The organism is Xanthomonas citri pv. citri, from assembly GCF_000961215.1.
In the GTDB taxonomy this organism is placed as follows: domain Bacteria; phylum Pseudomonadota; class Gammaproteobacteria; order Xanthomonadales; family Xanthomonadaceae; genus Xanthomonas; species Xanthomonas cissicola.
In genome coordinates, this window is record NZ_CP008998.1 from 519045 (window position 1) to 576715 (window position 57671).

Below are 57671 nucleotides of genomic sequence, written 5' to 3' on the forward strand. Positions count from 1 at the left end.
GCGGCCGAAGTCGAACAGCCGCCAGCGCAGGCCGAGCACGCCGGACGATTGCGCGGCGTCGCCGGTAAACAGGTTCGCACCGGAGATGGCCGTGGCGCTGCCAAGCAGGCCGCTGAGCGAAAATTTGGGGTAGTACTCGGCCATCGCCACGCCGATGCGCGCGTTGGAGGCGGCCAGCCGGCGCTCGGCCACGATCAGGTCGGGCCGGCGCCGTAGCAGGTCGCCGGGGGCGCCGCTGTCGGCGATCTGCGGGGCCGGCGGAATGGGTTTGATCGCCGCCGACAGCTCGGCGCGGTGGGTGCCCGGCGGCACGCCAAGCATGGCGTCCAGCGCGTTCATTGCCGCAACCAGGCCGGCTTCCAGACCTGGCACGCCGGCTTGCGCCTGCGCGAGCGCGCCCTGGGCCTGCTGCAGTTGCAGCTCGGCGGCCAGGCCCTTGCCGTGCAGGAGCGTCACCATCGAGAGCAGGCCCTGCTGGGTGGCCACCTGGCGCTGCGCCACATCCAGCCGCGCCTGCAAGCCGCGGACGCCGATGTAGATATCGGCGGTCTGCGCGGCGACTGCCAGGCGGGTGGCGGCGACGCCTGCTTCGGTGGCCTGGTAGTCGGCCAAGGCCGCCTGGCGGCCGCGGCGCAGGCCCCCGAACAGATCGAGCTCCCAGCTGGCGCCCAGGTTGGCTTCGTAGACACTGGCATGGCGGTCGAAGTTGGGCGTGCTGTTGAGCACCTGGCCCAACGGTGTTTCCAGCGATTGGTAGGCACGCGTGGCGCTGCCGCTCACATTGCCCGCCGGTAGCAGCGCGGCGGTGGCGGCACTCAGCCCGGCGCGCGCCGGGTCCACGCGCGCGCCGGCTTGGGCCAGGTCCAGGTTTTGTGCCAGCGCCGCGTTGACGTAGCGGCTTAGGTCGGGATCGTTGAAGCCGTCCCTCCAGGTCGACAGCTCGGTTGGCACTGCGGCCTGTCGCTGTGCCACATCCGCCTGGCCGATGTAGCGGTCCGGCAGTGGCGCCTCCGGCCGGGCGTAGTCGGGACCAACCGCGCAACCTGTGACGAGGCTGGCGACAACGAGCGCTGCGAGGGTGCGGAGTGACGACATGGCGGGGCCGGACCGAGAAAGTTCAGTGACTATAATACGAAGTAGTCACTTTTGAAAGTCGGTAGCGACGGCGCTAAGCTGTCGCGATGAGCAAAGCATCCAACTATCCCGTGTCGGGCCGCGGCCCGGCCGACCACGATGTCCGCGACCAGATCGTGGTGGCCGCCACCGAGCATTTCAGCCGCTATGGCTACGAAAAGACAGCCGTGTCCGACCTGGCGAAGGAGATCGGTTTTTCAAAGGCCTACATCTACAAGTTCTTCGAATCCAAGCAGGCCATCGGCGAAATGATCTGCTCGCACTGTCTGGGGGAGATCGAGGCCGACGTGCTGGCCGCGGTGTCTGCTGCGTCATCGCCGCCAGAGAAATTGCGTAGCCTTTTCAGGGCGATTATCGAGGCGAGCCTGCGGCTGTACTCGCGCGAGCGCAAGTTGTACGAGATCGCCACCTCGGCCGCGACCGAGCGCTGGCCGCCGGTCATTGCGTACGAGGGCCACATCCAGGCACTGCTGCAGGACATCCTGGTGCAAGGGCGCCAGAACGGTGACTTCGAGCGCAAGACGCCGCTGGACGAACTGACCCAGGCCATCTATCTGGTGATGCGCCCATACATCAATCCGGTGCTGCTGCAGCACAGCCTGGAGCATGCCGGCGACGTGCCGCTGCTGTTGTCCGGCCTGGTATTGCGGAGCCTATCGCCGTAAAAACTTTTGTGACTATTGACTGATTTAGTCACAAGTCCCAGGATGCGAGCCTTCATCAGATCGCTCCGGGATTGCCATGCGTCGCCGCCGCCTTGTCGCCTCTACCCTCTTGTGTGTCCTGCCGCTGGGGCTGAGTGCCTGCGGTGGCAAGGCGCAGACCGATCCACGGACCGCTGCACCGCTGGTGCGGGTTGCCACGGTTGGCGATGCCAATGCTGTGGTGCGCACCTTCTCCGGCACGGTGGCGGCGCGTGTGCAGAGCGACCTGGGGTTCCGGGTGGCCGGCAAGGTGTCCGAGCGGGTGGTCGACGCCGGCCAGCGCGTCAGGCGCGGCCAGCGGCTGCTGCGCATCGACCCGATCGACCTGCAACTGGCCGCGCGCGCGCAGCAGGATGCGGTGGCCGCCGCGCGTGCCCGCGCCCAGCAGACCGCCGACGATGAGGCCCGTTACCGCGACCTGCGCGGCACCGGCGCCATTTCGGCGTCTGCCTACGATCAGATCAAGGCCGCCGCCGACGCTGCCAAGGCGCAGCTGAGCGCCGCCCAGGCCCAGGCCGATGTCGCACGCAACGCCAATCGCTACACCGACCTGCTGGCCGATGCCGATGGCGTGGTGATGGAAACGTTGGTCGAGCCGGGCCAGGTGGTGGCGGCCGGGCAGCCGGTGGTGCGGCTGGCGCACGCCGGCCGCCGCGAGGCGATCATCCAGCTGCCGGAAACGCTGCGCCCGCGGGTCGGCTCGGTGGCGCAGGCCAGCTTGTTCGGCAATGCCGCGGTCAGCGTGTCGGCCACCTTGCGTCAGTTGTCCGAGAGTGCCGACCGGCTCACCCGCACCTTCGAGGCCCGCTACGTGCTTGATGGCGCGCTTGCGCAAGCACCGCTCGGCACCACAGTGAGCCTGCGCATTGCCGATGACACCGCCATCAACGCCCAGCCCGGCCTGCAGGTGCCGTTGGCTGCCTTGTTCGATGCGGGCAAGGGGCCGGGCGTGTGGGTGATTGCCGGCAACCCGGCCAAGGTGAGCTGGCGGCCGGTGGCGGTGCTGGGCCTGGACGATGACCACGCCAACGTGGCCGGCAAGCTGGCCCGCGGCGAGCGCATCGTGGCGTTGGGGGGCGCATCTGTTGCGCGAAGGCGAGCAGGTGCGCATTGCCGGCGAAAACGCGGCCGTTAGCAGCGCCGCCAGTGCTGGCGGCACCGCCAAGGCGGCAGGAGCGCAGCCGTGAGCGAGGGCCGCTTCAATCTCTCTGCGCTCGCCGTACGCGAGCGCGCCGTGACGCTGTTTCTGATCGTGCTGATCTCGCTGGCCGGCCTGGTTGCGTTTCTCAAACTTGGCCGCGCCGAAGACCCGGCCTTCACCGTCAAGGTGATGACGATCGTCACTGCCTGGCCGGGCGCCACGCCGCAGGAAATGCAGGACCAGGTCGCCGAGAAACTCGAAAAGCGCCTGCAGGAATTGCGCTGGTACGACCGCAGCGAAACCTACACGCGCCCCGGTCTTGCGTTCACCACCTTGACCTTGCTGGACAGCACGCCCCCCAGCCAGGTGCAGGAGCAGTTCTATCAGGCGCGCAAGAAGGTGGGCGATGAAGTGGCCAACCTGCCGGCAGGCGTGATCGGGCCGATGGTCAACGACGAATATGCCGACGTGACCTTTGCGTTGTTCGCACTGAAAGCCAAGGGCGAGCCGCAACGCTTGCTTGCGCGCGATGCAGAAATGCTGCGGCAGCGCATGTTGCATGTGCCAGGCGTCAAGAAGGTCAACATCATCGGCGAACAGCCCGAGCGCATCTTCGTGGAGTTTTCACATGCGCGTCTGGCCACGTTGGGCGTCAGTGCGCAGGACGTGTTCGCCGCGCTCAACGCGCAAAATGCGGTGAATGCGGCCGGCTCGGTGGAAACGCGCGGCCCGCAGATCTTCATACGCCTGGATGGCGCGCTCGACAGCCTGCAGAAGATCCGCGACACCCCGCTGGTGGTACAGGGCCGCACGCTGAAATTGTCCGATACCGCCACGGTCAAACGCGGCTACGAAGATCCGTCCACCTTCCTGATCCGCAGCGGCGGCGAACCGGCGTTGTTGCTGGGCATCATCATGCGCGATGGCTGGAATGGCCTGGACCTGGGCAAATCGCTCGACGCCGAAGTGGGGGCGATCAATGCCGAACTGCCGCTGGGCATGCGTCTGAGCAAGGTCACCGACCAGGCGGTCAACATCGATGCGTCGGTCGGCGAGTTCATGACCAAGTTCTTCGTCGCATTGCTGGTGGTGATGCTGGTGTGCTTCGTCAGCATGGGCTGGCGCGTGGGCATCGTGGTGGCGGCCGCGGTGCCGCTGACGCTGGCCGCGGTGTTCGTGGTGATGCTGGCGACGGGAAAGAATTTCGACCGCATCACGCTGGGCTCGCTGATCCTGGCGCTGGGCCTGTTGGTGGACGACGCCATCATCGCCATCGAGATGATGGTGGTGAAGATGGAAGAAGGCTATAGCCGCGTTGCCGCCTCGGCGTATGCGTGGAGCCACACCGCCGCACCGATGTTGTCCGGCACCCTGGTCACTGCGGTGGGCTTCATGCCGAACGGGTTCGCCGCTTCCACTGCCGGCGAATACACCAGCAACATGTTCTGGATCGTGGGCATTGCGTTGATCATGTCCTGGGTGGTGGCGGTCGTGTTCACGCCGTACTTGGGCGTGAAGATGCTGCCGGAGATGAAGAAGATCGCAGGCGGCCACGCCGCGATGTACGACACCCCGCACTACAACCGCTTCCGCAACGTGCTGGGGCACGTCATCGCACGCAAGTGGCTGGTGGCAGGCGCGGTCGTCGGCTTGTTCACGCTCGCAATGGGTGGCATGGGCATCGTCAAGAAGCAGTTCTTCCCGATCTCCGACCGCCCCGAAGTGCTGGTCGAAGTGCAACTGCCGTACGGCACCTCGATCAACCAGACCAGCGCGGCCACGGCCAAGGTGGAAGCGTGGCTGGCCAAGCGGGACGAAGCCAGGATCGTCACCGCCTACATCGGGCAGGGTGCGCCGCGCTTCTTCCTGGCGATGGGGCCGGAATTGCCGGACCCGTCGTTCGCCAAGATCGTGGTGCGTACCGACGACCAGCACCAACGCGACATCTTGAAGTTGCGGCTGCGTCAGGCCGTCGCCGAAGGCCTGGCTTCCGAAGCGCGTGTACGCGTGACCCAACTCACCTTCGGTCCGTACTCGCGCTTTCCGGTGGCCTACCGCGTCAGCGGCCCCGATCCGCAGGTCGTGCGTGGCATCGCCGGCAAGGTGGAACAGGTCATGCGCGGCAGTCCGATGCTGCGCACCGTCGACACCGATTGGGGCGTGCGCACGCCAACGCTGTATTTCAGCCTGGACCAGGACCGCCTGCAGGCGGTGGGGCTGAGTTCCACCGCGGTCGCCCAGCAGCTGCAATTCCTGCTAAGTGGCGTGCCGATCACGCAGGTGCGCGAGGACATCCGCAGCGTGCAGGTGGTGGCGCGATCGGCCGGCACTACCCGGCTGGATCCGGCACGCATCGCCGATTTCACGCTGGCTGGCGGTAATGGCCAACGCGTGCCATTGGCGCAGGTGGGCAAGGTGGATATCCGCATGGAAGAGCCGATCATGCGGCGCCGCGACCGCGTGCCGACCATCACGGTGGGCGGCGATGTCGACGACCAACTGCAGCCGCCGGACGTATCGGCTGCGATCAGCAAACAGCTGCAGCCGCTTATCGCCACACTGCCCAGCGGTTATCAAATTACGCAAGCAGGTGCCATCGAGGAATCCGGCAAGGCCACCACTGCGATGCTGCCGCTGTTCCCGATCATGCTGGCGGCCACGTTGCTCATCATCATCCTGCAGCTGCGTTCGATCTCGGCGATGGTGATGGTGTTTCTCACCAGCCCGCTCGGCCTGATCGGCGTGGTGCCGACCTTGCTCCTGTTCCAGCAGCCGTTCGGCATCAACGCGCTGGTGGGCTTGATTGCGCTGTCGGGCATCCTGATGCGCAACACGCTGATCCTGATCGGGCAGATCCATCACAACCAAGCCGAGGGGCTGGATCCGTTCCATGCGTTGGTGGAAGCCACCGTGCAGCGTGCGCGTCCGGTGATCTTGACGGCACTGGCGGCGATCCTGGCATTCATTCCACTCACCCATTCGGTGTTCTGGGGCACCTTGGCCTACACGCTGATCGGCGGCACGTTGGCCGGCACTGTGTTGACCCTGGTGTTCCTGCCGGCGATGTATTCGATCTGGTTCAAGATCCGGCCCGATCCCGACAAGGGCCGCAGCGCGCCGGCAGTTGCACAGCACGCCTAAGGCAACTCGGCGACGGCGGCCAGGCTGTCGTCGCCGGGGACTGTGACTTGTTCCGTCTTTACCGCTTTCGGTACGCGCGTGTCACCGACATCTCTCTCTTCGATTGAAGGAATCGCAATGCAACAGCAGACCGTTGTGCTGATCACTGGCGTGTCGTCCGGCATTGGCCGTGCCGCCGCAGAACATTTCGCCCGAACCGGCTGCATCGTTTACGGCAGCGTGCGTCACCTGGCCGGTGCGACACCGTTGACGGCTGTGGAGCTGGTGGAAATGGATATCCGCGATGCCGCATCGGTGCAGCGTGCGGTCGATGGCATCATCGCCCGCGCCGGCCGCATCGATGTGCTGGTCAACAACGCAGGCGCCAATCTTGTCGGTGCCATCGAAGAAACCAGCGTCGACGAAGCGGCCGCATTATTCGACATCAACGTACTTGGCATCCTGCGCACCGTGCAGGCCGTGCTGCCGCACATGCGTGCACGCGGCCAGGGCCGCATCGTCAATGTCAGCTCGGTGCTGGGGTTCCTGCCGGCGCCGTACATGGGCGTGTATGCGGCCTCCAAACATGCGGTGGAAGGGTTGTCGGAAACGCTGGATCATGAGCTGCGTCAATTCGGCATTCGCGTGACGCTGGTGGAGCCTGCGTATACGAAAACCAGCCTGGGCAGCAATTCGCCGGCGGCGCAGGCCACCATTGCCGATTACGACCGCGAGCGCGGCGTGGTGGCGCGGACAGTCACCCACAGCATCGACACCGCGCCGGAACCGCATGGCGTGGCTGCCACGGTGGTGGAGGCAGCGCTGGGCAGGTGGCGCATGCGCCGCACACCCGCCGGGCAGGCATCGCTGCTGAGCAAGCTGCGCCGGTTCCTGCCCGCCAGCGCGGTGGACGGCAGCCTGCGCAAGCAGCTCGGGCTGCGGTGAGATGCGGCGGGATGGGGCAGGGCACCGATGTGGCCGGGATCGCAGGGATTGGGCTGTACAGCGTGATTGCGTCAGTGCAGGCGCGCATGCCGCCATTTGGCTGTTCTGCAGCGCCACGTGATGCTGGATTCACCGAGGATGCCGCCTTGGCCTCACAATAGGCGGCCAGTCCCCATCACCGATGTCGCCATGCGCAAGACCTACCAGCTCAACCTCGAAGGCAAGAACCGCGATCGTCTGCTGGAATCCAGCACAAGCACGATATCCGCAAGTACATCCGCCGCGAGCGCCGCAAGGAGCTGCCGGAAGGCGCGGATTACTGGGACTTCGACATGCGCTTCGGTGTGGATGAGGCCAGTGCGGTGGCGCTGCCGCCGGCCGAGCTGATCCGCTCGATCAATGCGCTCACCAGCGAAGGTGGCGACCAGTTCTTCGTCGAAATCCTGCGCAAGCCGGGCAAGCGCGTGCCGCGCGCAGAGAGCGATCACGTCTACGGTGATGGCGAACTGGATTTCGAGCAGGACTGAGGCTCTCGCCGTCGTCCCGTTGGCGGCGCACCGCTGCGGGACGAGAAGTGCCTGGCGCAGTGTTGACCGCATCGCATTGGACGAGCGAGGCGTCGTGCCTTGCCGATGGCAACTGGCACGGGTCGCACGAGGGCTGCGGTGCCTTGACGATGGCGAGCGTCGCTGAGCGGTGGACGGACGATGACTCTGCCGCCGGCCAAACCCGCTGGTGTTTGATAGCGGGCACTTACCGCTCGGACGCAGCGGTTCGGGCGGGCCGTGGTGAACCGACTACTGTTGCGCCAGAGCGTTTGCTGCGGGGTTGCGGCTTGCGCATGCTGTGCGCGTTCGGCTGCCAAGGCCTGCCGTTGTTGGTCAAGCTCGCGCTGCAGCCGCGGTGCGTGCACAGTCATCACGCGCCGGTGCTACGACTGCTCGCTACGGTGCGTTCGCCACTCTCAGCCCGGCTTGCCAGTCTGCGCCTGCGCCGCGGCGCGCAGTTTGTCTTTCTTGCTCGGCCGCTTGCCCTTGATGCCGCCGTTGTCATTCGGTGCACGCATCGCTGTGCCGGGCGCATTATCGGAGGCGGGCGCCTCGACCGGGGTCGGCTCGAAGCCTTCGATCACGCTGGTCGGCACGCGCAGACCCTGGCGTTTTTCGATCAGCCGCCACTGCTGGGCGCTGTCTGCCGTGACGAAGCTGATCGCCACGCCGCTGGCACCGGCGCGTGCGGTGCGGCCGATACGATGGGTGTAGTCGACAGTGGAGCGGGGCAGATCGTAGTTGAGCACCGCCGGCAAGGCGTCGATATCGATGCCGCGCCCGGCCAGGTCGGTGGCGACCAGCACCTGCACGTCCGCTTGTTTGAAGGCGCGCAGCGTGCGTTCGCGGCGGCCCTGGCTCAATTCGCCGTGCAGCGGCAAGGCGGCGATGCCGGTCTTGCTCAGTTTTTCGGCCACCTTGTCTGCGCTGTGGCGGCTGGCGACGAACACCAGCAGCTGCGGCCAGGCGTGTTCCTGCAGCAGATGACGCAGCAGCTGCGTGCGCTGGCCGGCATCTACCGCAATCGCGCATTGCGCGATCGCCGGTGCCTGTTCGGGCGTGGCGTCGATGGTGACGCGCAACGGGTCGCGCAGGCGACGCTTGGCCAGCGACGCGATGGCGGGCGGAAAGGTGGCTGAAAACAGCACGGTCTGCCGCTGCGCTGGCAGCAAGGCCAGGATGCGATCGAGTTCGGCACCGAAGCCCAGCTCGAGCAGGCGGTCGGCTTCGTCCAGCACCAGCGTGGTCACCCCGTTCAGGCGCAGCGCGTTGTGCTCGACTAGATCCAGCAACCGGCCGGGCGTGGCCACCACGAGGTCGGCGCCACCGCGTAGCGCCAATAGCTGCGGATTGATCGAACTACCGCCGGTGGCGACCACGCTCTTCAGGCGACGCGGCAGATGCGCGGCCAGCTGGCGCAGCGCGTCCTCCACCTGCGCGGCGAGTTCGCGCGTGGGCACCAGCACCAGCGCGCCGAGCACGCGCGGGGCGGTGTCGGGCGCCAGGCAGCGCTGCTGCAGCAGCGGCAGGGCATAGGCCAGGGTCTTGCCCGAGCCGGTTTGCGCCATCGCAATCAGATCGCGCCCATCCAGCATCGGCGGGATCGCCTGCTGCTGGATGGGCGTGGGTGTGCGCAGACCGGCCTTGGCCAGCGCGGTATCGAAGAACGGCTGCAGCTGCGGCGACAGCGAGAGATCGGAAAATGACATGCACCGATTATCCAGGCATTCGTGCTGCAATGGTCTGTGGTACGTCACGCGAGCTTGCTGCCCAGCATTGCGTTGATCATCCGCGGCGGCACGGTGGCACCCGCCGCCATGTCGGGAAGCGCGGCGACAATGATCGATGGGCCGGTAAATCGAAAAGAGCGAATCAGTGCGTCATTGGACGCCAGGGCGTCGTGTACTGCCCGTAACCAAGTACCGACCATCTCGACAGGCCCTTGCGCACCTACGCTGGGCTGGTCGAAGGGGCGCTGCGCTCACCGCTCGCGGGACATGCCGTGAATCCGTCCATCGGGGCTCGTTGACGGCATCCATGCCGCCCCACGGCCATATCATCGGCGAGGGCACCGCACCCGCCAACGTGTTCGTGTGGCGATGGAAATACAAGGCCGGCTGCGCCCACCTGGCGGTGAGCGCAGTCGTTCGTGAGGCGCGCCTAGTTGGCCAACGCCAGATCGTCCAGCAAGGCGCGCAGGAAGCGCGCTGCTTCACCGCCGGTGGCGGCGCGGTGATCGAAGGTCAGCGACAGCGGCATCACCTTGTGGGTTTCCACCCCGCCCATCACCGGGGTGAGCTGGTAGCGCGCGCGGCCGGCGGCCACGATCGCCACGCAGGGCGGCACCACCACCGGGGTGGCGTAGCGGCCGGCGAACATGCCGAAGTTGGACAATGAGATGGTGTAGCCGCTCAGTTCGGAGGCGGCGATGCTGCGGCTTTCCACCTGCTGGCGCAGCCGGTTGACGCCTTCGCGGATGCCATGCGCGTCCAGCATGTCGGCATTGCGCAAGGCCGGCACGAACAAGCCTTCCTCGGTATCCACGGCAATGCCGATGTCGACCTGGTGGTGCAGGGTGCGGCTGAGGGCGTCGCCGTCGAACCAGGCATTGAGTGCGGGCACCGCCTGGCAGGCGCGCACGATGCCACGCACCAGACGCACGGTGACATCGTTGCCGGGCTGCCAGGCGTGCAGATCGGCATCGTCGTTGAGCGTGGTCGGCACCACCTTGGTGTGTGCATCGGCCATCACGCGTGCCATGTTGCGACGCACGCCCTTGAGCTGTTCGGGTTGGCCTTTGGCGCTGATGCCGGGCGACTGGGTGCGCATCGGCTTGCCGCTGGCCGAGAGCGGCGAGCGGGCAGCGGCGCCGCCCACATCCGCCCTGCGGGCACCTTCTCCCGCAGACGGAAGAAGGGCCGCTGTTGCGGGTCGATCCCTGCCGTCGGCAGCGATCCCTGCGGCTCTCCCACCGTCACCGATCAGACCGCGTTTCCCGTTGGCGGGAGAGCTCGGCGCGCCCTGCACGCCGGGTGAGGGCTGCGCGGTGCCGGCGGCCGCTGCCTGCTTTACGTCTGCCAGCGTGACCGTGCCGTCCGGCCCGGTGGCGCGCACCTGTGCCAGCTCCACGCGCAACTTGCGCGCCAGCGCGCGCACCACCGGCATGGCGCGCACGCCGCCGACGGCGATGGCCTGCTCGCTCTGCACTGCGTTGGAGCTCTGCATCGCACCGACCACGGTGCCGGCATCGTCGCGATCGCCGCTGCCCTCATCACCAGCATCGGCATCGGCAATCTCGCCGCCGTTGTCGGAGGCGACCACGCGCGCAGTGGGGCCGGCCGCACTGTCGCCGGTGCTGGGCGTGGGGGAGTGGGTCGGCGCCGGGCCATGCGAATGACCGGTGTCCTGCCCGTCGGCACGCTGCGGCTGCGAGGCATCCAGCGCGAACTGCGCCAGCACCGAGCCGGTCACGATCACATCCCCGGCAGCGCCGGCGAGCTTGACCACGGTGCCGGAAAACGGCGAGGGCACTTCGACCACCGCCTTGGCGGTTTCCATCGACACCAGCGGGTCGTCCAGGCGCACGGTGTCGCCCTCCTTGACGAACCATTCGACGATGGTGGCGTCGGGCAGGCCTTCGCCCAGGTCGGGCAGGTGGAAATTCTTGTTGTCGCTCATGGCAGATTCTCTTGCGCGGCAGGCAGCTGCGGCGTGGTGTCGTCGAGGAGTTCAAGGTCGGCGGCCGGCAGCCAGCCCTGCGTGCCGTCGGCACGCTCGGACCACCACCAGCCACCGTGTTCGTGATGCAGCAACACGTCCTCGCCTGTCTGGGCATCGAGTTCGCGTGCGTCGTAGTCGCGCAGGGCTTCGGCGCGGCCGTCCCCCAACGGGCGCAACCACGCCAGCGGTGCCCAACCGGCGCGGCCGCTATCGGTCGTGACCCAGGCGAACGCCGGCCATTCTTCGTCGCGCACCCCTAAGCCGACCTGCTGGCCTGCCTGGAAGCGGACCGGGTTGGCGTAGGCGGCGCGATGGTCGCAAAGCAGACGGGCGCGCATATCAGCCGGCAGCCACCGCGCGACGTGCCGCGCTGACGATGCGCTCCACGCTCGGCAGGAACTTCATTTCCAGCCGGAACAGCGGGATATGCGTGTCGTAACCGGTGACGCGTTCGACCGGCGCCACCAGGTCGTACATCGACTGCTCGGCCAGGCGCGCGGCGATTTCCGCGCCGAAACCGGCGGTGCGCGGAGCTTCCTGCACGATCACGCAGCGGCCGGTCTTTGCGACCGATTCGGCGATGGTGTCGAAGTCCAGCGGGCGCAACGTGGCCACGTCGATGACTTCGGCGCTGATGCCTTCGCCAGCGAGTTTGTCGGCCGCTTCCAGCGCTTCTTTCACCTGCGCGCCCCAGGTCACCAGGGTGACATCGGTGCCGTCGCGCAGTACGAAGCACACATCCAGCGGCAGCGCTTCGCCATCGTTGGCCACCACTTCCTTGTACTGGCGATAGATGCGCTTGGGCTCCATGTAGATGACCGGATCCGGGTCGCGGATCGCCGCCAGCAACAGGCCGTAGGCGCGTTGCGGCGAGGACGGCAGCACCACGCGCAGGCCCGGCACGTTGGTGAAGATGGCTTCGTTGGCTTCGCTGTGATGTTCCGGCGCACGGATGCCGCCACCCCACGGCACGCGCAGCACCATCGGGCAATGCAGGCGGCCGCGGGTGCGGTTGCGCAGGCGGGCGGCGTGGCAGATCAGATGGTCGACCATCGGATACACGAAGCCGTCGAACTGCGCTTCGGCGACCGGCTTCATGCCTTGCGCGGCCAGCCCGACGCTCAGCCCGGCGATGGTGGTCTCGTCCAGTGGCGTATCCAGCACGCGGTCGCTGCCGAAGCGTTGCTGCAGGCCGGCGGTGGCACGAAACACCCCGCCGTTGACGCCGACATCTTCGCCCAGCACCAGTACCGCAGGGTCGTGTTCCAGTTCCCAGGCCAAGGCCTGGGTGATGGCTTCGATCAGGGTGATGGGCGAACTCATGGCGATCTCTCCGCGCGTTGCCGCAGCGTTGTAAGGGGCACTGGCGTGCTGCGAGGCGTCCGCGGGCACATGCTTGAGCTCATCCATGGCGCGACTCCAGCGCCATCACTTCGGCGCGCTGTGCCAGCAACTCGGCCGGCGGGTCGCCGTAGAGATAATCGAACATCGCTTCGACCGGCTGCACCGGCGTGTTGAGATAGGCGTTGACCTCTTCGTCCACGCGTGCGCTGCAGTCGGCCTTCCAGGCGTCTTCCTGCGCTTCGTCCCACAGGCCTTGCGCAGTGAGATAGCGGCGCAGGCGCAGCAGCGGTTCGCGCGCCCAGCCCTGCTTGACCTCTTCTTCGCCGCGGTAGCGCCGCGCATCGTCGGCGGTGGTGTGGTCGGACAGGCGATAGGTCAAAAACTCGATCACCGTGCCGCCCTCGCCGGCCAGTGCGCGCACGCGTGCCTGACGCATCGCTTCGAGCACGGCAACCAGGTCGTTGCCGTCCACCTGCAGGCAATGCAGGCCGCCAGCCAGGCCCTTCTGCGCAAGCGTCTGCGCGCCGGTCTGCGCCGAGCGCGGCACCGAGATCGCCCAGCCGTTGTTGATCACGCACAGGATCAGCGGCAGCTTGTAGGCGCCGGCCGAATTGAGCGCGGCATAGAAGTCGGTCTTGGAGCTGCCACCGTCGCCGCAGCAGGCCACCGCAACGTGCTGCTTGCCCTGCAGCTTGAACGACAGCGCCGAGCCGGCGGCGTGCAGGCACTGGGTGGAAATCGGTACGCAGATCGGGAAGTCGATCGCCGCATCGGCATCGCGCGGATAGTCGCTGCCGCGCTCGTCGCCGCCCCAGTACAGCAGCACATCGCGCGGGCGCACGCCGCGTTCGAACATGGTGCCGTATTCGCGATAGCTGGGCGCGAACACATCGCCGCTGCGCATCGAAGCGCCGATCCCCACATGCGTGGCCTCGTGGCCGATGCAGGCCGCGTAGGTGCCCAGCTTGCCGGTGCGCTGCAAGGCCACCGATTTGGTGTCGAAGGTGCGCACGAACAACATGCGCTTGAACAGGGCGAGCAGGTGTTGCGGGTTGGCGGCGTCGGCCGGAAGGTCGTCGCGGACCCATTGGCCGTCCGCGTCCATGTATTGCAGATAGTCGATCTGGAACTGCGCGGCTACGCTCATTGCGACGACACCTTCATCAAGAAGTTTCAAATGATATGAGTTGCCATGTTAAGGACGGCGAAGCAAAACGCTGTCCTGCACCGCAGCAGACGATCATGCTGGCTTGCACAAAAAAAAGGGCGCGGACCGAGCCGCGCCCTTTGTCGCAGTAGAGAATTGCGACGTGTTGCACTGCGATTAGCGGCGCCCGTCACCTCCGCCGATCGGCGTCACGATCAGCGCAGTGTTGTCGGCCGGATTGGCATCGGGCGAACTGGAGGTCGCCGTGGCCTGTACCCGCACCGCGCCTTCGGCCGGGATGGGCCTGGCCGCCACGGTCAGCTGGAACGTTGCCTGCGCACCGGGCAGTACCACTGCGGCGGTGCTGCAGACAAAGCGGGCACGACGCAGCGACTGCGTCTGCTTGTCGCAACGCCATCCCTGCGGCGGTACCAACTGCGACAACGCCGACACCGTGTTGCCTTCGATTACCAGGCTGGGGCCTTGCGCCGGTGCGGCGCCGACATTGCCCAACAGCACGCGGTAGGTGGCATTGAAGGCGGTGCTCGGCAGGGCGCTCGGGCCGTCGAAACGTACCGCCAGGTCGCTGCGGGGTTGCGCCTGTACGGTCACGCTGGCCGCATCGGTGTCGTTGCCCGACTGCGGATCGGGAGTCTGCGAAGCCACCGATGCAGCCAGGGTCAACGTCCGTCCGGCCAACGCCGCACCAGCCTCCACCTGCGCTGAGAAGTTCTGCGCGTTACCGGCTGCCAGCGATGCAATGGTGCAGGTGACCACCGTCTGGGTGCCGGTCTGCGGCGGTTGGCAGACCCAGCCAGGTGCTGCGGTGACGCGTGGGCTCACGGCGGCATCGAACGCCAAGGCAACCGCAGCGAACGCCGCACTGTCGGGGCCACGGTTTTCGACATCCACACTGAAGTCGATGCGCTCGCCTTCGACGACCTGATCACGCGCAGCAGTCACTGCCACGCCCAGGTCCGCATTGACTTGCTCGCGCATGCGCAACAGCACCACGGTGGGATCGTGGTCGGACAACCGCGTCGGTGTATTGGCATCGTTGCGCGCGGTGCCGGGGAAGTCGGCATTGATGCGTGCATGGCCCACCGACAACGACGCGATCTGCGGCGCGCGCATCAGCGCCTCGTTGGCCAGGATGTGATCCAGCGACTGCACGTTGCCGTCGAAGGCGTACGAGTAGCTCTGGTCGGGCGTGTTGAACCAGGTCAGGTCGGTGTAATCCGGGTTGACCAGATCGGCGCCATCGCCGCCCACCACGGTCTGCGCATCCGGCGCCGGTTTGCCGGTGACCGTGCCCATCGCGTCCACGTAGCCGTCGTTGAATTCGAACGCGTTGAAGTCGCCCATGACCAGCACTTTTTCGTCGGGATTCAGTTGCTGACGGGTTTGCAGCAGGCGCGCCAGATACTCGGCCTGCGCCTGACGCTTGGCGCGGATGCGGGTGCCGGCGGCATCGTCGGTTTCGGCGCCGTTGAGCGAACGCTGGTGCACCACGATGGCGGTCAGCGGCAGCGTGCGGCCTTCGGCCTGATGCACGTTGGCGGTGAGCACCAGCGGCGGGCGGTCGTTGAGCAGGCTCACGCCGCCGCCCGGCTCGGTCCAGGTGGTGGTCTTGCCTTCCTGGGCGATCGAGAGCACTTCCACCCGCGGCACGCCGCCAGCGATGTCTGCGGTCTTGACCAGGAAGCCGACGTCGATGCCGCCGACGTCATTGCCTTCCTGCAGGTACGCCACGTACTTGGGATCCTGCTGGCCGGCGGCCACCGCATCGGCGTTGACGCGTGCGGCCAGGGTCTGCAGCACCCCGAGGTTTTCCACCTCCACCGTGCCCAAAATATCGGGTGTGTGCAGGTAGTTGCGGATCGCCAGCGAGGCCTTGTTGAGGCGGGCCTGGAAGGCGGCCGGCGTGAGCACCGGTTCGCCGATGGCCGGGTCGTTCTGGTCGTCGAAGAAGCGCTCCATGTTGTAGGTCGCCACGGCCACATCGTCGGCCTGCGGCATCGGTGCGGGGCGTGGTTGGTCGGCACCGTTGCAGCTCACCTGCGGGGTGCGTTCCGCGTACAGCGTGTAGCGGCGGAAGCTGTAATCCAGCGGGCCGACCACATCGAGCACCTGGCAGCCGGAGGCCAGGTCCAGCCGCTCGGCGCCGACGCCGGCGCTGCCCACCGCGATCACTTCCGGATTGGTATTCCAGCGCGGCACGCCGGCAGGCGAGCCGGCCGGCAGCGGGTCGGGCAACTGCACGCCCGGCTCGCGGTAGGCGCGCGGCACGCCGGTGACCACGGCATGGAACACGCCATTGCTGGTCGCCGTGGCGTTGGTTTCGTTGACGCTGCCGCCGGTGGGGGTATTGACGGTGAGGCTGGCGGCGGCCACGCGCATGCCTTCCAGCGCTTCGAGTTGGTCGTAGGCACCATTGGGGTTGGGGAAGTTCGCGCTCAACGCCACCGGCATCGGCAACGGGTTGCCGGTGGAATCGGCCAGCACGGTGACGCTGCCGCCGATCTCGGTCAGCGGTGGCTGGGTCGGGTCGGCGGTGGGCACGTATTCGATGACCGTGCCCTGCACGCGCACCCGGTTGCCGATGGCGGCCGCTTCCGGCGGTGCGCTGCCGGTGTAGACGTACACGCCTTCGGAGGTGGACGGGTCGGCGTCGGCTTCGCCATCGGGCGCCTGCAGGAAGAACCCGGCGCTGCGGCGTGCCGTCACGATGCCCGAGGTGGCCACTACCTGGCCCTCCAGCGGCGAACGTGCGCCCTTGCCCTGGATGGCGTGGATCGGCAGCAGACTGAAGTCGTCGTTGAGGATGGTGCCGGTAGCGCTCAGCGTGGCCGGCAGCGCGCCGGTGACCCCGCTGATCTGCACGCGGAAGCTTTCATCCGGCTCGGGCGTGGTGTCGCCCAGGACATCGACGGAGATGGTGGCGCTGCGTTCGCCAGCGGCGATGCGCAGGGTGGTGGCGGGCAGGGCGATGTAGTCGCTGCCGGCGGTGGCGGTGCCATCGACAGTGGCGGCGGTGAAGCTCACCCCGCCCGCACCGGCCGGCTGGCTCAGGCTCAGCGTGAACACGAAGCTGCGGGTGCCGCTGTTGCCTTCGGCCTGGCCGACATCGGCCAGCGTGGCGACCGGCTGGCCGCCGCCACTGCACAGGCGCGCGGGGCTGGCGGCATTGCGTGGGGCCGGCGCGCCGGTGGCGAAATCGGCCGCGTTGTTGTCGGTATCGGTGCAACCGTCGTTGCCGCGTAGCACGGCCAGGGTATTGCTGGGGGCCGGCGTGGGCGCATTGCCTTCGGCGCAGCTGGCCGTGCTGCCGTAGCCGACCAGGTCGGCATTGCCGGGGGGGCAGGTGCCGCTCAGCGCGGAGGCGCGATTGCTCAGCGCCACCTTGCCGGCGGTGCCGCTCATGGCCAGCGTGCCGGTGGCATCGGGTGTGGGCAGCGCCACGCTGCCGCCGCTGCCATCGGCCTGCTTGATCAGGTAATAGCCGCCTGCCGGGACAGTGCCCGCCAACGGGGTGACCTGCCAGCTGCTGCCGGCCGCGGAGGCGTACTGCACCGACCAGCCATCCAGGCTGACCGGGGTACTGCCGATGTTGTGCAGCTCGATGAAATCGCTGCGGAGGGTGGCGCCGCTATTGCCGCCACCGCCGTAGACCTGGCTGATGACGACCTGGGCATTGGCGTGGCCGGCCACGGCCAGCGCACACAAAAATACGGCTGCACGACGCTGCAACACATGCATGAGATGAGAGTCCCCTGATCCTTGAGACGTGAAACGCTCCCCTGGTCCGGCCACGTCCCTGGCCGGCAGCGCCGTTCGATTCTGCATGAATTTGCAGACCTAGGTTGACGATATGGTGACAGCGGCGCAGTGGCTGAGACCGCACCGCACGCCTGCTGAGTGGTTCAGAGGTGAAAGAAGCGGGCCCGACGCTGGGACCTGGGTGGGCCACTGGTGCATGCGGATTTTCTACGAGGCACCTGCGCAGGTATCTCGCTGGCCCCGATCCCCTCAGGCAATCCCGCCGGGGCTGCAAGCAGCCAGGCAGGGCCGGCGATGGCGTGGCCGAATACGCTTCGCCATCTGCCATCTGCCATCTGCCAATCCCGAATCCCGAATCCCGAATCCCCGCCGCTGCGCTACCCTGCGTGGCCCGATCTTCAGCGCGATGCCATGCCCGTCGACAAGAACCTGCGTGACCTGGAACCCGGCATCCACACCGACCTGGAGGGGCGGCTGACCTACGGTGGCTATCTGCGGCTGGACCAACTGCTGTCTGCGCAGCAGCCGCTGTCCGAGCCGGCGCATCACGATGAAATGCTGTTCATCATCCAGCACCAGACCTCCGAGTTGTGGCTGAAGCTGCTGGCGCACGAGTTGCGCGCGGCCATCGTGCATCTGCAGCGCGATGAGGTCTGGCAATGCCGCAAGGTACTGGCGCGCAGCAAGCAGGTACTGCGGCAACTGACCGAGCAGTGGTCGGTGCTGGAAACGCTCACCCCCAGCGAATACATGGGGTTTCGCGATGTGCTGGGGCCTTCGTCGGGCTTCCAGTCGCTGCAATACCGCTATATCGAGTTCCTGCTCGGCAACAAGAATCCGCAGATGCTGCAGGTGTTCGCGTACGACCCGCAGGGCCAGGCGCGGCTGCGCGAGGCGCTGGAAGCGCCCAGCCTGTACGAGGAGTTCCTGCGCTATCTGGCGCGCTTCGGGCACGCAATTCCGCAGCAGTACCAGGCCCGCGACTGGACCGCCGCACACGTGGCCGACGACAGCCTGCGGCCGGTCTTCGAGCGCATCTACGAAAACACCGACCGCTACTGGCGCGAGTACGCGCTGTGCGAGGACCTGGTGGATGTGGAAACCCAGTTCCAGCTGTGGCGCTTCCGCCACATGCGCACGGTGATGCGGGTGATCGGCTTCAAGCGCGGCACCGGCGGCTCCAGCGGCGTCGGCTTCCTGCAGCAGGCGCTGGCACTGACGTTTTTCCCGGAACTGTTCGACGTGCGCACCTCGGTGGGCGTGGAAACTCGTTCATCCCAGGGCAATGCTGGTACGGCGGGTAGCTGAGCAACGCAGCGAAGCTGGGCCGGACTGGCTGGGGCAGGTCGCTTGGTCAGGCGAAATCAGCAAAGACAAGAAATCCGAACGCCAGAAGCAGGCACTGCAAGGAGCGAATTCCGCAAGGAGCTGCAGCGCACCCGCGTAGCCGTGCGCTCAAGCCCCTCTCCCTGCGGGAGAGGGGTTGGGGTGAGGGTACGGGCGTTATTCCAGGGATCAGCTAGTTGCTAACGGGGACATCTCCGCAAACGGCACCAATCCGCGAAATCGCACCCTCATGCGCCCTTCGGGCACCTTCTCCCAACGGGAGAAGGGAGGCGGTGCAGAGGTTCTTCCCACCCACCGCCATCAGGTCGCCGACTCCGGCGAATTTGACGCGTACATGACGTCTAAGTGATCCTCGCGCGTCGCCCGGGCTCGCCTCGGTGCACCCAGCCATCACTGAATACGCAAGGGACCTCTATGAGCGTTGACGCGACCGCGCCGACATCCGCCTCCAAACCGCCGCAGCCGCCGGCGCCCCCCGAGTTCCCCACGTTGCTCGGCCACCCGCGGCCGTTGTGGTTGCTGTTCATGACCGAATTCTGGGAACGCTTCGCGTTCTACGGCATTCGCTGGGCGCTGGTGTTGTACATCGTGGCGCAGTTCTTCAATGGCGATGCCACCGGCCAGGCGCCGGCGGGGCGAACCTATGGCGCCTACCTGGCGCTGGTGTACGCGGCGGCGATCTTCGGCGGCTACGTGGCCGACCGCGTGCTCGGTTACCAGCGCTCGATCCTGGTCGGGGCCGCGGTCATGGCGACCGGCCTGTTCCTGATCGCCATTCCCGACCCCACCATGTTCGAGATCGGCCTGGCCACCGTGGTGGTCGGCAACGGCTTGTTCAAACCGAACATTTCCACCATGGTCGGCAAGCTGTATTCGGTGGCCGATCCGCGCCGCGACAGCGGCTTCACCATCTTCTACATGGGCATCAACCTGGGCGCGATGATCTCGCCGGTGTTGACCCAGTTGCTGGCCGAAAAGGTGTTCGGCACTGACGTCATGCCGTCCTACAAGATGGTGTTCATGGCTTCCGGCGTGGGCATGCTGATCAGCCTGGTGTGGTTCTGGTTCGGCCGCGTCCAGCTCAAGGGCATCGGCGCACCGGCGCCGAACGCGCAGGGCATGGGCCGTGTGCTGATGGTGCTGGTGGGCTGCCTGCTGGCGATTCCGGGCGTGTACTTCCTGCTCGCGGTCGGTGCGGATGTGTTGCAGATCCTGCTGACGGTGCTGTTCATCGGCCTGTCGGTGATGCTGCTGGTGGAAGGCATCCGCGAAGGCAAGGTGCAACGCGACAAGGTGATTGCGATGCTGATCATCTTCGCCTTCAACGTCTTGTTCTGGATGTTCTTCGAACAGGCCGGCAGCTCGTTCACCTTCCTGGCCGACAACATCGTCAACCGCAACTTCGGCAGCTGGACCTTCCCCACCGCGTGGTTCCAGTCGGTGAACTCCATCGCCATCATTGCGCTGGCACCGGTCATCGCCTGGATCTGGGTCAAGTCCGGCCGCTTCAATCCGTCGATCCCGCGCAAGTTCGGCCTGGGCCTGCTGTTCAACGGCCTGGCCTTCCTGCTGCTGATGTTTGCGCTGTCCAGCCTGGTCAACGACGCCGGCAAGATCCCGTTCTGGACCTTGTTCATGGTCTACGTCATCCAGTCGGTCGGCGAGCTGTGCCTGTCGCCGATCGGCCTGTCCATGGTGACCAAGCTGGCCCCGGTACGCCTGGTCGGTTTCGGCATGGGTGGCTGGTTTTTGTCCACCGGCATCGGCAATAACCTGTCGGGCATTTTCGCCGGCCATGTCAGCGGAAACGAAGGCATGAGCGTGTCCTCGGCGCTGGGTGGGTATACGTTCGGGTTCTGGGCGCTGGTGGGCGCCGGCGCGTTGCTGTTCCTGATCGCGCCGCTGATCAATAAATTGATGCATGGTGTGAAGTGAGGAGAACAGCGATGCCGATCAAGCCCCTTGTCTGTGGCCTGCTGCTGACCGGTCTGTTGAGCGCCTGCGGGCAGACCAGCAGCCCGCAGGACGCGCCGAAGCCGTTGGATACCTCGATGCAGAAGCCGCCCAGCGCCGATCCCAGCCAGCCGGTGTCCTCGGGCAATACGCCGACCGCGGCCGACATCGCCGCGGCTGCCGCGCTCAACGCGCAATACGACCCCTCGCGCGATCCGGCCGCCGATCTGGAGACGGCCAAGGTCGAGGCCAAGCGCGGCGGCAAGCGCATCGTGCTCAACGTCGGCAATGCCGCCTGTGAGCCCTGCAAGGCGCTGGACGAGTTGATGGGCGGCGATGCCGAGCTGCGCAGCTTCCGCGACGCGCACTTCGTGGTGGTCAAGGTCAACCGCGATGCGGCCAACGAGAACGCCGCCTTCCTGTCGGCGTTCGCCCAGCTCAACGACGCTCCGTCGCTGCTGGTGCTGGATAGCGACGGCAAGCTGCTGACCACGCAGTCCGGCCCGGAGTTGCGCAAGGGCGAGGGCTTCGACCGCAAGAAGCTGTTCGACTTCCTCAAGCAGTGGGCGCCACCGCAGGCCTGATGCTGCGCGAACGCGTCAAACAAAAACCCCCGCACTGCTGCGGGGGGTTTTGTTTTGCATCGTGCGATGGCTATCGCCTGGCGCGCACGCGGCCAGTCTTCTCTTTGACGAGCGCTGCCTTGGCCTGAGGTAATGAGGTCTTGCTGGCGATGGCAGCGCACACCGGCGCGTAACGTCCTGCGGCGATGTGTGGCTGGCGAGCCAGCGAAGAGGCGCGACCGATCGCGCTGACAAGCTATCGAAATCGCGCCACTGCAGTGCCGCGGCACCGCATCGATGCCAGTGCTGCACCAGCGCCGTACGCCAGCATCGATTGCAACTGGATCAGATCCTGCGCGGCACCAAGGCACCGCGCGTTCGCTCCCAGCGTGCGCTGCTCAGTCCTTGCTGACCATGCGCGGCAGCCCGTCCTTGGCCAGCCGGTCGATCAGCTTTTCCAGGACCTGCTGTTCTTCGGCGCTGAACACCGACATCAACCGTTGCTCCATCTCGTTGACCAGCGGCGCAACGGTCTCGTAGACCTGCCGCCCGGCCGGCGACAACGCCAGCATCGAGCGGCGCCGATCGTCGCCGTGGGTCTCGCGGCGGATGAAGCCGCGCTCCAGCAGGCGCGCCACGGCGCGGCTGACCGCGACCTTGTCCATCGCCGTGCGGTCGGAGACCTCACTGGCCGACGAACCCGGGTATAGCGCCAGGATCGTGATCACCCGCCACTCGGGAATCGCCATGCCGTAACGATCGCCGTATACCTTGGCGATGTTGCTGCTGATACGGTTGGACAGCACGCTCAGGCGATACGGCAGGAACTGCTCGAGGTTGAGCAGCACGGGATGTTGCGGCGGGTGGGAGCTGTCGAGATCGCTCATGTTGCACTGTGTCTTGATTTTGGTTTCATTTGCAACTACAAACCGAGGGTGGCCTGCGCATTCTCGCGGGTCTTCTGCTACTCCGCATAGCCCTGCGGCCCCCCCAAGCGTGGAGAAACGACGATGAGCGCACAACCGAACACCACTGCGACCCGCCCGGATCCTGGCATGCAGGTCACCACCTTCGACAATCCGATGGGCATCGACGGCTTCGAATTCGTCGAATTCGCCGCACCGGCCGGCCAGGGGGAGCAACTGCACGATTATTTCCGCAAGATGGGCTTCAGCGCGGTGCTGCGTCATCGCAGCCGCCCCATTACCGTCTATCGCCAGGGCGGGGTCAACTTCCTGCTCAACGAAGATCCCGATTCGTTCGCTGCCGATTTCGCCGCCGCGCACGGCCCCTGCGCCTGCGGCTTTGCCATCCGCTTCCGCACCCCGTCCGAGACCGTGCTGCAGACGGTGCTGGGCAACGGCGGCGAAGCCGTGCAGAACAAGCCCGACACCCGCGCGGTCCCGGCGCCGGTGGTCAAGGGGATCGGCGATTGCATGCTGTACCTGGTGGACCGTTATGGCGAGGCCGGCAGCATCTATGACGCCGATTTCGAGCCGATCGACGGTGCCGACCAGCACCCGGCCGGCTTCGGACTGACCTTCATCGACCACCTGACCCATAACCTGTATTTCGGCAACATGCAGCGCTGGTCGGACTATTACGAGCGCCTGTTCAACTTCCGCGAGATCCGCTATTTCGACATCAAGGGCGCCAAGACCGGCCTGGTGTCCAAGGCGATGACCGCGCCGGACGGCATCGTGCGCATCCCGCTCAACGAATCCTCCGACCCCAAGAGCCAGATCAACGAGTATCTGGATGCGTACCAGGGCGAAGGTATCCAGCACATCGCCTGTTTTACCGACGACATCTACACCAGCGTGGAAAAGATGCGCGCCGCCGGCGTGAGTTTCCTGGATACGCCGGACACGTATTTCGATGTGGTGGACCTGCGCATCCCCGCGCATGGCGAAGATGTCGAACGCCTGCGCCGCAACAAGATCCTGATCGACGCCGACCCCGATACCAAACAGCGCAAACTGCTGCAGATCTTCACCACCAACTGCATCGGCCCGATCTTCTTCGAGATCATCCAGCGCAAGGGAAACGAAGGCTTTGGCGAAGGCAATTTCCAGGCGCTGTTCGAAAGCATCGAGCGCGATCAGATGAAGCGTGGGGTGCTTTGAGGGCTGGGATTAGGGATTGGTGATTCGCTTAAGGCAAGATCTTGATGCGTCACTTCAGCGGGCCTTGGTTGTCTGACAAGAGAATCCGTAAGACCGCACGCGCTCAAAGCCCCTCTCCCCACGGGAGAGGGGTTGGGGTGAGGGTACGGTGGAGCGATGAAAATCAAACCGCCGTTACCCACTGCCACACGCACCCCATGCACGCGCATTACGTACAACGATGACCGATGCAGAGCGTGCAGTGTGGCGCTGTTTACGTAGCAAGCAGCTGCACGGTTTGAAGTTCCGGCGCCAGCATCCGATTCCGCCCTACATCGCAGATTTTTGTTGCATCGAAAGACGCTTGATCATCGAGTTGGACGGATCGCAGCACGATGCTTCTAGCGATCAGGCAAGGTCGCAGTGGCTTCAATCACAAGGATGGACAGTACTGCGCTTCTGGAACAATGATGTATTGCTTTCGCTGGATGCGGTGGTTGAGACGATCTGCAAGATGGTCGCTACGCCGTACCCTCACCCCAACCCCTCTCCCGGTGGGAGAGGGGCTTGATTCGCCAGGCTTCAGCTCTTTTTCGGTAAGAGCGGCTTGATCCAACGCGATCCCAACCTTCTGCTGTCATGGAGGGCGGATCAACATCCGGACGCACCCATGCACAACGACCAGCGTTACATGACCGGCTTCGGCAATGAGTTCGCAACCGAGGCGGTGGCCGGCAGTCTACCGATCGGCCAGAACTCACCGCAGCGTGTGGCGCACGGCCTGTATGCCGAGCAGCTATCCGGCACCGCGTTCACGGCGCCGCGTGGTCAAAATCGGCGCAGCTGGCTGTATCGCATTCGCCCTGCCGCCGTGCATGGCAGCTTCTCGCTGGTCGAGCAGTCGCACTTCCATAACGATTTCGGTGCGGGCCCGGTGCCGCCGGATCAGTTGCGCTGGAGCCCATTGCCACTGCCGTCGGTGCCCACCGATTTTGTCGACGGCCTCTACACCATGGCCGGCAATGGCGGGCCCGAAGCGATGTCCGGCGTTGGCGTGCATGTGTATGCGGCCAACGCCTCCATGCAGGATCGCTTCTTCTACGACGCCGACGGCGAGCTGCTGCTGGTGCCGCAGCAGGGCCGGCTGCGCGTGCATACCGAGCTGGGCGTGCTGGCGCTGGAACCGCAGCAGATTGGTGTGATTCCACGCGGCATGCGCTTTCGCGTCGAGTTGCTGGACGCCGCCGCGCGCGGCTATGTGTGCGAAAACTTTGGCGGCCTGCTGCGCCTGCCCGATCTGGGGCCGATCGGCGCCAATGGCCTGGCCAATCCGCGCGATTTCGAAACGCCGCATGCCGCCTTCGAACAACGCGAAGGCACGTTCGAACTGGTGGCCAAATTCCAGGGCCATCTCTGGCGTGCCGACATCGGTCACTCGCCGCTGGATGTCGTCGCCTGGCACGGCAATTACGCGCCCTATCGTTACGACCTGCGTCGCTTCAACACCATCGGCTCGATCAGTTTCGATCATCCCGATCCCAGCATCTTCACCGTGCTGACCTCGCCCAGCGACACGCACGGGACTGCGAACATGGATTTTGCGATCTTCCCGCCGCGTTGGCTGGTAGCACAGCACACCTTCCGCCCGCCGTGGTTCCATCGCAATGTCGCCAGCGAATTCATGGGCCTGGTGCATGGCGTCTACGATGCCAAGGCCGAAGGCTTCGCGCCCGGTGGCGCCTCGTTGCATAACTGCATGAGCGGGCACGGCCCGGATGCGGCCACCTTCGACAAGGCTTCACAGGCAGATCTCACGCGCCCGGACGTGATCGCCGACACCATGGCCTTCATGTTCGAAACGCGTGCGGTGTTGCGCCCTACGCAGCAGGCATTGAGCGCCGCCCATCGGCAAGCCGATTACCAGCAGTGCTGGTCCGGACTACGCGCTGCATTTCAACCGCCGATAACGGAAGACGCAACCTAGCGCGCAACCAAAATCTCGTAAGCAATTGTCAGTTGGTGCGGACGTTGCTCAGGCACAGAGTGCATGGCGTGGATGGCGGCTAGATACCTGTCCCGAGTACCAGCCGCCTGCGCCTGGCGGCCGAACAGCAGGGTGTCAGCTGCGCTCAAGCCAGACCGCAGCCGCGGTGCTGCAGCTGCGCTGTCTGCGCGTCGGCGCTGTGATTGCGATCGGTGCTGCCGGTGCGCGGGCTGCTGCCGTTGCGGTGATGCAGCGATCAGCTCCAGCCCTCGCTGCGTGTTGAGCGACTCGGCAAGCGCCAGTCGGCGCGCGCTGGCCAAGACTGCCAGATCACGCGGCTTGCAATGTCTCCGGCAGCAGCTCGCCGATCCGTGCGCGGACGCGTTCGGCATAACTTGCCGACGTGATCTGCGGCAGGGCCTGCAACGCCTCGGCGATGGTCGTGCTGATCTGATCTTCGTCGCGCGCGGCGTGCAGTTGCCGATGCAGCGCAGCGGCGAGGGCATTGCGTTGCAACTGCAGGATATCGAGCAGGTACAGGCGTGCATTGGTCGCTGCGCGGCGGCGCAGGCGCTGCAGCTCTTCGTCGGTGGGCCCTGCGTCCGGCCGGGGCATACCTGCTTGGTCCACATCGGGCAGCGCGGCGGTGGCTGCCGTACTGCGCGCCTGACCCGCAGCGCCGCCCGCAGCGGTACCAAGATCCAGATACCCCATCGCGCACAGGCTATGCAGCAAGGCAGTGCCGTCGCCGCCCAGCAGCATGGCGAGCGTCGCCAGATCGCGCTGGCCGTCGGCCAGGATCAACGCGCGCCGTTGCAGCAGCGTCAGCGGGCTGCGGTGCGATTGCAGCGTGGTCAGGGCGAGCTCGGTCTTGCGTGGGATCATGGCGGCGGTCCTGCGAAGCCAACAGCGTGACGCCCGCCAATGAAGCGCCGATGACATGACTGCGACGGTGTGTCGCACGCTCTCCACATGGTCGCGATGGCAGCTGTGTACGCTGTAGCGCACGTCCAGGGAATGCACAGATGACATCCAGATTGTTGGGCCTGATGAGCGCATTGCTCGTACTGACCGCCTGCAACCGCGCCGACCAATCGCCCGCGCCCGCCAGCGCCGACCACGCACCGGTTGCGGCCGCTGACGACCAACCGGCCGCCACCGTCCCACCGGCTACGGCGCCAGCTGGCACATTTCCACCGCACACACAGCCGGACCCCGCTGCGCTTGCGCGCATGGATGGCTATGGCGATCTGCGCTTCGGGATGGATGCCAGCCAGGCGCGGGCTGCCTGGGGTGGGGATTTGCGAGGCGAAGCGGCAACCGATGATGGCTGTTACCTGCTGCGCCCACAGTGGACCAGCGATGCGCGTCTCTTCGGCTTCATGTTCGAAGGCGGGCAGTTGGTGCGCTTCCAGACCAGCGAACCGAAGGAGACGGCGCCGGGCGGCGGCAAGGTCGGCATGAACCTGGCGCAGTTGCGTGCGTTGTACCCCGACGGCCTGACCGAGCAGCCGCATAAGTACATTCCAGGCGCGCTGACGCTGCGCCTGCCCGGCGCAGCCACGCAGACCGCGCTGGTGTTCGAGACCGATGCAGACGGTAAAGTCGCCAGCTGGCGCGTAGGCAAACCGCCGCAGGTGGATTACGTCGAAGGCTGCGGCTGAAATGCGAGGTGAATGGTGATGTCGTGTTGCGCAGGCGTTTGTATCCTGCGCTCGGGGAGGGTGGGCAATTCCTGCTGCGATACGACAGCTCGCTTCCACCTGAATCGGCCGCGCAATGGCTCGAGTGTCAGGCCGCGGCACGTGGACCAGCATGGACGTCACCCGATCGGCCCAAGGGGCGCGCCGGTTAGCGATGGTGGGCGGTCGCAGAATCGCTCTGCGCAACGGTGGCGTTGCGCTGTGCATGATCGGTGAGTCGCGTCACGACGCGATTGCATGCCCATCTGCGGTTGCGAGCGCACGAAGTGAGCGCTCGTGAGTCGATGCGTCATGCGCTGACTACCGCGTCAGCTGGTCGCGCCGTTGAGAAGGTGCTGAGCAGGTGCGGAATCTGATCGTAAGCCATCCAGGCCGAGCAACAACGCCTTAGCCACCCTCCGACGCAGGCCCCGGATGCTGCTTCTCGGTGTCTTCGTTCTCGCCAACATCGCCTTTGACCTGCGGCAACCCTTCCTGCTGCGCGTCGCCGTGGTTCGGCACTTCCGGGCGGTCTTCCATCATCAGCGACAGCGCCGCCTTGGCCATCAAGTGCGCGCTGATCGGTGCGGTGATGAACAGGAACACGGTGATCAGCAATTCGCGCGGTTGCGGGTCCACACCCAGAAACAGGTGGTAGCCCACCGAGGCCAGCAGCACGCAGCCCACGCCCAGCGTGCTCGCCTTGGTCGGTGCATGCAGGCGCTTGAAAAAATCCGACAGCTTCACCAGGCCAAAAGCGCCGATCAGGATGAAGAACGTGCCCGCCAGCAGCAAGGCGCTGAGTAGGTATTCGGTGAAGGCGATCATTCGACGATGCTCCGCCGCAGCACGTATTTGCTCAGCACCACGGTGCTGCCGAAGCCCAGCATCGCAATGACCAGGGCAGCCTCGAAATAGATCGGTGAATCCAGATACATGCCCAGCAGCATCAATTCGGCGATGGCGGTGACCGAGAGCGTATCCAGCGCCAGGATGCGGTCTGGCACGGTCGGCCCGCGCAGCAGCCGCCACAAGGCCATCAGGATGGCCAGGCCCACCGCATGCATGCAGATCACGATGGTCGACTCGATGAACATGTGGCCGGTCATGGAAAGATCTCCATCAGGGGCTTTTCGTAGCGGGTCTTGATCTCGGCAATCAAGGCCTCCGGATCGTCCAGATGCAGCACGTGCACCAGCAGATATTTACGGTCGTCCGACAGCGCGGCCGAGACGGTCCCCGGCGTCAGCGTGATCATGCTGGTCAACGCGGCGATGCCGTGAATGTTGGCGATATCCAGCGGTACCCAGATGAAGCCGGGATGGATATGCGATTCGGGTCCGAGCACCTGCGCAGCCACCTTGATGTTGGAGCGCACGATGTCGCCCGCGGCCACCAGCAGCATGCGCGGCACCGAGCGCAACGAGCCGATCTGTGCGAACTCGCGGTCCAGTCGCGCCGCGAAGATCGGCACCACCACGCCCAGCAGCATGCCCAAGACCCATTGCTGCGGGCCGAAGCTATCGCTGAGCAGCAGCCAGAAGACGAAGACCGTTACGCTCAGCGGCGGCGATGGGAATACGCGGCGACGCAGTGGCAGACGCGTGTTCATGGCTGCCTCCGTTGCGGCGTGGTGGCGCGTATCTGGTCCACATACGCGCCGGGGTCGCGCAACTGCGCAGCGGCCGCATCGGTGTAATGCATCAAGGGACCTGCGGCGCCGGTCATCGCAACCAACCCGCCTAGCAACAGCACCGTGGCGGCGGTCTCCACCGGACGCATGCGGCCACGTCGCGGCGGTTGCAGTTCCGGCGCATTTTCCGCCGCGGCCGGCACCCGCCAGAACAACCGCACGCCGGCGCGGGTGAGGCCGATCACGACCAGCAGGCTACTGCCGAGCACCGCGCCCCACACCGGCCCGACCAGGCCCTGGGGCACGTGCTGCAGCAACGCCGCCTTGGCCAGAAAGCCGGGCAGCGGCGGCAACCCGGCCACCGCCACCGCGGCAATCATGAACATCGTGCCTGGAATGGCCCGCCCCGGCAGTGGCGCCACCACTTCCTTGCGGTCGCTGGCACTGCCGCGGCGGCGGCGGATCAGGTCCGACACCATGAACAACGCAGCGGCCACAAAGCTGCTGTGCGGCAGGTAATACAGCCCTGCGCCCAGTGCGCCGGCATCGTCCAGCGAAAACGCGATGAACAGGGTCGCTGCCGAAAACACCACCAGGTACGACACCATCACCCGCAGCCGCGATGCGGCCATCACCCCGAACGCGGCCATCAGCAGCGTCGCGATGCCCAGCCACAACAGCGCATGGCGACCGAAGCCGTGCAGCGCGCCGGCACCGGCGCCAAACCACAACGAGGACACCCGCAGCGTTGCATACAACCCTACCTTGGTCATGATGGCGAACAATGCGGCCACCGCCGCCGGTGCGCGCGAATAGGTTTCCGGCAGCCACAGATACAGCGGCAGCAACGCGGCCTTGCTGCAGAACACCAGCAGCAACAAGCCCAGCGTGGCCTTTGCCAACGGCACATCCTGCGCCGGCAGATCGGCAATGCGCTGCGACAGCTCGGCCATGTTGAGCGTGCCGAAGACACCGAACAGCAGGCCCAGCGCAATCAGGAACAACGTCGACGCGCAGACGTTGAACACCACGTAATGCAGGCCCACCCGCATCTGCAACCCGCGCCCACCGCTGAGCAGCAGGCCGTAGGAGGCGATGAGCATCACTTCGAAGAACACGAACAGATTGAAGATGTCGCCGGTCAGGAACGCACCGTTCAAGCCCATCAGCTGGAACTGGAACAACGCATGAAAATGCGGTGCGCGCCGGTCCCAGCCTGCGCATGCATGCAGCAGGCACGCCGAACCCAGGATCAAGGTCGTCAACAGCATCCACGCCGACAAGCGGTCGCCCAGCAGCGCGATGCCGATGCGCGCCGGCCAGTCGCCGAGCAGATAGACCAGGATCTCGCCGTCGGCAGCGCGTGCGAACAAGGCGATGACCGCTGCGGCCAACAAGGCCATGCTGACCCAGGCCACGCTGCGCTGCACGCGTGGCCCATAGCGGCGGTGTTCGACAAATAACGACGCCGACGCGCCCAGCATCGGGATCAGGATGGGCAGGATCAGCAGATGGTTCATCGCCGGGCCTGCCGCGGATCCGTGCCGGTCGCGGCATCTTCGTGCGCATCCACGTGGTCGCTGCCGTTGTCGCTACGGCTGCGGATCGCCAGCACCAGGCTCACGGCCGTCATCGCAAACGCAATCACGATGGCGGTCAGCACCAAGGCCTGCGGGAGCGGGTCGCTGTGATGCATCAGCTCGGCCGGCACGCCGTCGCGCAACACCGGCGCCTGGCCGCTGCGCAAGCGCCCACCGGCAAAGATCAGCAGGTTGGTGGCGTACGACAGGAAGGTCATGCCCAGGATCACATCGAAGCTGCGCGCGCGCAGCAGCAGATAGATCGCCAATGCGGTGAGGACGCCGATCGCGCTTGCCACTGCCAATTCCATCAATGCTGCTCCGCGGTACGTGTCGAACGTTGGGTGGGGTCGATCTCGCCGCGCTGGGAACTGCGCGTACGCGAGGGTTTGATCGTGCCCATCATCGACAGCATCAACATCGCCGCACCGAACACCACCAGATACACGCCGATATCGAAGCCCAGTGCACTGGCCAGTTCCAGCTCGCCCAACAGCGGTAGCTGAATTTCCAGATGTCCACTGCTCAGGAACGGCAGCCCGAAGACCAGCGAGCCTGCGCCGCTGACCAGCGCGCACAACAAGCCGATGCCGATCAGGCGGATGTAGTCGAAACCAAAGCGCGACTCCACCGAGGCCGCCCCCTGAATCACGTACTGCATCAGCAATGGCACTGCCAGCACCAGCCCGGCAATGAAGCCACCGCCCGGCGCGTTGTGCCCACGCAGGAACAGGAACAGCGACACCGTGAGCGTAAGCGGGAACATGATCTGCGCCAGATCGGCCGGCACCGGCAGCTTGATCGGCGGCCCCGGCATGGTGCGCTCCGGTGCCATGCGCGCGCGGCGCAACAAGGCGTGCACCACCAGCCCGGCAATGGCGAAGACGGTGATCTCGCCAAAGGTATCGAAGCCGCGAAAATCCACCAGGATCACGTTGACCACATTGCGCCCATACGCTTCGGGCAGGGCACGTTGCAGCAGTTCGCCGGCGACCGAATGGCTGGGTTGCGTCATCAAGGTATACGCCAATGCCGCCAGACCCGCGCCGCCGCCGATGGCGATGGCCGCATCGCGAATCTTGCGCAGCCGCGCACGTTCGGGCAACGAGCGCTCCGGCAGATAGTTCATCGCCAGCAGCATCAGCACCAGCGTGACCATTTCCACCAGCAACTGCGTCAGTGCCAGATCCGGCGCCGACAAGAACACGAACGTCAGGCTGACCGCCAGCCCGGTGCCGCCGAGCACCAGCACCGCCAGCAGGCGCTGCTTATACAGGAACAGGCTGCCCAGGGCGCATGCGATCATCAACAACCACACCATCCAACCCAGTGCCGGCATTGGCATGGGTGCAGGCCATTGCGGCAATGTACCGCCTTGCAGGAATGGCACCAGCGCCACCACGACGGCGCTTAGCACCAGCAGCATCAACATGCGCTGCAGGTTGCCGTTGGTGACCGCGTCGGTCATGCGTGCGGTGGCAGCGAACAGGGCACGTAAATTCCACTGGAACATCGCCTTGCCCGGCGAACGGTTCTGGATCGCGTACAGATCCAGCGTGCGACGCAGTGCGATGTACAACAACGCACCGCCGACGATGCCGGCAACGCTCATCGCCAACGGCAAATTGACGCCATGCCACAGCGCCAGGCTGTAGTCGGGCAGCCGGTCGCCCAGGATCGCGGTGGCACCGGCGCGCAGTACGGGCGCCACTGTCCACGCTGGCACGATGCCCACCGCCACACAGATGAGCACCAGCACCTCCACCGGAATCCGCATCCAGCGCGGTGGCTCGTGCGGCGTGGTGTCCAGCTCGCGCGGACCATCGCCGAAGAAGGTGTCGTGCACGAAGCGCAGGCTGTACGCCACGCCCAGCAGGCCGGCCAGCAACGCAGCCGTGCTGGCCAGGATGCGCATCAGTTGCGGCGCTTCGGTATCCAGGGCAACGGCGAAGAACATTTCCTTCGACAAGAAGCCGTTGAGCAGCGGAATACCGGCCATGGCCAGCGAGGCGATGATGGCCAATGCGCTGGTCACCGGCATCAACCGGCGCAGATTGCCCAGCTTGCGCATGTCGCGCGTGCCGGTCTCATGGTCGATGATGCCGGCGGCCATGAATAACGACGCTTTGAATACCGCGTGGTTGATGAGGTGGAACACGCCGGCCACCACCGCCATCGGCGTGGACAGGCCGAACAGCATCGTGATCAGGCCCAGGTGCGAAATGGTCGAGTACGCCAGCACGCCCTTGAGATCGTGCTGAAAGATGGCGTGCCAGGCGCCCAACAACACCGTGATCGCGCCGATGCTGGTCACCGTATAGAAAAACAGATCCGTGCCGGCCAGCGCCGGATGCAAGCGCGCCAGCAAAAATACGCCGGCCTTCACCATCGTGGCCGAATGCAGATACGCCGACACCGGCGTGGGCGCCGCCATTGCGTGCGGCAACCAGAAGTGGAACGGGAACTGCGCGCTCTTGGTGAAGATGCCCAGCAACACCAAGCCCAGCGCGTACGGATACAGCGGGCTGGCGCGGATCACATCGCCGGCGGCCAACACCGCATCCAGCTGAAAACTGCCGACGATGCGGCCGATCATCAACACGCCGCCCAATAAGGCCAAGCCGCCGCCGGCAGTCAGCACGAACGCCATGCGTGCGCCCTCGCGCGCGTCCTTGCGGTGCGACCAGAACCCGATCAACAGGAACGAGCTGATACTGGTGAGTTCCCAGAACACCATCAGCAACAGCAGGTTGCCGGACAGCACCATGCCGAGCATTGCGCCCATGAACAGCAATAAATAAGCGAAAAAGCGCGACGCGCTATCGCGTGCGCTCAAGTAATAGTGCGCATACAGCACCACCAGCGCGCCGATGCCCAGCACCAGCAGCGCAAACATCCACGCCAGCCCATCGAGCCGCAACAAAAGCATCAAGCCGATCTGCGGCAGCCACGCATGGTCGCTGGCAATCACCTCGCCGCGCAGCACCGCTGGCGTCAACAGCGCCAGCAGCACCAGCCCGGCCAACGGCGCGGCCGCAGCCAACCACGCAGTGATCGAACGGGACGTGCGCCAGCGCAGCGCAGCGGCAGCGGCCATCACGAACGGCAGCGCCAGCAGAATTTCCAACGAGAAAGGCATGCAGGGAACACAAGATTCGCGAGCAGGCCAGAGAGCTTAACAAACCGTTGACTGACGCCCGCGTCAACGCCGCCGCGGCGTGCAGCCCGGAAGCAAGGCCGGATTGGCTGCACATCGCCGGGCCGCACTCGGTATGCTGCAGGTATTCATGCCTGCGTAGCTGCCCCGTGACTGCCGCCAATCCCGCTCCGTCCACCGCTGCATCTGCGCCGCGCGCCCTGGTCTTCGGTGGCAGCGGTCAGATCGGCGAACGTCTGCTGACCCGATTGTTGAGCCGCGGCTGGCAGGTGACGGCATGGTCGCGACAGCCACGCGCGGCGCGTTCCGGGCTGGTCTGGCGGCAGGGCGATCTGGCCGTACCGGCAGCTGCCGGCGAGGCGTTCGAGGTGATCTTCAGCTGCGGTCCGCTCGACCACTTCGCACGCTGGTATGCCGAGAACCCGGTGGTAGCGCCGCGCATCGTCGCGTTCGGTTCCACCAGCGTTGAGGTCAAGGAACACTCCATCGATGCGGCCGAGCGCGACGTGGCCCAGCGTCTGGCCAATGCCGAACAGGCGCTGTTTTCCGCCGCTCTCGCGCGTGGGGCCAGTGCCACCGTGCTGCGCCCGACCCTGGTCTATGGCGCCGGACGCGACAAAACGCTAACCCAGATCGCCGGGCTGGCGCAGCGCACCGGTGCGTTCGTACTGCCGGCCAACGCGACTGGCCTGCGCCAGCCAGTGCATGTGGACGATCTGGCCAGCGCGGCTCTGGCGGTGGTTGGCCAGCCGGCCACCCAGCAGCGCAGTTATGCCGTGGGCGGCGGCGAAGTGCTGGCGTACACGCAGATGGTGGAGCGCGTACTGGAAGCGCTGCCACGGGCTGCACGTCTGTATCAGGTGCCGCCGAGCCTGTTCGGTCTTGCACTCACCGCAGCGCAACGCCTGGGCCGCCTGCGGGGCTTGAATGCCGCCGCGCTACAGCGCATGCGCGAGGACTTGGTGTTCGATCTGGAGCCGGCACGCCGCGATTTCGGCTACGCGCCGCGCGCATTTCGCCCACTGCCGGAAGAGCTCGGAATCGGCGAGTGATGCCTGGCTGGTCTGCCGTCCGCGCTTAGAGCGTGTTATGTCCTTTGAGGTGAGTGCGACGCGCCACAGGGCGCTTCCGGAGGGCTGGCCGTCAGCGGCATGGCGCGGGCGTCGCGCGGCTTGCCTTGGCGCCAGCCAAGCCGGCGCCACGCAGCACCCGCGCCGCACCGCTGGCGGCCAACGCATCTCATCTCAACGTGCATCACACGCTCTAGTAGCGCCAGCCCAGCTGGCGATATGCCTTGGCCAGCACCCAGATCGGCCCGATCAGCAGATAGGTCAGATCGGTCAGAAAGCTCGGTTTGCGGCCCTCGATCTTGTGGCCGACGAACTGTGCAATCCACGCCAACACGAACACTGTCAGCGCGGTGGTGAACAGGCCCCCGAGCCCGGTGCGGCCTTCGATCAACCGGCACAGACAGCCGAAGAAGAAGAAGATCCCCAGCATCCCCAGCCCCAGCGGGCGCGACAGCCGGTTGTAGTACGACCACGCCGCAAACATCGACAGCGCGGCCCATACGCCGCTGCTGAACCAGCTGCCGCCGACCGGGATGCACCACAACAGCGCCACCACCGACCACAGAATTGCAGGCACCGCCAGCACGTGGATCTGCTGATTGGTCGCGTTTTGATGATCGTCGGAATAGCTGGCGAAATAGCGCTCGATCGGTCGCGCGGTCGTGGTGCTTTGGGTCATGTTCCCTCCCAGGAATGACCCAAGCATACGCGCGCGGATGGCGCCATGGCAGATGTGCCCCCCGCCACGCCTTGGTGGCATGACGAGGGACGCGCCCGTCAGTTCACCGAGACCGCGCTCCACGCCGCCGCTACCGCGCGGTATTGCGTGGACGTGCTGCCGTACAGATCGGTGGCCGCGCTCAGCGTGGCCCGACGGGCCGCCGCGTAGTTGGTGGACGAGGTCATGTACACCGTCAGTGCGCGATACCAGATACGGCTGGCCGCGACGCGGCCGATCGCCGTGAGCGCCGTGGAGCCGCTGCAGACCAGACTGGTCGCGGTCAGATTGTAGCTGGTGCCCGAGCCGAACCCGCTCGGCACCACCGCCCCTTCGGCCAGCAGATAGTAGAAATGATTGGCCACGCCCGAGCTGTAGTGCACATTGAGCGAACCCAGGCTGCTGCTGTAGCAATCGGGCGATTTGCCATCCAGGCTTGGCTTGAACATGTAACGCAACGCCAGTGTCCCGGTGCTGTTGTTGGGAATGATCTTCTCGCCGATCAGATAATTGCCCGGCTCGGCACTGTTGGCAGCGGAGTATTCCACCATGGTGCCCATGATGTCGGACGTGGCCTCATTCAAACCGCCCGATTCGCCCGAGTAGGTCAGAGCGGCGGTCCGGCTGGTCACACCGTGGGTCATCTCGTGGCCGGCCACATCCACCGATACCAGCGGCGTGAACGTGCTGCCGTCGCCATCGCCGAAGGTCATGCAGAAACAGCTGTCCTGCCAGAAGGCGTTGTTGTAGCGGCTACCATAGTGCACCCGGCTTCGCGCACCGGCGCCGTCGTTTGCAATGCCTGTGCGCGAATGCGTAGTGCGGTAATAGTCCCAGGTCAACGCTACGCCATAATGCGCATCGACCGCTGCGGTGACCGTATCGCCGGTGGTGCCGCTACCCCAGGCATTGTCGGCATCGGTGACCAGCGTGCCATTGCCGGAGGTGCTGTTGCGCATGTTGTAGGTCGCACCGCTGCCGCGACTGAGATCGGTCAGTTCGTAGCTGGTGCTGCTGCAGCGCGTGGTGTTCACCGTCACGCTGCCCGCATACAACGAACGTCCTGTGCCAGCGGCGCTGGTGCCGCCGCTACAGGCGGTATGCACGGTATCCCAGGATTCGAGGATGCGCTGGGTCACCGCATCGACGATGTAATGCATCTCGGTCGGTGTCTGGTCGGGTTTGACGCCGCTGTAAATTACCTCGTACACCAGGCGCGGCGCGCCTTGGCGTGCATACAGCGCCAGACTCGCACGCGGCGCGGCATCCTGCGCCACATCGAAGTGCGAACCGGCCACACGCAATGCGGTTGCCGCATCGATCCCCGGCAGCAGGCTCGGACGCACCGTAGTGTCCATGGTCTGGCTCAATTCACGCATCACACCGCGACGCGAGTGCACGACCACGTCGCCACCGATCACCGGCAGACCCTGATAGGTGCGATCGAAACGCACATGTTCGGTGCCGTCGGCATCGACGATGCTGTCGCGTGCGATAAAGGCGTCGGCCGGCGCGATTGGCCAATGCCGATGCGTTGTTCCCCAATAACGATTGCGCGCGCGACACAGCGGCATTGGCCGACATATCCGCAGCGTTTGCGGCAACAGAAAACGAGAGCGCGCAGCAGATTGCCGCGCCCAGGACATGGAATTGCATGACGACTCTCTCCAGAAAACGTGCAATGCAAAGACCGGCAGCCCCCCGACAGCCGGTCGCCGATGGCACCTTGGGTGCCGGCAGCTACGCTTGCACAGTCACTAACTGGACAGTAGTAAAAATTACGGATGTGTTGCGTTCTGTGCGCCCGGCCACTTTCCGCTGTGGCGCACATCGCAGAGGCGCAGCGGATGCATGGTGTTATTGGCCGCTGCGGCCAAGCATGCGCGCAATGCCTCGATTCTAGACGGCGTTGCGCCGCATCGCTGCGCCAGCGCGTTGGGGGGGGCTGCGATGCCCATCGCCGCACGCGCTTGCCGTTGGAAGACGATCAGATGGCGCAATGATGCCGTTCCGGCCACAGCGCATGTGGGAACAAAAACGCCGGCCAATGTCCTGGCCGGCGTCTTTTGATCTTTCGCCGAAAGATCAGCGACCGCCCATCGCAACCTTCTGCTGTTCTTGCTGGGCCTGTTGCTGCTGCGACTGACCAGCCAGCAACTGTGCGCTGGTTTGCTCAAGTGTCGGGGCAGGTTGGTTCAGGTCCACCGCCGCACGGAAGCCCGGCGTGGTGCCCATGACGAACGCCTTGCCGTCCTGCACTGTCACGTTCTGCAACTTGTCCGCGCTGTCGATCCCATTCTGCTTCGCCTGCAGCGTGACATGTGCCGCGGTCTCGTTGGAGATCATGCTCGGCAGCTTGCTGCGGATTGCGTTATGTAGCGCGTGGTCAGGGTGCGATGCATCGTTGAGCGAAGGCCCTTTGGGCGCAGCAACCTGCGCCTCGCGGGTCTGCACCGGTTGCGCAGACAACGCTGCCCGCGTGTCGCGGCCAACAACACCGTCCTGCTGCAGCCCATGCTGCTTCTGGAACGCCATCACCGCCTCACGCGTGTTGTCGCCGAAACGGCCATCCTCGGCCAGTCGGTTGCCCTGCGCATCGCGCACGCCCAGACGGTTGAGGTCCTGCTGCAGCTTACCCACATCCTGACTGCTGTCGCCATGCCGCACGGCACCTGTGCCACTTGCCGATGCTGCCTGGGTGTGCCGCGCACCCGCTTGGTGTTGGTGACCCTGATTCCAGAAGTTCTCGGGGCTGGTCAACTTGCCGTTGGCATCGCGCAATTGGTAATGCACATGCTGCGCATATTGGCTTGCGCCATTGGGTCCACGTCCCCCCATCGTGCCGATGGCATCGCCTGCCGACAGCGTTTGCCCTTCTTTGACCTTGACGCCATCCAGATGCAGGATCTCGTGCGAATTGCCTTGTGCATCGCGAATCTTGACGGTGCCGTAGCTTCCGCCGGCAAAGGTCACCGTTCCGGCGACGGGCGAATGCACGGTTGGATGCTGCAGATTGCGTCCTGCCTGACCGCCCTGATAATTGAAGTCGGTGCCGCCGTGGTCGCGCGCGCTGCGGTGCTCGCCATAATGCCCGGTGACATGCGGCGCAGTGCCGCTCTGCGGCGGAAGCATGCGCTCCATGGTGGCCTGGAACGAATGCGCGTTCGAACCGGCATGCGGTGTTTGCGCCGGTGCCGAATGCTGCGCGGGTGCGACCGTCTGTCCGAGTTGACCGTGTTCGAGCTTGTGCATCACATCGGGCGTGAGGTCGCGCTGCCAGCGCGCGAAGCGGCTTTCGCGGTCGGCCAGCCCATTCGGCGGATCGCCGCCGTTGATCGCAACGCCTGCTGCATGCGCATCCTGCCTGGCCGCTTGCGGCACATTGTGCTGCCAGTACCAGGTTGCGATCCGCGACGCGTTTTCCGGTTGCGCGGCCAGTTCGGGGTGTGCGACCAGGTCGAGTTTCAACGCTTCGCCGGCCTCGCGATACTGATCCTTGCCGGTGAGCTGGATGTAGCCGCGACCACGGTAAAGATAACCATCGCCGGGCTCGTTGTTCCCCATACGCCCGCCATACATCAATTCGGCGAGTTTCTCAGGCTGGCCGCGCAATGCTTCCAGGCGCGCTTCTTCCAGCGCCTCCGGTCCTTCGCGCAGTGCAGAACGCACTTTCGAGCTCACTTGCGAGGAGCCGCGTGTATAGCGGAACCCTTCTTCCAGGCGATTGAGTCCGCCCGATTCGTGGCCTACCTGTGCCATGAAATTGGCCAATTCGTTTGGCCGGGTGATTCCCGCTGCATAGGCTGCCTGCAGCAGCCCAGTTTCGCGATCGGTTGCCATGGTGTAACTCCTCATTTCTCAGCAACATGAAAAAACGGACCCATCCTTGTCCGCGCAAGCCATTACTTCCCTTTAATGTTGTTCCTGGGCTCCAGCCTCATCCAGCGCCGCAACCTTCTTGAGCGTGGCGGGGTCGAAGTCCTGGAACGTCACCGCACCAAAATCCTTGTCGGTCAATTCCAGGGTGTTGTGCTGTTCGGTCTCGGTATCGGAGAGATCGCGCACGACCTTATCCAGCAACCAGGTCTGCTTGTCTGCCGAATACTTGAACGTGAAGTCGTCGGCCCAGCGCTCGCGCGACCCGCCTGAGATGGAGATGGTGAATTGCCCTGGCTGTACGCGCGAAAACGCATACGGGTCGCCTGCCAGACCGCCGCAGCGAGCACAGGGCACGATGCGACCATTTTCAGCGGCCTTTTGCAGGCTGCCATCGGCGTTCTGGGTCAGCAGCAAGACGCGACGTGGCTGCCCTTCGCCGAGCTTTTCGTTGCCGGTTGCCGGCGGAGAAATCACGACAAGCGCGTCCGAATGTCCGGCGCCAGTCAGGTCGCCGCGTTGGGTATCCAGCGCCTTCGATCCTGCTGGAACGAAGGAGTCAATCGTTGCCATGGGTACAGTCCCTTGTGTCGGTGTGGCAGGGGGTGACGCGGCCGGGCTGGGTGGTTGAGCCGCGGCCGCGGGTGCATTGGCCGGCGTTTCAGGCGCATCGGCTGCCTGCGGACCGTTACACGCAACAAGCGCTACCGCCAGTATGGGGATAAGCAGTCTGAAAGGGGGCACGGCCGTCTCCTGATTTGGGGTTTTTGCATGGCGCGGTGTTGCCCGCGCCGTTACAGCGACTGGTCGTCGACCTTGACCAAGGTCCAGCATGGGCGCTGGACGAAGTGGTAGACCTGTTGATCGCCGCTGTCAGGTGTACGCACCAGCACCTGGCGACCGCCTGCGTCCTCGGACACCACGACTTCGCGGCCCGCGGAGCGGGCCACGTCCAGATTCGGGATAACCGGCCATTTGACGTCGGCCAGCGCAACCTCGCGAGTGACTGGCGCCGGTTCCGGCTGCGCATCCGGATCGATCCGGATCATGGTCAGCGGGTCGGCCGTGGCTTTCTCCTGGGCCGCGATGTCTGCACTGAAGCTTTTTAGAAATGCAGAGAAGTCGGCGGTCGGGCAGGTCGTCGCCGGAGCGGGCGTGGCCGACGCTGTAGCAGGAGTAGAGGCGGCAGGCGCGGCGCCCGCTGCCTCTGCTGTCGCCGCGGGTGCCGCGCCTGCTGGCTCTGCTTGCGGTTTACAGGCAACCAGCGCCAGGCTTAGTGCGAGGGCATGCAGAGATATGCGTAAAAGGGCCAACGGATCCTCCTGATCGTATCGGGCGATGTGCGAGCGCGCCGGATGGTATCTGCGCGCTGCGTGCAAATGCGTGAAGGCTTGCGGGGCGAGAGTGCGGCGGGCCGGCCGGCACGCGGCAGGCCCGCACTCGGGGAGAGTGACCGCAGTGACGGTGGCCGACTGCTCAAACGGTTCCAAGGCCCGTGATTGTCGTCAATACAGGCCGGGTACCTCATCTCGACCCATCGCAGAAATCGTCATTCGGCGATGTATGGGCTGCCTGGAAATCGCCCGTTGGCGCGAGCAACTAAATTCCGTTCGAAAATACATCGAGTGCGTCCGCACTCACCCATCCTTGCGCGCAATTGCCGACGTATTGTCCTGGTGCTGCTGGGTGGCAGCTCTCGCCACTTGCACGCTTGATCTGCTTGATCTGCCTGTCGCCATAAGTTTTGCACAATGCGTTGTTCTTGCACCTTGCGATGGTGCTCGCTGGAATTGCGGCGACGTAGTAACACCGCGGGTCTTGTCCGGCGCGGCCGATCGCCTGGGCTACGCCGGCGAAAAATCCCTCATTGCCGCAATCGGGCGAAAACTCCACATCGTAGAAATCACCACTGTCGACAGTGCCAGCTGTGATCCTTTTGCAGTCGTTGCATCCGTGCAGGTGACGCCAGTGGCCTGTATCAGCGCGGCAAGTCTGGCGTTGACCTGCAATGCTGCGGACGCGTTGTTTTTCGCAGGTGCTAGCGGTGCTGATGTGGGAACGGCGTGGGGTGCAGATTCGCCGGCAGTGCAGGCGTTCAGCGCGAGTGCTAGACCGGGAATGATTGCGCTGCGCAAGGCAGGCGACGCGCGGAACAAGTGGCCTAACTGGGTCATTGCGACCTGACTGGGCAAGAGAACACACCATCGCGGCGAGCGTGGTGGAAGTCAGTTAGATGCGGGTATGTGCAGTCGCCGTCATGAAGCTTCACGCGCAACCACCAACCTGGCCTTCAGTCGGTAGTCGAGAACTCGAGGCGCCGAGAATGTCGGCGCTCCGAGTCAAAGCGGCGTCTGCGTAGTGCGCCGCCTCGCCCCTTTTAATCGGGGCTACGCAATCAATCCACCGAAATACCCGCCAGCCGCTGCAGCGCTTCGGCATATTTCGCACGCGTGCGATCGATGACGTCGGCCGGCAGGCGCGGGCCGGGCGCGGTCTTGCCCCAGTCCAGGGTTTCCAGATAATCGCGCACGAACTGTTTGTCGTAGCTCGGCGGGCTGGTGCCCGGTTCGTATTGGTCGGCCGGCCAATAACGCGAAGAATCCGGGGTCAGCATCTCGTCCATGATGTACAGCCGGCCGTCGGCATCGGTGCCGAATTCGAACTTGGTATCGGCCAGCAGGATGCCGCGTTCGGCGGCAAAATCGGCGGCGAAACGGTAGATGCGCAAGGTGGCATCGCGCACGCGTTCGGCCAGCTCGGCGCCGACCGTCTTGACCATTGCATCGAAGTCGATGTTTTCGTCGTGGTCGCCAACCGCTGCCTTGGTCGAAGGAGTGAAAATCGGCTCGGGCAGTTTCTCGGCCTGACGCAGGCCGTCGGGCAATTCGATCCCGCTGATCTTGCCGGTGCGCTGATAATCCTTCCAGCCGCTGCCGATCACATAGCCGCGTGCGATGGCTTCCACCGGCACCGGCTTGAGCTTGCGCGTGACCACAGCGCGTTTGGCGTACAACGCCGGATCTACGCCCTCGGGCAACACCTGCTCCACGCGGATGTCCACCAGGTGGTTGGGCATCAGGTGTTCGGTCTTGTGGAACCAGAAGTTGGACACCTGGCACAACATCTCGCCCTTGCCGGGAATCGGGTCGGGCAGCACCACGTCGAACGCGGACAGGCGGTCGGTGGCCACCATCAACAGATAATCGCCCGGGGGCGCATCGGCGGGCAGGCGGTCGCGGGGAATATCGAAGACATCGCGGACCTTGCCACGGTGACGCAACGGCAGGCCGGGCAGATCGGATTGCAACAGCGTGGTCGACACAGGCACTCCTAAGGACGTCGCTATGACGCTGTCCCCGGGACCCGGCGGGCCCGCGGGTAGGCAGCGGGCCGCGTAGTGTACGGCGCTTCGCCGCCTCCCGCAGAATTTATTGGAGCCCGCGCGGTGGGGCCTGTGCAGGAGTCGTCAGCCAGGCCGGGCGGGCGTTCGGGTAAGATCGCCAGCCCGCCTCCCGCCCCGATCGCCCCCATGTCCTGGTACGGAAAACTGCTCGGCGCATTGGCCGGCGCCTTGCTGTTTCGCGGGGCGCCGGTGGTGGGGCTGATGATCGGGCTGGCGATCGGCCACGCGGTCGACGCCGGCTGGTTCAAACGGCGCGCGGAAAATCCGTACGAAGCGCTGGGCCTGGAGCCGGACGCCACCACCGCCGAGATCGACCTGGCCTATCGCCGGCTGATGTCGCGCTACCACCCGGACAAGGTCGCCAACGCCGACCCGGAAGCCCGCCGCCAGGCCGAAAAGAAGGCCAGCCAGATCAACGCCGCCTACGACCGGATTCAACGGCTGCGCAAGCGCTAAACGAAGGCCGCGCGCCGAAACCGCTGCGTTAAGCAGTGCCAGGCGTCAGCGCAGAGCGCTGGTACATCGAAAGGCCTCACCCAATAAAAAACGCCTGATCATCACGATCAGGCGCCGCGGGCACGCACGCACCCGGCTCTCAGAACCTGTAGGTCGCGGTCAGGCGCACCGCATTGGTCGAAACATCGGTATCGGTCCGACGCAGGTCGGTACCGGCCGGATTGACGCGCAGGAAGGGGTTGGTGGCCGGCGCGGTGCCGGGCCCGACGCGCACGCGGGTGTCGTCGTCCTGCAGGCGGGTGAACAGATATTCCACGCCGACCGAGACCTTGTCGCTCAAGCGCCGTTGCAGGCCGATGCCGGCCTGGTAGCCATCGGCACTGTCGCCGCCACTGCTGGTGAAGCTGTTGGCGGTATTGCTGCTGGCGAAGCTGTGGTCGAATTCGCCACGCGCCACACCGGCGGTGATGTAGGCCAGGTAATCGCCCTGCGTGCCGAAGGCGTAGCCGATGCGGCCGCGCAACGCCGCAGTGCGGTTGAGCTGGCGGGTGAAGGTATAAAACGCGGGTGTCGTGCTGAAGGCGCTGACGCTGTCGCGGACATCGTTGCGGGTGTATTCGGCGACCACGCCATACACCCAGTTGCCGGCCTGCCAGTCGTAGCCCAGCCGTGCGCCGTATTCGGCACCGCCCTTGTCCTTGCTACAGCCACTGGCCGGAGTGCGCCCCGCCGCTGCGCCACCGCAGAAACCGGGCGAGAACGCATCGGCACCGGTCGCGGTGCCGACCTGGTCGCCGTCGCGACCATCCAGATTGGTATCGAAGCCGAAGCGGCCACCGGAGACGCCGGCCGGATCGGCACCGCCGACGTTGGCACCGATGGACAAGCCGGACCAGTCGGCAGGACCGGATTGCGCCCAGGCCGAGGGGGCCAGGACGAGCAGGACGAGAGCGGCGGAAGCGAGCGGGGTGGGTTTCATGCGATCTCCTTGCATCTGGCGCGGCGCGCCGGTCAGGTACGTACGCGCTCGCGTCCGCTCTGGATGCACTTTGGCCGACACTGGGGCGGAATTGCACAGCGGCAGAGCCATCGATGCAGCGGGCAGGTGCGCGATCGCGCACTGACTGCGAGTTGCCGGCCCAAGCGCCTGCGGTGATATCGGCGGCCTACCCGTGGCGCGTGCCCCAAGCGCCCGGCGGCATTCGGCTTTCCTCGCCGGGCCACGGTTGCGACAATGGCGCTCCTGCATTTTTCCGAGCTGCCCATGCAACCGACGGCGATCGCCCCGTCCATCCTGTCCGCCGATTTCGCCCGTCTGGGCGAGGAAGTGAACAACGTCCTCAAGGCTGGTGCCGACTGGGTGCACTTCGACGTGATGGACAACCACTACGTGCCCAACCTCACCATCGGCCCGATGGTGTGCCAGGCGCTGCGCAAGCACGGCATCACCGCGCCGATCGACGTGCATCTGATGGTCGAGCCGGTGGACCGCATCGTGCCGGATTTCGCCAACGCCGGTGCCACCACCATCAGCTTCCACCCCGAAGCCAGCCGCCACGTGCACCGCACGATCCAGCTGATCAAGTCGCACGGCTGCCAGGCCGGGCTGGTGCTCAACCCGGCCACGCCGGTGGACATCCTGGACTGGGTGCTGCCCGAGCTGGACCTGGTATTGGTGATGTCGGTCAACCCGGGCTTCGGCGGGCAGGCCTTCATCCCGTCTGCGCTGGACAAGCTGCGCGCCATCCGCAGCAAGATCGACGCGACGGGCAAGCCGATCCGGCTGGAGATCGATGGCGGCGTCAAGGCCGACAACATCGGTGCGATTGCCGCCGCTGGCGCGGACACCTTCGTCGCCGGCTCGGCCATTTTCAATGCGCCCGACTATGCGCAGGTGATTGCGCAGATGCGCGCGGCGGTGGATGCGGTGCGATGAGCCGGCCCGCGCCACAGATCCGCAGCGCAACGCCTGCGGATGTGCCGCTGCTGCATGAACTCATCACCGCGCTGGCGGTGTATGAGCGCGAGCCGGATGCGGTCAAGGCCAGCCTGGAGGATGTGCGCGCCAGTCTGTTCGACGACGGCGCCACCGCGCACGCGCTGATCTGCGAGCAGGACGGTCAGGCGCTGGGATTTGCGGTGTATTTCTTCAACTATTCCACCTGGTTGGGCCGCAACGGCCTGTACCTGGAAGACCTGTTCGTGCGTCCGGAAGCGCGCGGCAAGGGCGCGGGCCTTGCGCTGTTGCGGCACTTGGCGCAGCTGGCCGTGCAGCGTGGCTGCGGGCGGTTCGAATGGTCGGTGCTGGACTGGAACCAGCCGGCCATCGACTTCTACAAGGCAGTCGGAGCGCGCCCGATGGACGGCTGGACCGTGTACCGGCTCGACGGCGAGCGGCTGGCCGCGTTTGCTGCGGGCGGCTGAGCCGGGCGCGCCGGGACGTCAGGACCACGCAAAAGAAAGGCCGCTTCCGAGGAAGCGGCCTTCAAGAAAACTGGAGGCTGATCCTGCCTCCGCCCGTCGTCCCTGCTATGGCCTTCTACTCTCCGGGTTATCGATGACACCGCAATGACAGTGTGCCGGCGGCGCCTATTCACGATCTGCCCATTGGCCCGCTGCTAGCCTGCGGCCATTACCTTCACAGCATCGGCAGCGCGCATGGCCCCGTCCCACTGGCGTCTGATCCTCAACGGCAAGTCCACCGATAATCTGGACCTGCGTGAGGCAGTGGGAACGCTGCGCAAGCGCGGCATCCAGCTCGATGTGCGGGTCACCTGGGAAGACGGCGATGCCGAGCGCTACGTGGGCGAGGCAGTGGCCGATGGCGTGCATACGGTGGTGGCCGCCGGTGGCGACGGCACTCTGAGCGAAGTGGCGGCCGCCCTGGCGCATCACGAGGGCGATGCGGCCACGCTGCCGTCGCTGGGCCTGGTGCCGCTGGGCACCGCCAACGACTTCGCCACCGCCGCCACTCTGCCGATCGCCCCGCTGGAGGCGTTGACCTTGATCGCCGAGCGCGTCGCGCAGCCGGTCGACTTGCTGCGGATCGACGCCGACCACGGCCCGCACTGGTGCGCCAATGTGGCCAGCGGCGGCTTCGGCACCCAGGTCACCGTGGAAACCGACGAAGGCCTGAAGAAGATGCTCGGCGGTCTGGCCTATCTCATCACCGGCATGTCGCGGCTGGGCCGCATCGACCCGATCAGCGCCCGCTTCAGCGGCCCGGAGTTCAGCTGGGAAGGCGAATTCATCGCGCTCGGGCTGGGGAACGGGCGCCAGGCCGGTGGCGGCCAGGCGCTGTGCCCGGAGGCATTGATCGACGACGGCCTGCTGGATGTCACCATCGTCCCCGACCTTGACGGCGAAGTGGCCGCCACGCTCGGCACCCTGGTCACCGGCGGCAAACAGGCCGCGCTCGAACGGGTGGCCGTGCGCGCGCGCGTGCCGTGGCTGGACATCGTCTCCCAGCAACCGCTGACCTTGAACCTGGACGGCGAACCGGAAACCTCCCGGCACTTCCGCATCGAATGCGTCCCGGCGCGGCTGCGGATGCATTTGCCGGGTGAGTGCCCTTTGCTTGGTGGGTGAGAATCGGGAATCGGGAATCGGGAATCGGGAATCGGGAATCGGGAATCGGAAAAGCGTGGCAGGCATTTCGGGTGAGCCAGGCAATCGCCTCGCTTTACGCCCCTTGATGTCCACGACGATAAGGCACTGCTTGCGCGCTATTGGCGCGTGCCCTGGAGCGCCCGCGCTGCTGGCGCGGAGCGGGGGTGAGGTGAGGGTTCCTGCGCCGGCTCGCCTGCCGCCATCAGCCAACTTGCTCCGGAAAGCAGGCGCCGCAGGCGTCTGCACGGAGCGCGCCGCGCGGACTCTAAAGCGTGCGCATTGCACCGGCCTGACGACATCAACCGGCTCGCCTGCGTGGCCTCAGCTGACCGCCATCCCGAAAAAACACTCCAGCAACACCAGCTCACCTTCGCCGTTGTTGAACGGCGTTCGCCCACGCCTGCTGCCCTGGGCCAGCAGTTGCGCTACAGTAGCCGCGTGTCCCGCCTGACGACTCCACGCTCCTTCTCTTCCGCTCGCCGCTGGTGGCGATGGTGGCCCGTTGCCGTCGTCCGCCCCGCCACAGAGTCCCGGAAGGAAAGTCGTCTTGATCACTGCAGAGCAGTTCCAGCGCCAGGCCGCTGAAGGTCACACCCGTATTCCCGTTGTCCGCGAAGTGTTGTCCGACCTGGACACGCCGCTCTCGGTCTACCTGAAGCTCGCCGACGGCGCCTATACCTATCTGTTCGAATCGGTCGAAGGCGGGGAGCGCTTCGGGCGCTACTCCATCATCGGCCTGCCGGCGCGGCGCGTGTACAGCTTTCGGGGCCACACGCTGGAGGTCAGCGAACACGGCGAAGTCGTCGAGACCCGTGAGGTCGCCGACCCGCTGGCCGAAGTCGATGCGTTGCGGGCCGAACATTCGGTGCCGCAGCTGGATGGGCTGCCCGGCTTCACCGGCGGGCTGGTCGGCTGGTTCGGTTTCGAGTGCATCCAATACATCGAGCCGCGCCTGGGGAGTGGCGACAAGCCCGACGAACTCGGCACGCCGGACATCCTGCTGATGCTCTCCGAAGAGCTGGCGGTGTTCGACAATCTCAAGGGCCGTCTGTACCTGATCGTGCATGCCGACCCGCGGCAGCCGCAAGCCTATGTGCGCGCCAATCGGCGCCTGGACGAGCTGGCGCATCGCCTGCGTCAGGGCGGCGCCGGTTACCCGCAGGCGCAGATTTCCGATGCGATCGACGAAGCGGACTTCCATTCCTCTTTTACCCGCGAGGAATATCACGCCGTGGTGCGCAAGGCGCAGGAATACGTGCGTGCCGGCGATATCTTCCAGGTAGTGCCATCGCAACGCTTGCGCGTGCCGTTCCGCGCGCGCCCGGTGGATGTGTATCGCGCGTTGCGTGCACTGAATCCGTCGCCGTACATGTATTTTCTCGATGTCGGCGGTACCCAGGTGGTTGGTTCGTCGCCAGAAATTCTGGCGCGCCTGCGCGATGGCGTGGTCACTGTGCGCCCGATCGCCGGCACCCGCCCGCGCGGCGCCACGCCCGAACTGGACAAGGCACTGGAAGCCGAACTGCTGGCCGACCCGAAGGAACGCGCCGAGCACGTGATGCTGATCGATCTGGGTCGCAACGATGTCGGCCGCGTGGCCGAACCGGGCACGGTCAAGGTCGGCGAGCAGTTCGTGATCGAACGCTATAGCCATGTCATGCACATCGTCAGCGAGGTGACCGGCACCCTGAAAGCCGGCCTGAATTATAGCGACGTGCTGCGCGCCACCTTCCCGGCCGGCACTGTCAGCGGCGCGCCGAAGATCCGCGCGCTGGAAATCATCCGCGAGCTGGAGCCGGTCAAACGCAACGTGTATTCCGGCGCGGTCGGCTATATCGGCTGGCATGGCGATGCCGATACCGCCATCGCCATCCGCACCGCCGTCATCCAGGACGGTTACCTGTATGTGCAGGCCGGCGGCGGCGTGGTCTACGACTCCGACCCCGACCTGGAGTGGCAGGAAACCATGAACAAGGGGCGTGCGCTGTTTCGCGCAGTTGCCCAGGCGGCGAAGGGCCTGTGATGGACGGGCAGGGTAGCGCTACGCGCATCAGCTTTCGCAACGACTACAGCGAAGGCGCGCATCCGCGGCTGTTGCAGGCGTTGGCGCAGGCCAGCGCCGAGCAGCATGCCGGCTATGGCACCGATCGGCACACAGCGCGTGCGGTTGCGTTGATCCGCACCGCAGTCGCGCAGCCGCAGGCCGACGTGCATCTGCTGGTCGGCGGCACGCAGACCAATCTGATTGCGATCAGCGCGTTCTTGCGCCCGCATCAGGCAGTCATCGCGGTGGACGCGGCGCATATCGCCACGCACGAGACCGGCGCCATCGAAGCGACCGGCCACAAGGTGCTCACCGTGCCGGCGCTGCACGACAAGCTGACGCCTGCGCTGATTCAGCCGGTGCTGGCTGTGCACAGCAACGAACACATGGTGCAGCCGCGTCTGGTCTACATTTCCAACAGCACCGAAAGCGGCACCATCTATACGCGCGCCGAACTCGATGCGTTGTCGCGGTTTTGTCGCGCGAACGATTTGCTGCTGTACCTGGATGGCGCGCGTCTGGGTGCGGCGCTGACCGCCGACGGCAACGATCTGGATCTGCCGGCCATTGCCACGCTGACCGACGCGTTCTATATCGGTGGCACCAAGAATGGTGCGCTGCTCGGCGAAGCGCTGGTCATCGTCAATCCCGCCCTGCAGGCGGATTTGCGTTATCTGATCAAGCAGCGCGGCGCGCTACTGGCCAAGGGCATGGTGGTTGGTGCGCAATTTGCGGCGTTGTTCGAAGACAGTCTGTTCTTCGAACTGGCCGCGCATGCCAATGCCATGGCGCAACGCTTGCGCGCCGGCCTGCTTGCGGCCGGCGCGCACTTCACCAGCGACTCGCCGACCAACCAGCAGTTCATCGCCGTCAGCGCGCAACACGCTGCGCAGCTCGTGCAACGCTACGACTTCGAGCGCTGGGAAGTGCGCACCGATGGCAGTCAGGTAATCCGCTTCGTGACCTCGTGGGCGACCACAGCCGCGTCGGTCGATCGGCTGTGTGCGGATGTTGCCGCACTTCATCGCGGCGTGTCGTAAGCATGCGCACCAGAGCGAGCGAAACAGATGAAGCAACTCGAACGCCGGAATTTTGCCCATCCCGGTTCGCTCGATGCTGGTCAGGTGTGGCAGTCACGCCGCGCCATCACCGATCGCAGAGTCACCTGCAGCCGGCAGCCAGACCTTCACCCAAAACATCTATGCGGTCTTTCTGATCGCGCAATGAGTCCCCTGCCATGCTGCTGATGCTCGACAACTACGACAGCTTCACCTACAACCTCGTGCAGTACCTGCAGGCGCTGGGCGCCGAGGTCACGGTGGTGCGCAACGACGCCATGAGCGTCGACCAGATCGCCGCGCTCAGGCCCGAGCGCATCGTCATCTCGCCCGGTCCGTGTACGCCCAACGAGGCAGGCATCTCGCTGCAATTGATCGAGCAGCTGGGTCAGACCACACCGATCCTGGGCGTGTGCCTGGGCCATCAAAGCATCGGCCAGGTCTACGGTGGCGATGTGATCCGCGCCGGCAACATCATGCACGGCAAGACCTCGCCGATTCGTCATCAGGGCAAGGGCGTGTTCGCCGGTCTGCCGGACAGCTACGAGGCCACGCGCTATCACTCGCTGGTGGTGGACAAGACCACCTTGCCGGACGCACTGGAGGTTACCGCCTGGACCGAAAATCCGGATGGTTCGATGGAAGAGGTCATGGGCTTGCGCCATCGCCAGTTTCCGGTCGAAGGCGTGCAGTTCCATCCCGAATCGATCCTGACCCAGCACGGACATGCCTTGCTGAAAAACTTTTTGCAGCGTTGATAGTGATGCGTCGTCTGCGCCTCGGCGTGACGACCGTGTCGCGCTGCGTCGCTACAACGCCAACGCAGAAGTGCAGTGGCACTCAACGTGCGCACCGTACCGCGCAACGTAACGTTACCGCTGCACCGCCTTCCATCGCATCCGGATCACGATGAGCACACCCGACGACAGCATTCACTTCTACGAGCCGAGGCAGGGTCACGGGCTGCCGCACGATCCGTTCAATGCCATCGTCGGCCCGCGTCCCATCGGCTGGATCGGCTCGCGCAGCGTCGAGGGCATTGCCAATCTGGCGCCGTACAGCTTTTTCAATGCATTCAACTACATTCCGCCGATCGTCGGCTTTGCCACCATCGGTCGCAAGGACAGCGTGCGCAACATCGAAGCCACCGGCGAATTCACCTGGAATCTGGCCACCCGGCCACTGGCGGAAGCAATGAACGCCAGCGCGGCGATGGTACCGGCGGAAGTCGATGAATTCGATCTGGCCGGCCTGCAGGTGGCGCCATCGCGCCTGATCGGTGCGCCACGGGTCGCTGCCAGTCCGGTCAGTTTCGAATGCCGGCTCAGCCAGCTGTTGCCACTGCAAACCGCTGCCGGGCACGCCATCGAGACCTGGTTGGTGCTGGGCGAAGTCGTCGGCGTGCACCTGGTCAGGTCGGCGCTGCACGAGGGCATCTACGACCCGGCTGCGGTGCAGACCATTCTGCGCGCGGGCGGGCCGGCCGATTACTACGAAGTGCAGCCGCAGGCGCGTTTTCGCATGACGCGTCCGGGCCAATGATCGCCGCAGCTGCAACGGCAGCCGCGCCGCTTGGTGCTTGCGCCTTCCTGCGCTGATCGCGCGCGCTGCAAGCTGCCTGCGTCTTCATCCATCACGTTCTGCCACGGTTGTTCCCATGCCCATCACTCCGCAAGAAGCCCTGCAACGCACCATCGAACACCGCGAAATCTTCCACGACGAAATGGTCGAGTTGATGCGGCAGATCATGCGCGGCGAGGTCTCCGACATGATGGTCGCGGCCATCCTCACCGGGCTACGAGTCAAGAAGGAAACCATCGGCGAAATTGCCGGCGCCGCCACGGTGATGCGCGAGTTCTCGCGCCGCGTGGACGTGGCCGATCGCCAGCACATGGTCGACATCGTCGGCACCGGCGGCGATGGTTCGCATACCTTCAACATCTCCACCTGCGCCATGTTCGTCGCCGCAGCCGGCGGTGCCAAGGTGGCCAAGCATGGCAATCGCAGCGTCTCGTCCAAATCCGGCAGTGCCGACGCACTGGAAGCATTGGGCGCGGTGATCGAGCTGCAGCCCGAGCAGGTTGCCAGCGCGTTGGCGCACACCGGCATCGGCTTTATGTATGCGCCAGTGCATCACCCGGCCATGAAGGTGGTGGCGCCGGTGCGACGCGAAATGGGTGTGCGCACCATCTTCAACATTCTTGGCCCGCTGACAAACCCGGCGGGCTCGCCGAACATCCTGATGGGTGTGTTCCATCCGGATCTGGTCGGCATCCAGGCGCGTGTGCTGCAGGAGCTTGGCGCCGAGCGCGCGCTGGTGGTGTGGGGGCGCGACGGCATGGACGAACTCTCGCTTGGCGCCGGCACCCTGGTCGGCGAACTGCGCGACGGCCAGGTACGCGAATACGAAGTGCACCCGGAAGATTTCGGCATCGCCATGTCGGCCAGCCGTAACCTCAAGGTGGCCGATGCTGCGCAATCGCGCGCGATGTTGCTGCAGGTATTGGACAACGTGCCCGGCCCCGCGCTGGATATCGTGGCGCTCAACGCCGGTGCTGCGTTGTACGTGGCCGGCGTCGCCGACAGCATTGCTGATGGCGTACTTCGGGCACGCGCGGTCATCGCCGACGGCTCGGCGCGCGCGCGCCTGGACGCCTATGTGGTCTACACCCGCCAGCTCGCCGTGCAGCCCTGAGCCATGCCGGCAACCCCCACGCAGCAGCCATTACCCGCCGGCATCCTCACAGTCGCGCTGGCATGCTGCGTGCTGGCGCGCAGCCGCTCTCCAGTGCGGCCGTCTTGACCGATAATGCCCGCCCGCCAGGACCCGATACGATGAGCGACATCCTCAACACCATTCTTGCCCGCAAGGCCGATGAAGTCGCCGAGCGCAGTGCGCGCGTGCCGCTGGCCGAGTTGATTGCGCGCAGCGCCGACCTGCCGCTCACGCGCGGATTTGCAGCTGCCATGCAGGCCAGCATCGCCGCAGGCGACCCGGCCGTGATTGCCGAAGTGAAGAAGGCCAGCCCGTCCAAGGGTGTCATCCGGCCGGACTTCCAGCCGGCCGATATCGCGGTCAGCTACGAATTCGGTGGCGCGACGTGCCTGTCCGTGCTCACCGATGTGGATTTCTTCCAGGGATCCGATGCCTATCTGCGCCAGGCGCGCGACGCCTGCACGCTGCCGGTGCTGCGCAAGGATTTCACCGTGGACCCGTATCAGGTCTACGAAGCCCGCGTGCTCGGCGCCGACTGCATCCTGTTGATCGTCTCCGCGCTGGAAGACGCCCAACTGGCCGATCTATCGGGTCTTGCCATGCAGCTGGGCCTGGACGTGCTGGTGGAAGTGCACGATATCGACGAGCTCGAGCGTGCGGTGCAGGTGCCGGTGCCGTTGATCGGCATCAACAACCGCAACCTGCGCACCTTCGAAGTGACGCTGCAGACCACGTTGGACATGCGCTCCGCGGTGCCGCGCGATCGCGTGCTGGTCACCGAGAGCGGCATCGTCACCCAGGCCGATGTGCAACGGATGCGCAGTCACGATGTGAACGCGTTTCTGGTCGGCGAGACCTTCATGCGCGCGGCAGAACCCGGCGAGTCGCTGCGTCAGCTATTCTTCGCGCATGACTGAGTCGTATCCCGTCCCGCGCGAGGACGCACCGCTGGTGGTCTTCGACTTCGACCACACCTTGTACGACGGCGATTCCGGCAGTCATCTGTTTGCCTGGCTGATCAAGCGCAACCCGTTGCGCTTGCTGGTTGCGCTGTTGGCCTCGCCCATTCTCGGCCCGATGGTGGCGATGCTGCCAACCCGGCGGCGCGGCGTGTCCGGCTATGTGTGGATCGCCACGTTCGGCCTGCACCGCGCGCGCGAGTTCAACCGTTTCATCGACGCATACGTGCTCAAGCATGAAGCGCAGATCCGCCAGCGCCTGCTTCCGCATGCCTTGCAGGTCTTCACCCAACACCGCGCTGCCGGCGACCGTGTGGTGGTCGCCACCGGCGCACCGCCGGAGTTGGCGCGCGCCATTCTCGGCTTTGTGGCCCACCAGGACGTGCCGGTCATCGGTAGCCTGGTCGGCCCGCGCCTGGGCGCCGTCACCGCGCGACGTCACTGCCATAACGAAGAAAAGATGCGCATGCTGCGCGAGCGCGGCTACGCCGATATCGCCATCGCCTACTCGGACAGCACCGCAGATCTGCCGCTCTTGAAGGCCGCGCGCGCGCCGGTGGTGGTCAATCCCAAGGCCAATCGCGAAGCGCTGTTCCGCCAGGTGTTGCCGACAGGCACGCCCATCCTCAACTGGGGTTGCCGCGACCGTGGCGGCAAGGCCCTGTAGGCGAGCGCAACATCCAGGCGGCTAGATCGTTTCGCGCGGAGCGACACGATTGCGCGGTCCAGCTTGCGACGGCGCATCTGTGCAGCGGATCGCACGGGCAGACCGATGCGAGCTGTAGCGCAACGAATCTTCAGGATCGTGACGCAGTCGCGATGCAGATCGTGCGGTTCGACGGCTCGAAGACGCTCTTATAAGAGGTATCGCGCAAAAGTGCCGCTGCGGAGGTCATGAAACTGCCGATGTCGGCACCGTCGCAATCGAATCGACCGGTGCCGAACCCGGCATGCAGCCAGTGCACAAGGCACGGGCTGCACAGCGCCGTCAGCGGGTGCCGTACAGCACGACGGTCTTGCCGCGTGCGTGCAGCAGGCCGTCGGCCTGCAACTTCTTGAGCACGCGGCCAGCCATTTCGCGTGAGCACCCCACCAGGCGTGCAAGTTCCTGGCGCGAAACACGCAGCTGGGTGCCCTGCGGATGGCTCATCGCTTCGGGCTCTTTGGCCAGGTCGTGCAGCGTGCGCACGATGCGGTCGGTCACGTCGAGGAAGGCCAGGCGGCTGGCTTTCCTTGTGGTATCGAGCAGCCGTTTTGAAAGCTGAACACCGATCGCATACAGGATTTTCGGCGCATCCGGCGACAGGCTGGTCTGGAACAGCTGCTGCAGCCGCTCGTAGCTGATCTCGGCAAGCTCGCACTGGGTGCGGGTGCGCAGGATCACCTCGCGGGTGTCGGATTCGATGAATAGCCCCATCTCACCGACGAATTCGCCGCTACCGAAGTAGCCCAGCACCAACTCACGGTCGTCATCTTCCTCGGCGATGATGCTTACCGAGCCGCTGATCACGTAGTAGAGGGTGCCGGCCGGGTCTCCTGGCCGGAACACATCGGTCCGGGTCGGATAGCGTCTTCGGTGGCTGTGCGCCAGGAAACGCTCGATGGTGCCCGCGTCCAGCGCCAGGGAGGGGGTAGCGTTACGTACCGTCGTAGTGACAACCGTCGTATTTCCTGGGCTCATGGTAGTTCCGCGTGTGATTCCTGAAGCTTAACGGCATGAGTCATGCAAGGTAAACCACTCTTAACATCGGCATTTCGTTGCTGGGATCTTTGGCTCATAATTGACTCCTTTCCCGCTTTCCATAAGGACAGACCGACGTGGTCAAGCCGTTGCCTCGTCTGAGGCTACAGGGGTTCAACAACCTCACCAAGGCGTTGAGCTTCAACATCTACGACGTCTGTTATGCGCGTACCGAAGAGGAGCGTCAGCGCTACATCGAGTATATCGATGAGCAATACGACGCCGATCGTCTGACGCAGATCCTGACCGATGTGGCCGAGATCATTGGCGCCAACATCCTCAATATCGCACGTCAGGACTACGATCCGCAGGGTGCATCGGTGACGATCCTGATCTCCGAAGAGCCGGTGATCGACAAGAAGCAGGCCGGCAAGGAATTGATCTCCGATGCCGTGGTTGCTCATATGGATAAGAGTCATATCACTGTCCATACATATCCGGAAACGCATCCGCAGGAAGGCATCGCCACGTTCCGCGCCGACATCGACGTCGCGACCTGCGGCGTGATTTCGCCGTTGAAAGCGCTCAACTACCTGATCGAGAGTCTGGAATCGGACATTGTGATCATGGATTACCGCGTGCGTGGCTTCACGCGCGATGTGAAGGGCAAGAAGCATTACATCGATCACAAGATCAACTCGATTCAGCAATTTCTCGCCAAGAACGTGAAGTCGCGCTACGAGATGTTCGACGTCAACGTCTACCAGGAAAATATCTTCCACACGAAGATGCACCTGAAGGACTTCGACCTGGATCAGTACCTGTTCGAAGAGCGCGCCAAGAACCTCTCGTTCAAGGAGCGCATGAAGATCGAAACGCTGCTCAAGCGCGAAATCGAAGAACTGTTTCACGGACGCAACCTGAGCGAATAAGCGCAGGAGCATCCAAACGCCACAAGGCGGGACGGCCCGCCACGCGATGACCTCGCGTTCCACAGCCGACGGCGGCCCAGTGTGCAAACACTGGGTCGCTTTTTTTTTGCCCATTTTTTCTGTGAGGAGTACTGCAATGCCCTGGATCCATCTGTTGCTGGCCGGCCTGTTCGAGATCGGCTTTGCCATGGGACTGAAATACAGCGACGGTTTCACTCGCCTGTGGCCGACCGTGCTGACAATCGGCCTTGCCGGCATCAGCCTGTGGTTTCTGACGCAGGCGCTGAAGACCATTCCGGTCGGCACCGGCTATGCGATCTGGACCGGCATCGGTGCCTTGGGCGTGACCATTGCCGGTATCGCGCTATTCGGCGATAGCGCCTCGTGGTCGCGATTGGCGTGCATCGGTCTGATCGTGGCCGGGGTGATCGGGCTGAAGCTGGTCGGGTAGTCAGTCCCCCAGCGTTTGCTGCGCAAATCCCGGGCTCCGACTTGGAGGCTGCCTATCGCCACGCCTTTGGCGCGCCCCCTCAACAAAGGGGGCTTGCTTCAGTGGCGTACCGGGGAAGCAGTTGATCGCTGTGTCGGGTGTACTCGGGTGCACGCTAGATTCTGGTGGCCGATGGCCGACTCCCAATTCCCGGCTAGAGGCGGTAGGCAACCGTCTTCATCAGCTTGGAGGCCAGGGCCATTGCGCTGGGGATCGGAGCCGGGAGCGGGCGGGCGCCGGCCTGCTCGGCCTGATCGGCGTGGCGGGCCTCGTCGATCTTCATCACGCGCAGGATGGCGCGGCTGCGTTGGTCGCTCTGGGGCAGGGTCTCCAGGTGCTCATCCAGGTGGGCTTCGACCTGACGTTCGGTCTCGACCACGAATCCCAGGCTCCAGTCGTCGCCGCGCAGCCCGGCCAGCGCGCCGAGCGCGTAGCTGCCGGCGTACCACACCGGGTTGAACAGGCTGGGACGGCTGTCCAGCTCGTGCAGGCGATCGGCGCACCAGGCCAGGTGGTCTGTCTCTTCCTGGGCAGCTTCCAGCAGGTGGTGCCGGGTGTGCGCGTCGCGGGCGACCGCGGCCTGGCCGAAATACAGGCCTTGCGCGCACACCTCGCCAACATGGTTGATGCGCATCAGGCCGGCGGCATGGAGACGCTGCTCCGGGTCCAGGACGACGTCGGGCGTGTCGGCAGCGGGATTGGGGCGTTCGGCCGGCGGATTGCCGAAGACGGTGTCCAGCGCGCGCTGGGCTTCGACCAGCAGCCGGTCGAGCGGGCTATGCAGGCGGGTGGGGGAGATCTGGGTCATACGGCGATTCTGGCCCCGCTCCGCCGTGCTGCCAACCGCCATGGCGCAGGTGTCGCTTGCAACTTGCATCGCCGCCGAGCGTCCCGTACAATCCCGCCTCTTCTGTTTCGCCTTCACAACGCGTGGCAAAGTTCCAGTGGTCATCGGCCGCTGCAATCCGCCCGACCACTCAAGAGTTTTCTCATGACTACGTTCACCGCCAAGTCCGAGACCGTCCAGCGCGACTGGTATCTCGTTGACGCCGCCGGCAAGACGCTCGGCCGT

49 protein-coding genes and 5 pseudogenes (2 of these 54 cut by a window edge) are annotated in these 57671 nt (G+C 65.3%); 27 read left to right on the forward strand and 27 right to left on the reverse strand.

What is annotated here, in order from left to right:
- Positions 1–1095, reverse strand: partial view of an efflux transporter outer membrane subunit gene (locus AMD14_RS02755; RefSeq protein ID WP_011050316.1) — the 5' portion only. Its footprint begins 417 nt before the window's first position; 1095 of the gene's 1512 nt are visible here — the first part of the coding sequence; it begins with the start codon at positions 1093–1095; its stop codon lies off the left edge, out of view.
- Between the two features lie 86 nt (positions 1096–1181).
- On the opposite strand from AMD14_RS02755, the gene AMD14_RS02760 reads away from it, so the two are divergent.
- From AMD14_RS02760 to AMD14_RS25170, 5 genes and pseudogenes are all read left to right on the forward strand, one after another.
- Positions 1182–1799, forward strand: a complete 618-nt coding sequence (locus AMD14_RS02760) for a TetR/AcrR family transcriptional regulator (protein ID WP_011050317.1) — start codon at positions 1182–1184, stop codon at positions 1797–1799.
- A 76-nt stretch (positions 1800–1875) separates the two neighbouring features.
- Positions 1876–3025 (forward strand): annotated as a pseudogene (locus tag AMD14_RS02765) (efflux RND transporter periplasmic adaptor subunit).
- On the forward strand, positions 3022–6120 hold the full coding sequence (locus AMD14_RS02770) for an efflux RND transporter permease subunit (protein ID WP_011050319.1): 3099 nt from the start codon (positions 3022–3024) through the stop codon (positions 6118–6120). Before AMD14_RS02765 ends, AMD14_RS02770 begins: the two are co-directional and overlap by 4 nt.
- A 117-nt stretch (positions 6121–6237) precedes the next feature.
- On the forward strand, positions 6238–7044 hold the full coding sequence (locus AMD14_RS02775) for an oxidoreductase (protein WP_011050320.1): 807 nt from the start codon (positions 6238–6240) through the stop codon (positions 7042–7044).
- Positions 7045–7233: 189 nt separating this feature from the next.
- Positions 7234–7571 (forward strand): annotated as a pseudogene (locus AMD14_RS25170) (DUF6172 family protein).
- Between the two features lie 437 nt (positions 7572–8008).
- On the opposite strand, the gene AMD14_RS02785 reads toward AMD14_RS25170, so the two are convergent.
- The 7 genes from AMD14_RS02785 to AMD14_RS02810 all read right to left on the reverse strand — a co-directional run bounded on the left by AMD14_RS02785 (position 8009) and on the right by AMD14_RS02810 (position 17562).
- Positions 8009–9301: a DEAD/DEAH box helicase gene (locus AMD14_RS02785; RefSeq protein WP_011050322.1), complete on the reverse strand. Its 1293-nt coding sequence runs from the start codon at positions 9299–9301 to the stop codon at positions 8009–8011.
- Between the two features lie 44 nt (positions 9302–9345).
- A complete protein-coding gene (locus tag AMD14_RS24955; protein ID WP_162829059.1) occupies positions 9346–9522 on the reverse strand; it encodes a hypothetical protein in 177 nt (58 codons plus the stop codon).
- A 230-nt stretch (positions 9523–9752) separates the two neighbouring features.
- Positions 9753–11270 carry a dihydrolipoamide acetyltransferase family protein gene (locus AMD14_RS02790; protein WP_011050323.1) on the reverse strand — a complete coding sequence of 506 codons (1518 nt, stop codon included), beginning with the start codon at positions 11268–11270 and terminating at the stop codon, positions 9753–9755.
- Positions 11267–11650, reverse strand: coding sequence for an SH3 domain-containing protein (locus AMD14_RS02795; RefSeq protein ID WP_003486396.1), 384 nt, complete (start codon positions 11648–11650; stop codon positions 11267–11269). The genes AMD14_RS02790 and AMD14_RS02795 overlap by 4 nt, the downstream gene beginning before the upstream one ends.
- A gap of 1 nt (position 11651) precedes the next feature.
- Positions 11652–12722 carry an alpha-ketoacid dehydrogenase subunit beta gene (locus tag AMD14_RS02800; RefSeq protein ID WP_003486394.1) on the reverse strand — a complete coding sequence of 357 codons (1071 nt, stop codon included), beginning with the start codon at positions 12720–12722 and terminating at the stop codon, positions 11652–11654.
- Complete coding sequence (gene pdhA, locus AMD14_RS02805; RefSeq protein ID WP_003486391.1) at positions 12715–13803, reverse strand: pyruvate dehydrogenase (acetyl-transferring) E1 component subunit alpha; 1089 nt, start codon at positions 13801–13803, stop codon at positions 12715–12717. The genes AMD14_RS02800 and pdhA overlap by 8 nt, the downstream gene beginning before the upstream one ends.
- 177 nt (positions 13804–13980) lie before the next feature.
- Positions 13981–17562: a lamin tail domain-containing protein gene (locus tag AMD14_RS02810; RefSeq protein ID WP_011050324.1), complete on the reverse strand. Its 3582-nt coding sequence runs from the start codon at positions 17560–17562 to the stop codon at positions 13981–13983.
- A gap of 432 nt (positions 17563–17994) precedes the next feature.
- Between AMD14_RS02810 and AMD14_RS02815 the strand changes: the two genes are divergently transcribed.
- The 3 genes from AMD14_RS02815 (at position 17995) to AMD14_RS02825 (ending at position 21467) form a co-directional block, all read left to right on the forward strand.
- A complete protein-coding gene (locus AMD14_RS02815; protein ID WP_003486387.1) occupies positions 17995–18891 on the forward strand; it encodes a tryptophan 2,3-dioxygenase in 897 nt (298 codons plus the stop codon).
- Positions 18892–19344: 453 nt separating this feature from the next.
- The gene (locus tag AMD14_RS02820; protein ID WP_015462800.1) at positions 19345–20865 is read left to right on the forward strand and encodes a peptide MFS transporter; all 1521 of its coding nucleotides are present in this window, start codon (positions 19345–19347) and stop codon (positions 20863–20865) included.
- A gap of 11 nt (positions 20866–20876) precedes the next feature.
- Positions 20877–21467: a thioredoxin family protein gene (locus tag AMD14_RS02825; RefSeq protein WP_003486379.1), complete on the forward strand. Its 591-nt coding sequence runs from the start codon at positions 20877–20879 to the stop codon at positions 21465–21467.
- Positions 21468–21844: 377 nt separating this feature from the next.
- Here AMD14_RS02825 and AMD14_RS02830 read toward each other — a convergent pair whose 3' ends face one another.
- Complete coding sequence (locus tag AMD14_RS02830; RefSeq protein ID WP_011050326.1) at positions 21845–22333, reverse strand: MarR family winged helix-turn-helix transcriptional regulator; 489 nt, start codon at positions 22331–22333, stop codon at positions 21845–21847.
- A gap of 123 nt (positions 22334–22456) precedes the next feature.
- Here AMD14_RS02830 and hppD point away from each other — a divergent pair, with 123 nt between their 5' ends.
- From hppD to hmgA, 3 genes are all read left to right on the forward strand, one after another.
- Entirely contained in the window at positions 22457–23572 is a 1116-nt protein-coding gene (hppD, locus tag AMD14_RS02835; protein ID WP_005931586.1) for a 4-hydroxyphenylpyruvate dioxygenase, read from the forward strand.
- A gap of 220 nt (positions 23573–23792) precedes the next feature.
- Positions 23793–24122: an endonuclease domain-containing protein gene (locus AMD14_RS22670; RefSeq protein ID WP_011050327.1), complete on the forward strand. Its 330-nt coding sequence runs from the start codon at positions 23793–23795 to the stop codon at positions 24120–24122.
- A gap of 99 nt (positions 24123–24221) precedes the next feature.
- Entirely contained in the window at positions 24222–25535 is a 1314-nt protein-coding gene (gene hmgA, locus AMD14_RS02840) for a homogentisate 1,2-dioxygenase (protein WP_015462801.1), read from the forward strand.
- Between the two features lie 145 nt (positions 25536–25680).
- On the opposite strand, the pseudogene AMD14_RS25175 reads toward hmgA, so the two are convergent.
- A pseudogene (locus tag AMD14_RS25175) lies at positions 25681–25864 on the reverse strand (hypothetical protein).
- A gap of 1 nt (position 25865) precedes the next feature.
- Positions 25866–26420, reverse strand: coding sequence for a hypothetical protein (locus tag AMD14_RS02845; RefSeq protein WP_015462802.1), 555 nt, complete (start codon positions 26418–26420; stop codon positions 25866–25868).
- A 164-nt stretch (positions 26421–26584) separates the two neighbouring features.
- On the opposite strand from AMD14_RS02845, the gene AMD14_RS02850 reads away from it, so the two are divergent.
- Positions 26585–27199 carry a hypothetical protein gene (locus tag AMD14_RS02850; RefSeq protein ID WP_015462803.1) on the forward strand — a complete coding sequence of 205 codons (615 nt, stop codon included), beginning with the start codon at positions 26585–26587 and terminating at the stop codon, positions 27197–27199.
- A 426-nt stretch (positions 27200–27625) separates the two neighbouring features.
- Here AMD14_RS02850 and AMD14_RS02855 read toward each other — a convergent pair whose 3' ends face one another.
- The 6 genes from AMD14_RS02855 to AMD14_RS02880 are packed head-to-tail and all read right to left on the reverse strand — an operon-like array spanning position 27626 to position 33569.
- On the reverse strand, positions 27626–28045 hold the full coding sequence (locus AMD14_RS02855) for a Na+/H+ antiporter subunit G (protein ID WP_005912632.1): 420 nt from the start codon (positions 28043–28045) through the stop codon (positions 27626–27628).
- The gene (locus AMD14_RS02860) at positions 28042–28326 is read right to left on the reverse strand and encodes a K+/H+ antiporter subunit F (RefSeq protein ID WP_003486364.1); all 285 of its coding nucleotides are present in this window, start codon (positions 28324–28326) and stop codon (positions 28042–28044) included. Before AMD14_RS02860 ends, AMD14_RS02855 begins: the two co-directional genes overlap by 4 nt.
- Entirely contained in the window at positions 28323–28829 is a 507-nt protein-coding gene (locus AMD14_RS02865; protein ID WP_003486362.1) for a Na+/H+ antiporter subunit E, read from the reverse strand. The genes AMD14_RS02860 and AMD14_RS02865 overlap by 4 nt, the downstream gene beginning before the upstream one ends.
- On the reverse strand, positions 28826–30370 hold the full coding sequence (locus tag AMD14_RS02870) for a monovalent cation/H+ antiporter subunit D (protein WP_011050331.1): 1545 nt from the start codon (positions 30368–30370) through the stop codon (positions 28826–28828). The genes AMD14_RS02865 and AMD14_RS02870 overlap by 4 nt, the downstream gene beginning before the upstream one ends.
- The gene (locus AMD14_RS02875; RefSeq protein WP_003486358.1) at positions 30367–30741 is read right to left on the reverse strand and encodes a Na+/H+ antiporter subunit C; all 375 of its coding nucleotides are present in this window, start codon (positions 30739–30741) and stop codon (positions 30367–30369) included. Before AMD14_RS02875 ends, AMD14_RS02870 begins: the two co-directional genes overlap by 4 nt.
- Complete coding sequence (locus AMD14_RS02880) at positions 30741–33569, reverse strand: monovalent cation/H+ antiporter subunit A (protein ID WP_011050332.1); 2829 nt, start codon at positions 33567–33569, stop codon at positions 30741–30743. The genes AMD14_RS02875 and AMD14_RS02880 overlap by 1 nt, the downstream gene beginning before the upstream one ends.
- Positions 33570–33736: 167 nt before the next feature.
- Between AMD14_RS02880 and AMD14_RS02885 the strand changes: the two genes are divergently transcribed.
- Positions 33737–34639, forward strand: coding sequence for an NAD-dependent epimerase/dehydratase family protein (locus AMD14_RS02885; RefSeq protein WP_011050333.1), 903 nt, complete (start codon positions 33737–33739; stop codon positions 34637–34639).
- Between the two features lie 211 nt (positions 34640–34850).
- Here the strand turns inward: AMD14_RS02885 and AMD14_RS02890 are convergent, their stop codons facing one another.
- The 7 genes and pseudogenes from AMD14_RS02890 to AMD14_RS02920 all read right to left on the reverse strand — a co-directional run bounded on the left by AMD14_RS02890 (position 34851) and on the right by AMD14_RS02920 (position 42573).
- Positions 34851–35336: an Mpo1 family 2-hydroxy fatty acid dioxygenase gene (locus AMD14_RS02890; protein WP_011050334.1), complete on the reverse strand. Its 486-nt coding sequence runs from the start codon at positions 35334–35336 to the stop codon at positions 34851–34853.
- Between the two features lie 98 nt (positions 35337–35434).
- Positions 35435–37031, reverse strand: a pseudogene (locus AMD14_RS24960) (M4 family metallopeptidase).
- A gap of 429 nt (positions 37032–37460) precedes the next feature.
- Positions 37461–39215, reverse strand: a complete 1755-nt coding sequence (locus AMD14_RS02900) for a peptidoglycan-binding protein (protein ID WP_011050336.1) — start codon at positions 39213–39215, stop codon at positions 37461–37463.
- Positions 39216–39287: 72 nt separating this feature from the next.
- The gene (locus AMD14_RS02905) at positions 39288–39824 is read right to left on the reverse strand and encodes a hypothetical protein (protein WP_015462804.1); all 537 of its coding nucleotides are present in this window, start codon (positions 39822–39824) and stop codon (positions 39288–39290) included.
- Between the two features lie 221 nt (positions 39825–40045).
- Positions 40046–40564 carry a hypothetical protein gene (locus AMD14_RS25630; RefSeq protein ID WP_011050338.1) on the reverse strand — a complete coding sequence of 173 codons (519 nt, stop codon included), beginning with the start codon at positions 40562–40564 and terminating at the stop codon, positions 40046–40048.
- 286 nt (positions 40565–40850) lie between these two features.
- Positions 40851–41425: pseudogene (locus AMD14_RS25635) on the reverse strand (hypothetical protein).
- Between the two features lie 221 nt (positions 41426–41646).
- A complete protein-coding gene (locus AMD14_RS02920) occupies positions 41647–42573 on the reverse strand; it encodes a phosphoribosylaminoimidazolesuccinocarboxamide synthase (protein ID WP_003483031.1) in 927 nt (308 codons plus the stop codon).
- Between the two features lie 207 nt (positions 42574–42780).
- Here AMD14_RS02920 and AMD14_RS02925 point away from each other — a divergent pair, with 207 nt between their 5' ends.
- Complete coding sequence (locus AMD14_RS02925) at positions 42781–43110, forward strand: J domain-containing protein (RefSeq protein ID WP_005912611.1); 330 nt, start codon at positions 42781–42783, stop codon at positions 43108–43110.
- A 139-nt stretch (positions 43111–43249) separates the two neighbouring features.
- On the opposite strand, the gene AMD14_RS02930 is transcribed toward AMD14_RS02925, so the two are convergent.
- Positions 43250–44089 carry an outer membrane protein gene (locus tag AMD14_RS02930; RefSeq protein WP_005927967.1) on the reverse strand — a complete coding sequence of 280 codons (840 nt, stop codon included), beginning with the start codon at positions 44087–44089 and terminating at the stop codon, positions 43250–43252.
- A gap of 255 nt (positions 44090–44344) precedes the next feature.
- On the opposite strand from AMD14_RS02930, the gene rpe reads away from it, so the two are divergent.
- The 10 genes from rpe to AMD14_RS02980 all read left to right on the forward strand — a co-directional run bounded on the left by rpe (position 44345) and on the right by AMD14_RS02980 (position 54163).
- Positions 44345–45046, forward strand: coding sequence for a ribulose-phosphate 3-epimerase (gene rpe / locus AMD14_RS02935; RefSeq protein ID WP_170913534.1), 702 nt, complete (start codon positions 44345–44347; stop codon positions 45044–45046).
- Positions 45043–45534, forward strand: a complete 492-nt coding sequence (locus AMD14_RS02940) for a GNAT family N-acetyltransferase (RefSeq protein ID WP_011050342.1) — start codon at positions 45043–45045, stop codon at positions 45532–45534. The genes rpe and AMD14_RS02940 overlap by 4 nt, the downstream gene beginning before the upstream one ends.
- Before the next feature lie 234 nt (positions 45535–45768).
- Positions 45769–46698, forward strand: coding sequence for a lipid kinase YegS (yegS, locus tag AMD14_RS02945; protein ID WP_005927961.1), 930 nt, complete (start codon positions 45769–45771; stop codon positions 46696–46698).
- Between the two features lie 568 nt (positions 46699–47266).
- The gene (trpE, locus tag AMD14_RS02950) at positions 47267–48742 is read left to right on the forward strand and encodes an anthranilate synthase component I (RefSeq protein WP_005914209.1); all 1476 of its coding nucleotides are present in this window, start codon (positions 47267–47269) and stop codon (positions 48740–48742) included.
- On the forward strand, positions 48742–49803 hold the full coding sequence (locus AMD14_RS02955; protein ID WP_011050343.1) for a threonine aldolase family protein: 1062 nt from the start codon (positions 48742–48744) through the stop codon (positions 49801–49803). The genes trpE and AMD14_RS02955 overlap by 1 nt, the downstream gene beginning before the upstream one ends.
- 197 nt (positions 49804–50000) lie before the next feature.
- Positions 50001–50579, forward strand: a complete 579-nt coding sequence (locus AMD14_RS02960) for an anthranilate synthase component II (RefSeq protein WP_003483050.1) — start codon at positions 50001–50003, stop codon at positions 50577–50579.
- 151 nt (positions 50580–50730) lie between these two features.
- Positions 50731–51363, forward strand: a complete 633-nt coding sequence (locus tag AMD14_RS02965; RefSeq protein WP_011050344.1) for a flavin reductase family protein — start codon at positions 50731–50733, stop codon at positions 51361–51363.
- A gap of 115 nt (positions 51364–51478) precedes the next feature.
- Positions 51479–52516, forward strand: coding sequence for an anthranilate phosphoribosyltransferase (gene trpD, locus AMD14_RS02970; protein ID WP_011050345.1), 1038 nt, complete (start codon positions 51479–51481; stop codon positions 52514–52516).
- Between the two features lie 62 nt (positions 52517–52578).
- Positions 52579–53454 (forward strand): indole-3-glycerol phosphate synthase TrpC, encoded by an 876-nt coding sequence (trpC, locus tag AMD14_RS02975; RefSeq protein WP_100041104.1) that lies wholly within the window; start codon positions 52579–52581, stop codon positions 53452–53454.
- The gene (locus AMD14_RS02980) at positions 53447–54163 is read left to right on the forward strand and encodes a haloacid dehalogenase-like hydrolase (protein WP_003483057.1); all 717 of its coding nucleotides are present in this window, start codon (positions 53447–53449) and stop codon (positions 54161–54163) included. The genes trpC and AMD14_RS02980 overlap by 8 nt, the downstream gene beginning before the upstream one ends.
- Positions 54164–54484: 321 nt before the next feature.
- On the opposite strand, the gene crp is transcribed toward AMD14_RS02980, so the two are convergent.
- On the reverse strand, positions 54485–55177 hold the full coding sequence (gene crp / locus AMD14_RS02985; protein WP_005914205.1) for a cAMP-activated global transcriptional regulator CRP: 693 nt from the start codon (positions 55175–55177) through the stop codon (positions 54485–54487).
- Positions 55178–55314: 137 nt separating this feature from the next.
- Between crp and speD the strand changes: the two genes are divergently transcribed.
- The gene (gene speD, locus AMD14_RS02990; protein WP_007967854.1) at positions 55315–56109 is read left to right on the forward strand and encodes an adenosylmethionine decarboxylase; all 795 of its coding nucleotides are present in this window, start codon (positions 55315–55317) and stop codon (positions 56107–56109) included.
- Positions 56110–56245: 136 nt separating this feature from the next.
- Positions 56246–56560, forward strand: coding sequence for a DMT family transporter (locus AMD14_RS02995; RefSeq protein ID WP_011050346.1), 315 nt, complete (start codon positions 56246–56248; stop codon positions 56558–56560).
- 193 nt (positions 56561–56753) lie between these two features.
- Here the strand turns inward: AMD14_RS02995 and coq7 are convergent, their stop codons facing one another.
- Positions 56754–57407 carry a 2-polyprenyl-3-methyl-6-methoxy-1,4-benzoquinone monooxygenase gene (gene coq7 / locus AMD14_RS03000; protein WP_011050347.1) on the reverse strand — a complete coding sequence of 218 codons (654 nt, stop codon included), beginning with the start codon at positions 57405–57407 and terminating at the stop codon, positions 56754–56756.
- 183 nt (positions 57408–57590) lie between these two features.
- On the opposite strand from coq7, the gene rplM reads away from it, so the two are divergent.
- Positions 57591–57671, forward strand: the 5' portion of a protein-coding gene (rplM, locus tag AMD14_RS03005) for a 50S ribosomal protein L13 (protein WP_003483082.1). Its footprint extends 348 nt past the window's final position; 81 of the gene's 429 nt are visible here — the first part of the coding sequence; it begins with the start codon at positions 57591–57593; its stop codon lies off the right edge, out of view.

Coding starts and splice junctions, on each gene's coding strand:
- AMD14_RS02860 (WP_003486364.1), bottom strand. CDS start 28,326: ATGACCGGCCACATGTTCATCGAGTCGACCATCGTGATCTGCATGCAT.
- crp (WP_005914205.1), bottom strand. CDS start 55,177: ATGAGCCCAGGAAATACGACGGTTGTCACTACGACGGTACGTAACGCT.
- AMD14_RS02905 (WP_015462804.1), bottom strand. CDS start 39,824: ATGGCAACGATTGACTCCTTCGTTCCAGCAGGATCGAAGGCGCTGGAT.
- trpD (WP_011050345.1), top strand. CDS start 51,479: ATGCCCATCACTCCGCAAGAAGCCCTGCAACGCACCATCGAACACCGC.
- AMD14_RS02815 (WP_003486387.1), top strand. CDS start 17,995: ATGCCCGTCGACAAGAACCTGCGTGACCTGGAACCCGGCATCCACACC.
- AMD14_RS02760 (WP_011050317.1), top strand. CDS start 1,182: ATGAGCAAAGCATCCAACTATCCCGTGTCGGGCCGCGGCCCGGCCGAC.
- AMD14_RS02960 (WP_003483050.1), top strand. CDS start 50,001: ATGCTGCTGATGCTCGACAACTACGACAGCTTCACCTACAACCTCGTG.
- AMD14_RS02830 (WP_011050326.1), bottom strand. CDS start 22,333: ATGAGCGATCTCGACAGCTCCCACCCGCCGCAACATCCCGTGCTGCTC.
- AMD14_RS02890 (WP_011050334.1), bottom strand. CDS start 35,336: ATGACCCAAAGCACCACGACCGCGCGACCGATCGAGCGCTATTTCGCC.
- hppD (WP_005931586.1), top strand. CDS start 22,457: ATGAGCGCACAACCGAACACCACTGCGACCCGCCCGGATCCTGGCATG.
- AMD14_RS02995 (WP_011050346.1), top strand. CDS start 56,246: ATGCCCTGGATCCATCTGTTGCTGGCCGGCCTGTTCGAGATCGGCTTT.
- coq7 (WP_011050347.1), bottom strand. CDS start 57,407: ATGACCCAGATCTCCCCCACCCGCCTGCATAGCCCGCTCGACCGGCTG.
- AMD14_RS02875 (WP_003486358.1), bottom strand. CDS start 30,741: ATGGAATTGGCAGTGGCAAGCGCGATCGGCGTCCTCACCGCATTGGCG.
- AMD14_RS02865 (WP_003486362.1), bottom strand. CDS start 28,829: ATGAACACGCGTCTGCCACTGCGTCGCCGCGTATTCCCATCGCCGCCG.
- hmgA (WP_015462801.1), top strand. CDS start 24,222: ATGCACAACGACCAGCGTTACATGACCGGCTTCGGCAATGAGTTCGCA.
- AMD14_RS02795 (WP_003486396.1), bottom strand. CDS start 11,650: ATGCGCGCCCGTCTGCTTTGCGACCATCGCGCCGCCTACGCCAACCCG.
- AMD14_RS02955 (WP_011050343.1), top strand. CDS start 48,742: ATGGACGGGCAGGGTAGCGCTACGCGCATCAGCTTTCGCAACGACTAC.
- AMD14_RS02845 (WP_015462802.1), bottom strand. CDS start 26,420: ATGATCCCACGCAAGACCGAGCTCGCCCTGACCACGCTGCAATCGCAC.
- pdhA (WP_003486391.1), bottom strand. CDS start 13,803: ATGAGCGTAGCCGCGCAGTTCCAGATCGACTATCTGCAATACATGGAC.
- AMD14_RS02965 (WP_011050344.1), top strand. CDS start 50,731: ATGAGCACACCCGACGACAGCATTCACTTCTACGAGCCGAGGCAGGGT.
- AMD14_RS02900 (WP_011050336.1), bottom strand. CDS start 39,215: ATGGCAACCGATCGCGAAACTGGGCTGCTGCAGGCAGCCTATGCAGCG.
- AMD14_RS02940 (WP_011050342.1), top strand. CDS start 45,043: ATGAGCCGGCCCGCGCCACAGATCCGCAGCGCAACGCCTGCGGATGTG.
- AMD14_RS02930 (WP_005927967.1), bottom strand. CDS start 44,089: ATGAAACCCACCCCGCTCGCTTCCGCCGCTCTCGTCCTGCTCGTCCTG.
- AMD14_RS02790 (WP_011050323.1), bottom strand. CDS start 11,270: ATGAGCGACAACAAGAATTTCCACCTGCCCGACCTGGGCGAAGGCCTG.
- AMD14_RS02880 (WP_011050332.1), bottom strand. CDS start 33,569: ATGCCTTTCTCGTTGGAAATTCTGCTGGCGCTGCCGTTCGTGATGGCC.
- rpe (WP_170913534.1), top strand. CDS start 44,345: ATGGCGCTCCTGCATTTTTCCGAGCTGCCCATGCAACCGACGGCGATC.
- AMD14_RS02825 (WP_003486379.1), top strand. CDS start 20,877: ATGCCGATCAAGCCCCTTGTCTGTGGCCTGCTGCTGACCGGTCTGTTG.
- AMD14_RS02820 (WP_015462800.1), top strand. CDS start 19,345: ATGAGCGTTGACGCGACCGCGCCGACATCCGCCTCCAAACCGCCGCAG.
- AMD14_RS02775 (WP_011050320.1), top strand. CDS start 6,238: ATGCAACAGCAGACCGTTGTGCTGATCACTGGCGTGTCGTCCGGCATT.
- trpC (WP_100041104.1), top strand. CDS start 52,579: ATGCTGCGTGCTGGCGCGCAGCCGCTCTCCAGTGCGGCCGTCTTGACC.
- AMD14_RS02870 (WP_011050331.1), bottom strand. CDS start 30,370: ATGAACCATCTGCTGATCCTGCCCATCCTGATCCCGATGCTGGGCGCG.
- AMD14_RS02925 (WP_005912611.1), top strand. CDS start 42,781: ATGTCCTGGTACGGAAAACTGCTCGGCGCATTGGCCGGCGCCTTGCTG.
- AMD14_RS02810 (WP_011050324.1), bottom strand. CDS start 17,562: ATGCATGTGTTGCAGCGTCGTGCAGCCGTATTTTTGTGTGCGCTGGCC.
- AMD14_RS02785 (WP_011050322.1), bottom strand. CDS start 9,301: ATGTCATTTTCCGATCTCTCGCTGTCGCCGCAGCTGCAGCCGTTCTTC.
- AMD14_RS02800 (WP_003486394.1), bottom strand. CDS start 12,722: ATGGATGAGCTCAAGCATGTGCCCGCGGACGCCTCGCAGCACGCCAGT.
- yegS (WP_005927961.1), top strand. CDS start 45,769: ATGGCCCCGTCCCACTGGCGTCTGATCCTCAACGGCAAGTCCACCGAT.
- AMD14_RS02850 (WP_015462803.1), top strand. CDS start 26,585: ATGAGCGCATTGCTCGTACTGACCGCCTGCAACCGCGCCGACCAATCG.
- AMD14_RS24955 (WP_162829059.1), bottom strand. CDS start 9,522: ATGGTCGGTACTTGGTTACGGGCAGTACACGACGCCCTGGCGTCCAAT.
- AMD14_RS22670 (WP_011050327.1), top strand. CDS start 23,793: ATGACCGATGCAGAGCGTGCAGTGTGGCGCTGTTTACGTAGCAAGCAG.
- AMD14_RS02980 (WP_003483057.1), top strand. CDS start 53,447: ATGACTGAGTCGTATCCCGTCCCGCGCGAGGACGCACCGCTGGTGGTC.
- AMD14_RS02855 (WP_005912632.1), bottom strand. CDS start 28,045: ATGATCGCCTTCACCGAATACCTACTCAGCGCCTTGCTGCTGGCGGGC.